The following is a 57671-nucleotide window of genomic DNA, read 5'->3' as shown; positions in this document are numbered from 1 at the left end:
GATCCGGAAGCTTGTACCCCGGCAGACCACGCATGTGCGCACGGGTCGGCTCGTGGCAGACGACAAGGGCGTCCGGCTGGGAGCCGTGGATCAGGCCCATGGAAACACCGGCGAACGATGCGTGGAACAGGCTGCCCTGCCCTTCCATGACGTCCCAGTGATCCGGGTCATTGGCCGGTGCAATGGTTTCAACAGCGCCCGAGATAAAGTCGGAAATCACCGCATCAACCGAGATGCCTTCACCAGCGATGAAGATACCCGTCTGGCCGGTTGCACGGAAGTCGGACTTGATACCGCGCTTTTTGAATTCTGCGTCGATTGCAAGGGCGGTGTACATCTTACCGACCGAACAGTCGGTACCAACAGCCAAAACGCGCTTGCCGGAACGTTTTTCACCGTTACCGACCGGAACTTTGCCATCGAAGTGACGCACGTCAAACAGGCTGACACCCTTGGCCTTGGCCGCATCGACCAATTCCGGAATCGACGAAAGACGGGTGTGCAGACCATTGGCGATGTCCATGCCGGCATCGATTGCCGCCAGCAGGGTTTCCATCCATGCCGGGCCAATGATCCCGCCACGGTTGGCAACGCCCAGCACCAGGGTTTTAACGCCGGCTGCCTTTGCTTCGGCGATCGACATTTCCGGCAGACCAAGGTCCGCCTGACAGCCCGGCAGGCTCATCTGACCGACGCACCATTCCGGGCGCCACTGCTTGATGCCGATTGCGGTTTTTGCAGCCAGTTCGTCCGGCGCGTCACCAAGAAACATAAGATACGGATGTGCGATTTTCATAATACCTCCTTGACCAGCATCCAAACGCTGCTCTTAAATATTGTGGCGCGACTATAGCGCAATCTGGTAGGATCGTTCCAGAGATATGAAACGATATCTTCGACGATCCAACCGAAAATTCGTCTATAATTCTAATAAACACGACAATAACGAAATTAAATACAATAGTCTTCGAAGACAAACATCCTTTCTTGTGAATTTGTTCGGGAATGGCCCGAAAAACGCAAGAAAATGCAATTTTGAAGGACTGGCGTGAAAGCGCCCGACTACACATGAGCACCGATCTCAAGACGTGGCTATCCGAGCGAAAAATCGAAGAAGTCGAATGCATTGTTCCGGACATGTCCGGCGTTGCGCGCGGCAAGGTTCTTCCGACACAGAAGTTTCTTAAGGGGCTGGAGGCCAAAAGCCTTGCCATCCCCGAAGCAATTTTCTGCCTGACGGTTACCGGCGGCTACCCGGAAGAAACCGATGCCTTCCTTGACCCGGCCGAAAAGGACGTGGCGATGGTTCCCGACCCGGAAACCGTGCGCGTTGTGCCGTGGTACGAGGAGCCGACGGCCCAGATCATCTGCGACTGTTTCCATTTTTCCGGCGAAGAAGTTTCGACGTCGCCGCGCGGCGTACTTAAACGGGTTCTCAAGGCATTTGAAGAACGCGGCATGCGCCCGATTATCGCGCCAGAACTTGAATTTTATCTGGTGGCAAAGAACACCGATCCGGACAACCCGCTGGAGCCGCCGATTGGCCGTTCCGGCCGTCCGGAACGCGCATCAAACGCGTTTGGTATTGATGCCATCAACGAGTTCGATCCGCTGATTGAAGACCTGTATGACTATTGCGAGGCCATGAATATCGACGCCGATACCATGAGCCACGAGTCGGGTCCGGCCCAGCTTGAAATGAACTTTAACCATGGTGATCCGCTTGAACTGGCCGATCAGGCCTTTTTGTTCAAACGCACACTGCGTGAAACGGCACTCAAACACGGTGTCTATGGCACATTCATGGCCAAGCCGATGGGCAACCTGCCGGGAAGCTCGATGCATATTCACCAGAGTCTTCTTGATATCAACACCGGCAAGAACCTGTTTGCCGATGATGACGGGGAAAACTCGAAACTGTTCCTGAACTATATCGGTGGCCTGCAGCGTTACCTGCCGGCAGCCATGCCGCTTCTGGCGCCAAACATGAACAGTTATCGCCGTTTGCAGCCCTGGTCGGATGCCCCGATCAACATGCACTGGTCACTTGATAACCGTACGGTCGGCCTGCGCCAGCCGAATGGCCCGCCCGCCGCACGCCGTATTGAAAACCGTCTTCCGGGGGCAGATGCCAACCCGTATCTGGCGGTTGCGGCATCGCTTGCCTGTGGCCTGCTTGGCATTATCGAGGAAGTCGATGCGACGGCCCCGATCGAAGGTTCGGGCTATGACCGTGCGCATTCCCTGCCGCGTCACATCCATGAAGCGCTTGCGAAGTTCCATCGTTGCAAGCCGCTTAAGGAACTGCTGGGTGAAGAGTTCGCTGCCGCCGTTATTGCGGTCAAGGAAGCGGAATGGGATGCCTATCAGACCGTGATCAGCGCCTGGGAGCGTGAGCACCTGTTGCTGAACGTTTAAAAGACGTCTGTCGAATTTTGCGCCGGGACTTGCTGCCCGGCGCAAGATTGTTGCATGTTAAATGCACAATTTTTTACATGATGCGAAATATGCACATTTTTCCATCTTGTATTTGACAATATCCTGAAGCATTCGAAGGATATTACGATAAGCCCCGGGTTCTGGGGGACCAAAACAGAACCGGTAAACTTTCAAACGCTGCCACATGGGAGGCTCAGCGAAATGAAATCTCTTCTTAAAACATCAAGCCTGGTTGTGCTTGCGGCTGCCGTATCTGGCTTCGCCACTGGTGCATCGGCACAGGAAGTTCTCAACGTTTATAACTGGTCGGATTATATCGGCGAGGAAACCGTTGCGAACTTCGAAAAGGAATACGGCGTCAAGGTCAACTATGACGTTTACGACAGCAACCAGTTGGTTGAAGCCAAGCTGCTGGCGGGTAATTCCGGCTATGACATCGTGGTGCCGACCCTTGCCGATGCCGAACGCCTGATCAAAGCCAAGCTGTTCCAGCCGATCGACAAATCCAAACTGTCGAACTATGGCAACCTCGATCCGGTGATCCTTGAACAGCAGGCAAAATACGATCCGGACAACACCTATGCCGTGCCGTATTTCTGGGGTACCAACGGCTTTGGCTATAACGTTGCCAAAGTTCAGGAAGTTCTTGGTGACGACGCCCCGCTTGATAGCTGGGCGATGATCTTTGATCCGAAATATGCCGAAAAGCTGTCGTCATGCGGCCTGTCGCTTCTGGATGATCCGGGCGAGATCGTACCGCTGGTGAACTTCTATCTTGGCAATGTGCCGGAAGGCGAACCGACCACGGAATCGATCGAAAGCGCCTTTGAGCAGCTTGAGAAAATCCGTCCGCATGTGACCTATTTCCATAGCTCCCAGTACATCAACGACCTTGCAAACGGTAACGTTTGTATTTCTGTTGGCTGGTCGGGCGATGTCGGCATGGCCGCCCTTCGCGCAGAAGAAGCCGGCAACGGCAACGAGATCAAGTATGTCATTCCGAAGGAAGGCACCCTGATCTGGTTCGATGCGATGATGATCCCGGAAGATGCACCGAACCCGGATCTGGCGCACAAGTTCATCGACTATGTGCTGCGTGCCGATGTCGAAGCTGAAATCGCGAACTATGTTGCCTATGCAACCCCGAACCTTGCCGCGATGGAACTGGTTGACCCGTCCCTTCTGGAAGATCCGGGCATCTATCCGCCGCAGGAAGTAAAAGAACGCCTGCGTTCGAAAGTCGAACCGGGTTCTCGCCTGCTGCGTACCCGTACCCGTCTGTGGACGAAGCTTAAAACCGGTCAGTAAGTGATCGAAAGCGATCCTGACGGATTGCGATCCCTGATCCTTGCGAAGGGCGCGACTTTAGTTGCGCCCTTTTGCTTTTCAGTCGTGCGAAACGATGCGGCCAGGCAGCCTGTGACTCGTGATCACGGCGCTTTATTGGTTGCAGCCAGCCTGTTTCTGACAACCGGACCCTTCCGCAGAAATGCACATTTTCTGAACACCACATACCGATTCTCTGCCAATTTAGGTATCAAATGGCGATTGTTGTTCAAAATATCGCACACCCCTCTTTACAGATTGCAGAATTGCTTCATCCTGTTATCAGGAAGAACCGACCTTTCAGCAATGCTGCACCATTATAAGAGTGCACATCAGGTCATCAGGGACTGACGTCTGATTGAAGCGGTTCATCTTGACATTGAAACAGGGGAGAATGCTGGTGTCAGAGGCGGTTTTGGAGCGCGTGCACGAGGATGTGCACAAGACGCAACCTTGGAACAATCCGGACGCGGTTCCCTATATCCGCTTTGAGAATGTGACCAAGAAATTCGGCGACTTCTATGCCGTCGATGATGTTTCCCTGGATATCTATCGCCACGAGCTTTTCGCCCTTCTGGGCGGGTCCGGTTGCGGGAAAACGACGCTGTTGCGCATGCTGGCCGGGTTCGAGGAACCCACATCTGGCAAGATTTACATCGATGGTGTCGATATGGCCGGTGTTCCGGCCTATGAGCGCCCGACCAACATGATGTTTCAGTCCTATGCCCTGTTCCCGCACATGAGCGTGGAACAGAATGTCGCGTTCGGGCTTGTGCAGGATGGCGTTTCGCGCAGCGAGATCAAGGAACTGGTCGCGGAAATGCTGGGCCTTGTGCAGATGAGCAAATTTGCCAAACGCAAGCCCCATCAGCTTTCGGGTGGTCAGCGCCAGCGTGTTGCATTGGCACGGTCGCTGATCAAACGGCCAAAGGTGCTGTTGCTCGACGAACCGCTGGGCGCGCTTGACAAGAAACTGCGCGAACAGACCCAGTTCGAGCTGGTCAACATTCAGGAAAAGGTCGGCACCACCTTTGTCATGGTGACCCATGACCAGGAAGAAGCCATGACCATGGCATCGCGCATTGCCGTGATGAATGAAGGGGTGATCAACCAGACCGGCACCCCGTTCGAACTTTATGAATATCCCAACAGCCGCTATACCGCCAACTTCCTCGGCCAGGTCAACCTGATCGAAGGTGTTCTGGTCGATGACGATGAAAAATATGCCGTCATCAAATCGGATGAGGCCGGTTGCGAGATTTATATCGATCATGCTGTTCAGGGCCATGAAGGCATGACCTTCTGGGTGGCGCTGCGCCCCGAGCGGCTTCGCATCACCAAGGAAGCGCCGAAAGATACCAAATACAATTGCGTGTCGGGCAAGGTTGAAGAGATCGGCTATCTTGGTGGTATTTCGACCTATCACGTGCGCCTTGAAAGCGGCAAACGCATCAAGGTGACCGAGCCGAACTCCACCCGCCAGATCGAGCCGCGCTACACGTGGGAAGATACTGTCTGGGTATCGTGGGAGGCCGGGGCTGCTTCGGTACTGAACAAATGAGCAGTGACAAGCAAGAGGCCAGCTTGACCCTCAAACAACGTTTTGATCGCTGGATGATCAAACATGGCCGGGTACTGGTGGTTGGTATCCCGTATTTCTGGCTGTTTTTGTTCTTCCTTGTGCCGTTCCTGATCGTTCTCAAGATCAGCTTTTCCGTCGCCGAATACGCACAGCCGCCCTATACGCCGCTGTTTGAATGGATCGATGAAGGCATCACGGTCACGCTCAATTTCGGGAACTACCTGTTCCTTCTATCTGACAGCCTTTATGTCACGGCCTACCTCAACTCGATCCGGATTGCGGCGATATCAACCGTCATCACGCTTCTGATCGGCTATCCGATGGCGTATGGCATTGCGCGCGCCCAAGGATCGATGCGCAGTGTGTTGCTGATGCTGGTCATCCTGCCGTTCTGGACCAGTTTCCTGATCCGTGTATATGCCTGGATCGGGATCCTTGACCGTGAAGGATTGATCAACGCGTTTCTTATGTGGACCGGCATCATTTCCGAACCGCTGATCATGCGTCAGACGGAATTCGCGGTCTATGTCGGGATTGTTTATACCTACCTGCCCTTCATGATCCTGCCGCTTTATTCCACGCTTGAAAAAATGGATGTCAGCCTTGTGGAAGCCGCCCTTGATCTGGGCTGCAAGCCTTGGCAGGCCTTTGCCAAGATCACATTACCACTCTCAATGCCGGGGATTCTGGCCGGGTCGCTTCTGGTGTTCATTCCGGCTGTGGGTGAATTCGTTATCCCGGAACTTCTGGGCGGTCCGAACACGCTTATGATTGGTCGAACCCTTTGGAACGAGTTCTTTGCCAACCGTGACTGGCCGATTGCATCAGCCGTGGCGATTGCGATGCTGCTGTTCCTTGTCGTGCCGATCATGTGGTTCCAGCATATCCAGACCAAGCAGGAGGAAGGCCAGCAATGAGCAGCAAACGTTCAACCTTCCTGATTTCGGCATTGGTGTTTGGCTTTGCCTTTCTGTATGTGCCGATCCTGCTTGTCATGATCTATTCCTTTAACGAAGGGAAGCTTGTGACCGTCTGGGCGGGCTTTTCGACCAAGTGGTATGTGTCGCTGTTTTCCAATGACGGCATGATTGATGCCGCCTGGAACAGCCTGCGCATCGGGGTGATGTCAGCGACCCTCGCCCTGGCACTTGGCACCCCGGCGGGGCTTGTGATGTCACGCTTTGGCCGGTTCAAGGGACGCACGCTTTTTTCAGGCATGATTGCCGCCCCGCTGGTGATGCCAGAGGTTATTACCGGTCTGTCGCTTTTGCTGTTGTTTGTAACGCTTGAGCAAATGATTGGCTGGCCAGCCGGGCGTGGTCTTTCGACGATCACGATTGCACATACGACCTTCTGCGCGGCCTATGTCGCGGTTGTCGTGCAGTCGCGCCTGTCGGGGATGGATACCTCGGTCGAAGAAGCGGCAATGGATCTGGGTGCTAAGCCTGCCAAGATCTTCTTTGTCATCACGCTTCCGATGATCCTGCCAGCGTTGTTGGCCGGGTGGCTGCTGTCCTTCACCCTGTCGCTGGATGATCTGGTGATTGCAAGCTTTGTTGCCGGTCCGGGATCGACCACGCTTCCGATGAAGGTTTTTTCATCGGTCCGCCTGGGTGTCTCGCCGGAAATCAACGCACTGGCAACCCTGATCATTCTGGCGGTGTCGGTGATGATCGTAATTGCCAGCCTGATGATCCTGCGGTCCGAGCGAATGCGCAGCCGCGCCTCTGCCGGGGCGGACGCGCAACACTAAGCCGGCACTTTGGTGCCCGCTTCCTTTACGCAGACAACAAAAAAACAGCGCCGGAAACTCATCCGGCGCTGTTTTGTATTGGGCTTGTCGAGCCGTCGACTCAGCAGTTGCCTTCGGCCGCCTTGCGCATCATTTCGCGGCATTTCATGCCGGGTGCCGAAACCTGCCAGTACGAGACAACGGCCTCTTCGGCAGCTTCTTCGAAATCAATGATCAGGTTATTGAGCGCGTTCTGTTCCATCAGCTTGATGACGCGGTCAGGCAACTGCGACATCTGCCACAGACCCAGAACCAGCGCATAGGAAGAACGCATCAGCTTGCTGGCGGCATCAGGTGTGATTTCATAGAGCTCTGCCAGGGCATCAGCGGTACGTTTGACCATGGATGCCAGGAAGCGGCGCTGGTTGACGACCATTTCATCGTCCGAGCCGGATTCCAGAACACCTTGCGACAGTGATGCGAGATGCAGGAACTTGTCGTTCTTGACCAGATATTGCACGAACTGGCGGGCCACGCGGGTCGAATCCCGTTCTTCGGGCCGACGCAGCGCTTCCTGATCAATCACATCAAGATTGTTTTCAAACCACTCTTTCTGGAAGTGACGCAACACTTCAAGAAACAATGCTTCCTTGCTTGAAAAATAAAGGTAAAGCGTGCCCTTGGCCAAGTTCGCCTTGCGTGCCACCTCGGCCGCCGACGGCAGGGTTCCATCACCTTCGAGATAGAGCTTGCGGGCAGCTTCGAGAATATCAGCACGGCGTTTTAGTTTCTGCTCATGACTACGAGCGCGAACAAGATTGTCTTGTTCCATTTGATTAATTTCCCCCAACGTATTTTCCCCGGGCATATTATTGCATTTTAATTCACCTAAAAGTCAAACTGCAGGATTGGAATAACTGGACAAAATTCATGAAGCATTGAAAACGCATACATTTTTCTGACCAAATATAGACCAATTTAGATGAATTCCGGTCACATACAATCAATCACCATAACGCATTCTGAACAAAACCACAAATATCGTACAGTTTTTTGTTCGAGTCGCATTCCGCCCCACCAGCCGGGATGATGACCCCGCGCCACTGGCTCGGCATCACTTCATGACATTCCATATCGTGAAATAACCGGGACCCGACGAAAGATCACAGCTCAGACAGGCAGTTCGGTGGTGCGTTTGACTTCGCGGAGCGTGATGACGGTCTGCACACGTTCGACACCGGGAAGCTGGGTCAGGACTTCGCTGTGGATGCGTTCATAGTCGGCGGTGTCGCTATAGACGACATGGACAAGATAATCGCTTTGCCCGGCCAGCAAATAACATTCGACAACTTCGGGTACCTTTTGAATTTCGAGCTCGAAGGTTTCAAGTGCCTCACGGGTTTGGCGGGTGATCGCGATATTGACAAAGGCATTGCCCGGCTTGCCGATCCGCGCGGGATTAAGAAGCATGGTGTAGTGATCAATGAAGCCTGCCTCTTCAAGAAGCCGTACACGGCGCAGGCAGGCAGAGGCCGACAGGTTCACCTTTTCAGCAAGTTCGGCATTGCTGATGCGACCGTCTTTCTGCAGCAAACGCAGAATCATCCGATCCCGTTCGTCCATCTCCATTCGCATAATCCTCCGACGTCATGGTGTTTCTGTTGAATTATATAGCAATGATATCATCAAAAGCCCCTTGAAATGAAGATTAATTGCCCAATTTTTAGGGTATCATTCAAGAATAATAACAAAAGAGGCGGCATCGTATTCCAACCGCCCGGGAAACTCCGGAAACGCCGGGGAGTTCCCCCGATTACCACGATTTTGTCGGGAGGAAACGACATGCTGATTGGTGTTCCAAAGGAAATCAAAAACCACGAATATCGTGTCGGACTGACGCCAAGTTCGGTCCGCGAACTGGTCGCACACGGCCACAAGGTACAGGTCGAAACCATGGCCGGTGCTGGCATCGGCTTTGCCGACAATGATTATGTTGCCGCCGGTGCGACGATTGCAGCCAGCGCATCCGATATCTTTGCCAGTGCAGAGATGATCATCAAGGTCAAGGAACCACAGAAGGTCGAGTATGAGCAACTCCGCGAAGGCCAGTTGCTGTTTACCTATCTGCATCTGGCACCGGACCCGGATCAGACCGCCGGTCTGGTCAAATCGGGTGTCACCGCAATTGCCTATGAAACTGTGACCGACCGCGCAGGTGGCTTGCCCTTGCTGGCACCGATGTCAGAAGTGGCTGGTCGCATGGCCCCGCAGGTCGGGGCAGCCGCCCTTCAGAAAGCCAATGGCGGACGGGGCATGTTACTTGGCGGTGTGCCGGGTGTTGCGCCGACCAAGGTCGTTGTCATTGGCGGCGGTGTGGTCGGTACCAATGCCGCGCGCATTGCCGCAGGCATGGGGGCGGATGTGATCATTCTTGATAAAAACGTCAAACGCCTGACCTATCTTGATGATCTGTATGGCCCACGCATCAAAACCCAATACGCCACCATTGATGATACAGAGGCGCTTGTGCTTGAGGCTGACATGGTGGTGGGTGCGGTGCTTGTACCCGGTGCGGCCGCACCAAAACTGATCAAGAAAGAGCAACTGTCACGCATGAAGCCGGGATCGGTGATTGTTGATGTGGCGATTGATCAGGGTGGATGTTTTGAAACATCCAAGGCAACCACCCATGCCGACCCGACCTATATCGTCGATGATGTCGTGCATTATTGCGTGGCCAATATGCCCGGTGCGGTTGCCCGCACATCGACCTTTGCGCTCAATAACGCCACCCTGCCCTTTGCGCTGGCGCTTGCCGACAAGGGATGGAAGAAAGCCTGTCAGGATGATCCGCATCTGGCGGCCGGGCTTAACGTCCATGCAGGCAAGATCACCTATAAGGCCGTGGCAGATGCACTTGGCTATGAGTACCTGCCACTGGAAAGCGCATTGGCCTGAACCACCAAATCCGATCATGAAAAAAGGGCGCCGTTTGGCGCCCTTTTTGTTTGGTTATCTTGCGGCTGACTGTCCGTAGATCAGAATTCGACCTGGGTGACGTCACGGACCGCACCCTGATCGGCACTGGTTGCCATGGCGGCATAGGCACGAAGGGCGGTTGAGACCTTACGTTTACGTGGCTTGGCCGGACGCCATGCTTCGGGGCCCTTGGCTTCCATCGCCTGACGGCGGGCGGCCAGAACCGCATCATCGACCGCAATGCGGATCGAACGGTTCGGGATATCGATTTCGATCATGTCACCGGGCTCGACCAGCGCGATGTCACCGCCAGCGGCGGCTTCGGGGGATACGTGACCGATCGACAGGCCCGACGTCCCGCCAGAGAAGCGGCCATCGGTAACCAGTGCGCAGGCCTTGCCCAGCCCCATCGATTTGAGGTAGCTGGTCGGATACAGCATTTCCTGCATGCCCGGACCACCTTTGGGGCCTTCGTAGCGGATGACGACAACGTCGCCTTCCTTGACCTCGCCACCCAGCACTTTGGCAACGGCCTCGTCCTGGCTTTCGCAGATCACGGCCGGGCCGGTGAATTTCAGGATGCTTTCATCAACACCGCCGGTTTTGACCACGCAGCCATTGGCGGCCAGGTTGCCAAACAGAACGGCAAGACCGCCATCCTGACTATAGGCATGGGCGACATCACGAATGCAGCCTTCTTTTTCATCGAGATCAAGGTCGTCCCAATAACGTTCCTGACTGAACGCGGTTTGGGTCGGAATCCCGCCCGGCATGGCGCGGAAGAATTTTCGAACCGCTTCGTTATCGGTGCGTTTGATATCCCATTTTTCAAGGGCGTCGGCCATGGTCTTGGAATGCACTGTGGAGACATCGGTATGCAGCAGACCGGCACGATCAAGTTCGCCCAGAATACGCATGATGCCACCGGCCCGATGGACGTCTTCCATGTGGAACATCGGGTGGTTCGGTGCGACCTTGGACAGATACGGGATCTTGCGTGACAGGCGATCCATGTCGGACATGGTGAAGTCAACCTCGGCTTCCTTAGCAATCGCCAGAAGATGCAGAACCGTATTGGTCGACCCGCCCATGGCGATATCAAGCGCCATGGCGTTTTCAAACGCCTCGAACGTGGCGATACCGCGCGGGGTCGCGCCCTCGTCCTCTTCTTCGTAGTAACGACGTGCCAGTTTGACCGAGGTGCGCGCCGCTTCAAGGAAGAGTTCCTTACGCGCCGCATGGGTTGCCAGTACCGAACCGTTCCCCGGAAGGGCAAGACCAAGCGCCTCGGCCAGGCAGTTCATCGAGTTGGCGGTAAACATGCCAGAACATGAGCCACAGGTCGGGCATGCCGAACGTTCAACCGTTTTGACCTGTTCGTCGGAGATTTTCGGGTCAGCGGCCTGCACCATGGCATCGACCAGATCAAGGTGATGTTCCTTGCCATCAATGGTGACCTTGCCGGCCTCCATCGGGCCACCGGACACAAAGACGCACGGAATGTTCAGGCGCATCGCGGCCATCAGCATGCCGGGTGTGATTTTATCGCAGTTGGAAATGCACACCATCGCATCGGCGCAATGGGCATTGACCATGTATTCGACGGAATCGGCAATGATTTCACGCGACGGCAGGCTATAAAGCATGCCGTCATGGCCCATGGCGATGCCATCATCCACGGCAATGGTGTTGAATTCCTTGGCAACACCGCCGGATGCCTCGATCTCGCGGGCGACCATCTGACCGAGGTCTTTGAGGTGCACGTGACCGGGCACGAACTGGGTGAAGCTGTTGACGACCGCAATGATCGGCTTGTCGAAGTCTTCGTCTTTCATGCCAGTGGCGCGCCAAAGGCCGCGCGCACCAGCCATGTTGCGGCCATGTGTTGTTGTACGGGACCGATATTCCGGCATGGAAGGAACCTCTCTTTAAATCACTGGTGGCGTTTCTTTCGGGTACGGGGTCAGCATCCCCGATGCCCTTTGTATATAGGTGCGTTCTAGCACAGTATTCGCGCGCTTTGACAGTTTTTTGCCCGAAAATTTCGCCAAAATCCGTCATTCGGTACGATTGCTACACGCGCATCACTTTGCCCGCGAACTGCGAACGCGTTTTTGGCAGCACTTTCTATCCTCAGAGTTTGCCTGAAAACGCCCATTCACCAGTGTGAGCGTACAATTTTGTGAGCCAGTTCACAGGTTTTGCGACGATTGACCATCCGACCTATCCCAAATACCCGGAAAACTATTCCATTGAATAGGCGACCTCTAACCAAACAACACATATCGTATGGGGGATTATCGCCGCCAGGCGATTCTCCCACTCCCATTCTGACCCCGGACCCTCATACAGGTTCGGGGTTCTTTTTTACCGGCATTTCAGGCGGTAATCCGCGATCTGGTAACTGCATGCTTTAAAGGACGGGCTGAACCCTTTAATGTCAGGCAAGACTGCTTGGGCAGAGGCCCTTATCCAGACCATCAGGTGGAGATCCGCAACCCCATGTCCGACCAACTCAAGACACTGTTGCGTCGCGGACTGACTGCGCATGAGGGCAATCGCCCCGAAGAAGCCGAGAAAATCTATCGTGCGGCATTGGCCATGTCACCGGGCAATGCGGAGGCGGAGCATCTTCTTGCCACCCTTCTGACCGGCCTTGGCCGCCATGACGAGGCGATTGAGCTTTTTGAGAACTGCCTGACGAGTTTTGCTGCCAACCCGGCGGTCCGATGCAACTATGCGATTGCGCTGGAAAGTTCGGGTCAAATAGACAAGGCAATTGACCAGTTCAAGCAGGCGCTCAGTTACCACGGGGATTTCCCCACCGCCCTTTATCATCTGGCACGGCTTGAAATTCCGCGCGGCCATTTGGGTCAGGCGATGGATCTATTGGGCCGGTTGCTGGGCCTGAAGCCAAATCATTATGAAGGATTGCTGCTGTTCGGGCAGACCTTGCATGATCTGGGGCAGGAAGAAGCCGCCCTTAAATCGCTTGAACATGCCGCCGAGGCTGCGGGCATTTCCCCGGAACTGATTTGCCGCGCCGGGTCAGCCTTCCTGCGTCTTGGCTATCCGGAACTGGCACAGAACCTTTATCAGCGGGCGCTGAGCATCGATGCGAAATACGTTCCGGGCTTGCGCGGACTGGGGCAATCACTGGCCCATCAGGGGCAATATGCCAAGGCAATTGCGATTTTAAAGACCGCCCGCCGCCTGACCAAGGACACCGTTGAAATTGATCTGGTTCTGGCTGACATCACGCTGCGCTGTGGCGACCTCGATAGCACAATAAAGACACTTGATGCCCTGATTGAGACATCACCGGATAATGCCACAGCCGATGCGCTTTTGATCCGGGCGCGTGCGAAGCTTGGCACAACCGATGCGACCACACATTGCAAGGCCGCCAAGGCATGGGCCAAGCATCATATGCCGATTGCCGCCAAGCCGGCCTTTGCCAATACCCGACAATCAGACAAGCGGCTGCGCATCGGATGGTTATCGCCGTTCTTTTGCAAGCATGCATCATCCAGCCTTTTGAGTGCGCTTGCCCGCCATCTGAACCGGCATGAGATCGAGCTATTCTTGTATTCCGCGACCCCGCGCCCGGACGACGTCACCCGGCAATGGCAGGTGATGGCCGATGGCTGGCGCGAGGTTTGCGGGCAGGATCCGATGCAGATTGCTGATCGCATCCGCAAGGACAAGGTCGATATCCTGATCGATGTCTGTGGTATTCATCCGACCCAACCGATTGAGGTCTTTGCCCTTAAGGCCGCGCCTGTGCAAGCCAGCCTGTCTGCGATCACCACCGGCATTGCCGAGATCGATTACCTGATTGGGCACAAGGAGGTGTTTGGCGGGGGGCTTGGCGAAAACAAGATGTTTTCCGAGCGCCCCTGTCCGATGGCAATCGGCCCCTACCTTCCGGCGGAACTTGATGACGCCTTGCCCCTCGCCCCGCTTCCGGCGGCGGTTGGTGATGAAATCATCCGGTTTGGCTGCATCGACCGGTTGGCCAATATCAGCAATGAGACGCTTAATTGCTTTGCGCGGATATTAAACAAGGTCGCCAACAGCCGCATCGTCATTCAGGATGAGGTGCTTGAAGATTCCTATGCCGCCAAAACGTTCCTTGATCGCACCCGGCAGGCCGGGATCAAGCGCGACCGGCTTGATCTGGCGGGCAAGGTAAAGCCACAGGATCGACCGGCCCTTTATGCCCAGATTGATATCGGCCTGGCACCATTTCCGGCCATCAGTCTTGAAAACTATTACGAGATGCTTTGGTTTGGCATTCCGTTTGTGTCGCTGGCCGATGACCGGCCCGGCTCAAGGCTTGGCCTTGCAGTTCTAAGCGATATCGGGCTTGGCGCGCTGTGTGCCGAAACCGAAAAGGGTTATGTCGATAAATGCATCATGCTGGCATCCGACCTTAAGGCGTTGGCGAGCATCCGCGAAAACATGCGTGAACGCATTCGCGGCAGCCGTGCCTTCCACGCGCCTGCTGTGGCGGCAGAGTTCGAAGAAGCCTGTCGGGAGATGTGGCAGGACTTTTGCCTTGGTAACGCTTAGACACAGACGGCCTGAAACGCGCCCTATTGCCGCGTTTTCAGGATGTGATCAACAGCCATTGCCAGATCATCGGCAATAAAATCGGCTTCCTGGGCCTCGGGCAGGATGGCTTCCTTTGCACCGTGTCCGGTTCGGACCATGATCGCCTTTGTGCCCGCCGCATGACCAGCGCGGATATCATTGATGCGATCACCGACCAGAACGCTATCTGAGAGGTTGATGGCAAACTCGTCACTTGCAGCCAGAAGCATGCCGGGTTCGGGTTTGCGGCACGTGCTTTGGCGGCGGTAATCGCCCTGCCCGCTTGGATGATAGGGCGAATAATAGATGCCCTGTACCGATGCCTTATGATCGGACAGCATGGCAACCAGTGCCTTGTGGATTTCCAAAAGCTGGTCTTCGGTGAGATAGCCACGCGCGACACCGGACTGGTTGGTGACAACAATCACCGGGATGCCCGCATCATTGAGGCGTTTGATCGCCTCTGCCGTGCCGTTGATCAGTTTAAGATCGGCAACATCTGACAGATAGTGGACTTCCTCGTTAATCACCCCGTCCCGATCCAGAAAGACAGCCGGAACCGGGTTGCGTTGATCGCGAAAGCGCGGCGCCGGATCGATCAGGTGACGCTTCACAGTTTCGTTCGAAGAACCTGTCATCAAAGGGCCTTTTACATGGTCAAATTTGGCCAACAATGGCGCAAAGGCCTTTGCAAAAGCAAGTCTTCACAAGCCACAACCGACTTTTGCACAGTGCGGAAAAGAAATTGGTATTACCATTATTCGCTTGCAGAGCAACCGGGGGACGTGCAATTTCGGTTCAAGTTCACGCCCCATAGAAGAACCTATCAAGGAAAAGCGTCTGATGTTTGCCGATATTTTTGCGATTTTGGCCCCGGTTTTCATCACCACCGGACTGGGATATTTCTGGGCCCGTGCTGGCAAACATTTTGACACCAACCTTGTCACATCCATCGTCACCTATTTCGCGACACCCTGTCTGACCTTTGCCGCCCTTGCGACGGTGGAGCTTGGCGGTGATACGCTGGTTCTGATGGGGACAGCCGCCCTTGCGGCCAATGTGATCTTTGCCCTGATCGGCTGGCCGGTGCTTAAGGTCTTTAACCTGTCGCCGCGCACTTATCTGCAATCGCTGACCTGGCCGAATGTCGGCAACGTTGGCTTGCCGCTGTGTATGCTGGCCTATGGGCAGGAAGGCTTGGCCCTTTCGGTGGCGTTCTTTGCCGCCTATGTCGTGATCCAGTTGACCATCGGTGTTGCGTTCGTATCGGGCAGCTTTTCGATCAAGTCGCTGGCCAAGATGCCGATCATTCCGGCAACCCTGATTGCCACGGGGTTCCTTGCCACCGAAACGCCGGTGCCCGAATGGCTTTACAACACCACCAACCTGATCGGGCAACTGACCATTCCGTTGATGCTGTTTACCCTTGGGGTGTCGCTGGCAAAGCTGCGCCCGGTCAGCCTTGCACGCAGCACGGCACTGAGTGTGCTGCGCCTTGGCATGGGTTTCGGGGTTGGTTTGGGTCTGTCGGAAGTCATGGGACTGACCGGCATGGAACGCGGGGTTGTGATCCTGCAATGTTCGATGCCGGTTGCGGTGTTCTGCTATCTGTTTGCGCAGCTTTATAACCGCGAGCCGGAAGAAGTCGCTGGCGTTGTAATCAGTTCAAGCTTCCTTGCTGCCATCGCCCTGCCCGCATTGCTTTGGTACGTGCTGTAGCCTTTGAGCGCACAGAACAACTGATTACTTGACGATCAGGCGGTATTCGCCGCCGGTGCCATCATCCTTGTCGGCATAAAATCCGATGGCGCATTCAAAGCGGCCCTTTTCAAGATTGGGGTCGCCTTGCGCGGCCGCCTGTTCCATGACGTGATCGCGGCAGGCCGCAAGATCGTCATAGGTGGCCTCGGATATCTTGACCCGGGTCGGCTGACTGATATCGGGGACATAAACCGCAGTCACATGTTCCCAGGGTGCGGCATCATCGGGCCAGAAAAGATCGGCAACATGACGATGCGGGTTGCCGAAACTGACGACGGCCAGAACGGCGATCCCGCCAGCCAGAATCGCACGGCGCAGCATTCTTGTATTCATCGGTATCCTTTATGCGCCTTTGCGGCCAAGGGCCGAAAAATCGAAGCTTGGCATCGGCGCATCATATTCAAGATGGTAGTCATCAAGGATTGGTGGTGCCTGACCGGTGACGGCCAGAAGCGCATGCACCTGCCCGCGTTGATGGGTTTGATAGACAAACAGATGTGACAGAATATCGGCCACGGTTTCAAGCGTCTTGGTGCCGTCTTCGCGGACCAGTTCGACCGCCCGGATGGCATCCTTGTCATTGAGCTGTTCACAATACGTCATCAAACGCATATCCGCATCACGCTGGGCTGCGGCCAGTTTATCGATGGCACCGAACGGCATTTCAGTATCAAGACACGCCCGACCACGCCTGCCATCGACCAGCGCATCAAGATAATACCAGTCATTGGTCAGGATATGGTTCAGCGTTTCAAGAATAGAGGCGGAAAAAGGCGTTCGTTTGGAGGCGAGTTCGCCATCTGTCAATTTCTGACAGACCCCATACAAACGGTGATTTGACCAGGCGTTGTTACGCGCCTGATGGAAAAACGATGTGCCCGGCATAGCTTTAAGTGTCCCAACTTTCAGCGCCCTGTCACATTCGTGTTGAATTATTCAACCGGTCACAGGATGCGCATGGTTTAGCGGACCGTTTCCTTTGCCAAAGTCCGGTGCGGTTCGGATGGCTTCACGGACATATGCCCGCGCACGGGCAACGGAATCACTTAATCCCATGCCCTGAGCCAGCCCGGTTGCAATGGCACTTGCAAGCGAGCAGCCCGTACCATGATTATTCTCAGACGGAATGCGCGTATCTTCGAAACCTTCGATATCGCGATCCCGGCGCCACAATATATCGACGATTTTGTCCCCGTCGGCGTGACCACCTTTTATCAGGACGGCCTCGCAACCGAGACCACCAATTTTGTGCGATGCAGCAATCATATCAGCTTCGCTGGTGATTTTCATACCTGATAATACTTCGGCCTCTGGAATATTTGGTGTCAGCACGGTCGCAAGCGGGACCATATGGGTCATAAGCGCTTCGACCGCGTCTTCCTGAAGCAGGCGTGAACCGCTTTGAGATACCATCACCGGGTCTACAACAACCGGAATACCAGCCGCCTTTGATTTGATGAATTCCGCCACGGCGGTAATGACCGGCACCGAATGTAGCATCCCGGTTTTAAGCGCATCTGCGCCAATATCATCAATCGTCACGGTGGCCTGATGGACGATCATGTCCGGATCGATGCCAAGAACGTCGAAGACTCCGGTGGTATTTTGCACCGTGAGCGCCGTTATCGCAGTTGCAGCATAGCCACCAAGGGCCGTCACCGATTTGATATCGGCCTGAATTCCGGCTCCACCGGAACAATCCGACCCGGCGATAATCAAGACACGACCCTTCATACGACCCTTCCTTATCCTGCAGATATCAGGTTTTCGTCACAATGACCGGTTAACCGGCAACGGCGGTGATTTCGGCAACGATGCCATCAACGATCTGTTCGACCTTAATCGCGTCATCGCCTTCGGCCATGACACGGATCAGCGGTTCGGTGCCAGATTTACGGATCAGGATACGACCATCGCCGTTAAAGGCCCGTTCGGCCAACGAAATGGCTTCGATGACACTGCTTTGTGCCAACGGATCAGAACCGGCACTGTAGCGCACGTTTTTAAGGATCTGCGGCAACGGTTCGAACACACGGCTGAGTTCGGAAACCGGGCCTTCGCGGCTGGCAAGAACCGCCAGCACCTGAAGGGCTGCCAACAGGCCATCGCCGGTCGATGCGAAGTCCGACAGAACGATATGGCCGGACTGTTCGCCACCGACATTGCAATCAAGGGCACGCATCTGTTCGACAACGTAGCGATCACCAACCTTGGTGCGGATCAGACGGACATCGTTGCTTTCAAGGTAGCGTTCAAGACCAAGGTTCGACATCACGGTCGCGACCAGCGCGTTGCCGCGCAGCTGACCGGTGCGTTTCCAGTGGGTTACGACAAGGCCCATCAACTGGTCACCGTCGATCAGATGTCCCTTTTCATCACACATCTGGACACGGTCGGCATCGCCATCTAGGGCAATCCCGACATCGGCCTTTTCGGCCAGAACCCGGTCACACATGGTTTTGGTGTAGGTCGAACCACACTGATCATTGATGTTCAGACCATTCGGGCTGGTGCCGATTTCAATCACGTCGGCCCCCAGTTCACGCAGAACCTTGGGCGCGACGGAGTATCCGGCACCATGGGCGCAATCAAGCACGATGCGCAGACCTTCAAGCGTGACCGTGCCCGGCAGGGATGATTTGACGGCCTCGATATAACGGCCCGGCGCATCATCGATGCGTTTGGCACGGCCCAGCGCATTGGCAGGTACCAGTTTGCCCGAAAGGTCGCTTTCCATCAGGGCTTCGATTTCAAGTTCAACCTCGTCCGACAGCTTGAAGCCATCCGGACCAAACAGCTTGATGCCGTTATCCTGGAACGGGTTGTGGGAGGCCGAGATCATCACACCGATATCAGCACGCATCGATTTGGTCAGCATGGCCACCGCCGGGGTCGGCATCGGGCCGACCAGCATGACATCCATCCCCATCGAGGTAAAACCGGCAACAAGGGCCGGTTCAAGCATATAGCCCGACAGTCGGGTATCCTTGCCAATCACGACCTTGTGGCGGTGATCACCACGGGTGAAATAATGGCCGGCAGCCATCCCGACTTTCAGGGCGACTTCTGCGGTCATCGGCGCTGTATTGGCAGTTCCGCGAATGCCATCGGTGCCAAAATACTTGCGGCTCATATTCTGTGTCTCTGCTTGCTTTGCGGGCATTATGCCCGGTCAATTCATTCTGACTGCCGGTTATATCAAAGTGGTGGCGCAATGCCACCGGCAATCGGCATATTTCAGCGCCTATTCTAGTGCCAAACTGGCAATCAATCCGTTAACAGGCAAACACGGCGATATTCGGATAAAAGCGATGACCTTCGGTAAAAAAACCGCTATCACAAGATGAAGGGGCTAAGGGGCTGAAACCGGGGGAATTTTGCGCAGCATCCGCTTGAATATGTTTCTTTTTGCGATGTTGATTGTGACCGCGTCCGGCATTTTTGCCGTTTACGGACCCAAAATCGCTGCGCATGAGGTTGCCAAAACACTCGTCCTGCCCCCCAGCGGACCTGCGGAAGTTATCAATCTGAACCGCTATCTGACGCGTCTGGTGACAGACCGCAAAGTGGAAAGCGCCTTTAAAATCCCGTCGATTGCCGAATCTGAGTTCGCCTCTGTCCTTGAGGCACGCGGTCCGGGCTATACGGATCGCACCATCTGGTATCGCGCGCCGGTCAAAATCGTTGATCAACCCGGACGAACGGGAAGAAGCGCCTTTATCGATATCGGACATGTGTATCTGAATGATATCGAGATCAGCATCCTGTCAAATGACGCGCGCCAGATCATCTGGCAGGAACATCTCGGCGACCGAATTCCAAGAGCCAAGGGTGGCTTGCAAAATCTTTCGCATGTTGCCGAATGGCCGAAACTGTCACTTGGCGAATATTGGCTGGTTATCGCGGTCCATACCAACAGCGCGCATGTCTTTGAGGCCGAACTCCTGCCTGATACGGCGCTTATCACCAAATCGGGCAGCAACAGTTTTATCAAGGGGGCAACCCTTGGTGTTCTGCTGCTTGCATTCGGGATTTATTTCGCGTTCGGCGTGATGTCGGGGGATCGTTCTGTTCTCTGGTATTCGGGTTATATCTTTTCGCTGTTTCTAATTTCGTTCGGGGTGACGGGTTACGCACAACTGATTTTCAAACCGTTCTGGTCGCTGGCCTCCGACTTCGTGACGGGAACCGGAACGGCGTTTGCCCTTGGCACAAGCATCATGATGTGGAGCTATATGACCCGTCTTGATCGCGAGAACCGGCCGCTGTTTCGGGTCATGGTCGGGTATTCGGTTCTGGCGATGGCAGGTTTTCTGACCGCCACATCGGACTGGTATATCCTGTATGCCAAAGTGTTTTTCGGGCCTCAGATATTCCTGCTTGCGGTTTTGCTGATCAATCTGATGTATCGCGGATATCGCCAGAAACACACATTCCAGATGAGTTATTTGATGGTCGCGCTTGGTGTTCCGACCATCGGGGCAATGGCGCATTTGCTGTTGCTGATCGGGTGGTTGCCGGTCAACGGATTTACCACGAGCATCTTTGCCCTCAGTTCGTTTATTCAGCTTGTGCTGGTGGCCATCGCGATGGCCTATCGCACCTATGGCGTGATCAACCGGCGTGTTGATGCCCTTGCCTCCGGCCAGCGGGCCGACCAGCTTGCCAGTGAACAGCGCACCTTTATCACCATGCTGTCACATGAATTCCGCACACCGCTTGCGATCATTCAGCGGTCTGCTGAAATCCTTGGCTTACATTTGCAAAAAGAGCCTGAAAGCGTTTTGAACCGGCTGTCGACGATCCAGTCCAATGCCCGGCAGCTTTCGGGCCTTGTTGATGCGTTCCTGACCAAGGAGACCCTTGATAGCGCGACATTCACCACCACGCGCGAAGCGGTTGCCATCGATGCGTTTCTGCGCGATTTGATTACACAGCGCCAACGCGAGGTCCCCGGCCAGAATATCAGCCTGATCCAAAGCGAGGTGGTGATCGTCGAGATTGACCGGATCCTGATGGAACGTGCACTGATCAACCTGATCGAGAATGCGCGAAAATATGCGCCGGGGGCTGCCGTCTGGATTTCAGCCGAACGGGCGGCCAATGGTTATGTCTATATCCGGGTTGTCGACGAGGGCCCGGGCATCGCTGCCGACGATCTGCAGAATGTTTTGAATGCCTTTTACCGCGGACGGGATTCGGTCAAAATCCAGGGTGTTGGGCTTGGATTGCATCTGACCAAACGCATCATCGAGGCCCATGACGGATCCCTGTCGGTTAGTGTTGGCGAAGAAGGCGGAACAACAATCCTGATCAAACTGCCCTATGACCGCGACATGACGGTACTGAGGAACAACGAAAACAGGGCAGGCTTCCCGCTTGGTTATACCGAGACGTCCCATGACGGGGAGCGGCCATGACGATCAGATCGCGGCTGTTCACTCTGCCAAAGACACATTCCCTGTCCGCCGTGGCTTTGGCGGCGGCATTGGTGCTGCTCATAATCACAACCGTGGTTTTGATGCCATGGCACGGTGCAAACGCGCAGTCTTCGGTGACGCCGGACGGTGATGAGGAACATCTGGTTCTGCCAGGCAATGTCACGGAACCGATTGAGATCACCCGGTTTGTTGCGTCCTTTGCCGACACCACACGCAAGCTTGGCTTTGAAGAGATCCAGGCCCTGCCAGATGCGGCCTTTCAGCAGTCATCTGCCATACCGTCCTTTGGGTATACCCGCGATGTGATCTGGCATCAGCTTGATCTCACCATCAGCAATGACATGACGAAACGCGCCCTGCTTGAAGTCGGGCCGAACTATCTGAATTTCATTGATGTGTTTCTGGTGCCCGATGGACTGGGTGATGCAGTCTGGCACACCCGTCTTGGCGATCATGTCCCGGCCAGCGCCCGCCAATATGGCGGACGAGCACATATTGCAGCCCTGCCCTTGATGCAGCCGGGCGATTATCGCCTTTATGTCCGGTCGCAAAGCAATAGCGCCAATCTGATCTGGATGACACTTTGGCCAGCAACCGACCTGGTGTCCTCGCTGTCTTTCCGTTATCTGGCTTCGAATGTTTTCTTTGGCTTCATTCTGGCATTGGGGTTGGCTTATCTGGCGCTTGGTCTGATTGCGCGGGATCGGATTGTCGTTCTGTACAGCATCTGGGTCCTGGCAATCGGTGTCACAGCGGCCGTCGTCAATGGCGTGGTCTTAAGCGAGCTACGACCGGAAATACCGTGGGTGAATGATTTTTTGTTGGGAACAGCCAACATCATTACCTATGGCGTGACGGTGTTCCTGTGGCTCTACATCATCGATGCCAAAAAGAAGCATCCTTTGGCCTACAAGATATGTTGCGCGTACGGGTTTTTCATTCTTGCCTTTGCGGCCGGGGCCACGACCGATCTGTACACCGTCTTTGGCACCTATATCGTGCCAAGCCATTCGGTCTTTATGGCCACGATGTGCGCAATCCTGATCAAACGGGCGTTTGAAGACATCCACAACCCGCGTTACTGGGCGTTCCTTGTGGTTTTGGCCGTCCCGACCGGGGCGGCGATCATGATCCAGCTTGCCCTTTCTGGGGTGATCGATGCGACCAGATTGCGTCTGGAACTGCACAGCTACACCTTGATGTTCCACCTTGTCGGGATGGGCATCATCATGACGATGCGGTTGTCGCGCATGGACAAGGAACGTGTCACAGTCGTGCGTAAGGCAGAAGAAACCACCTCGCTGGTCGAGGAACAGCGCAAGCTGATTTCGATGCTGTCGCATGAATTCCGAACGCCGCTTGCGGTGATACAGAGATCATCGGAAATGCTGATGCTGCGTCTGACAAACCATAAGGATGACGTTCTTGAACGTTTGCAACGCATTCAGCTTCAAGCCCAGAAACTGGCGCGTCTTGTCGATATTTTCCTGACCAAGGATGGTATCGATACCCAGGAACTGTCACTTGCGCGCAAGACAGTTCCGATCAACCGGTTCCTTCAGGAATTTGTCGCCCAGACCACACGCGAAGGTGCCGAAGTTCAGGCGGTATTGAGCCGGACCACGGGTATCGAGGTCTTTATCGACGAAACCCTGATGGGACTTGCGATCACGAACCTGGTTGAAACGTCACGGCGCTTTGCGCACGGAGCACCGATCCACATCAGTACTCACCGACATTCCGAGATGCGGGTTGAAATCAGCATCCCCTGCCGCGGTGAAGAACTGGATGAAGACGAGATCGCCATGATTTCCGATGCGCTGTTCCGGCGCGACATGGAAAGCCAGTCATTGCAGCGCGCACTCGGGCTGCATATTTCGCAACGTATTGTCGTTGCCCATGGGGGATCGATCACCCTGCGCCAGAAAGGCGCACGCAGCATCGAGCTTTGCCTGCTTTTACCGTGCGAGTAGCTGGCCGCTGTTTATTCGGGTGGGAAACAGACGGATCAGGAAGCCTCGGCCTCGCCGGCAATGGCGGCGGGTGACGTAAAGGCATAGCCACGACCATACGCCGTTCGCACAGGGAGTTCTTCGCCGATTTCCTTGATGATTTTCTGACGCACGCGCCGGATTGCCGTATCCAGATTGCGGCAGTTTTCCGCCGTGTCGGCCTTGCCGAGCGCCTCGACGATTTCAGGACGTGTCAGCCATGCCCCATTGGCATCAATCAGGATCTTGACGATGGTACGTTCGGTCGCTGTCAGTTTGGCTTCATTGCCTTGGGGATTGCGCAGGGTCCAGTTAAGCATATCGAGAACCCAGCTATCCTCGGGAATTGCCGTTTCAGCCGCCGCTTCGTTATCTGAACGTGACGCGCGGCGCAGAAGCGGTTTAAGGGCGGCCTCGATCACCGATAGCGGGCTGTCTTTTGTCAGATAGACATCGGCACCGGATTTGTAGCCTGTCAGATGATTGTCCATTCCCGAAAGCGAGGTCAGCATCATGATGCCGCAATCAACGGTTTTGCGGACATGCTGGGCCAGCTCATAGCCATCCGCGTCGGGCAGCATAATATCAAGAATGACCGCATCGGGTTTGCGCGCAGCAAGAGCGCGGTAAAATGCAGCACCGGTTTCACAACCGACGACATCGAAACCGCACATCTCAAGATACTCACAAAGATCCTTGTTCAGATCGGTGTTATCTTCCACGACATATACACAGTGCGTCATAGCATTCCAGCCAGACCTGACATCAGCAGGGAACGGCTGCGTCAGACCGCCTATCTCGTTCATCTAAAGACCTTCGCGTTCGCTTGTTGTCCAACCATCAACTGTGACTTTGGTGTCACTTTTGTTTGATACGTATTGGTATGTGGTCAAAGAACCGATTCTGCAAGTATCAACCGTAAATGGTCAGAAAATGCCAGAATCGAACTTGCCGCAAAAAAGCTCGCAACCGATCAGAAGCCAAGCCTCCTTGCGATTGCGAGCCATGTTTTAAACGATGTCGATAAAATGACAAGTTATACGTGCAGAGAGTGCATAAAATACATCTTCAGACAATAGATGTGGAACTGGCCACAGAAATCGCCTGCACCGTTTCAGGCACATCATGTACGCGGATCATCTGAACCCCGTGACGCCATCCATTGACCGCAGACGTGATTGAACCACCCAGACGCTGCTTGGGATCGGCCTTGGGATCAATCTTGCCGATGAATGACTTGCGCGAGGTCCCCAGCAGGATCGGGCAGCCCAGACCATGGAAAATGGCCAGACGCGACAGCAGTTCAAGATTGTGCGACAGCGTCTTGCCAAAGCCGATGCCCGGATCAATGCAGATGCGATCGCGTGAAATACCAGCCCGCTCGCAGCTTTCGATGCGATCGAGCAGATAGTCATAGATATCAAGCACCGCACAATCATATTGCGGGTCGGCCTGCATGGTGCCCGGTTCGCCCTGCATATGCATCAGCATCAGCGGTTTGCCAGATGCAGCCGCAACCTCCATCGAGCGTTCATCGCCCTCAAGACCGGTAACGTCATTAATGATGGCAGCCCCGGCCTCAATCGCGGCTTCCATCACGCCAGCGTGGCGGGTATCAATCGAAACGATGTGCCCCTTGGATGCCAGTTCGCGGATCACCGGGACCACACGATTGATTTCCTCGTCCTCGGACACGGTATCAGCCCCTGGACGGGTTGATTCGCCGCCGACATCAATGATCGATGCGCCCTGCTCTATCATCGCCATGGCGCGCGCCACAGACTGTTCGGTGGTGTTGTAATCGCCGCCATCGGAAAAGCTGTCGGGTGTGACATTGATGATGCCCATCACATGGCAGGATGCCATATCAAGCCCGGCATAATCCTGGCGTTTGGCCATCAGGCGGTCCAGAACGGCATTGATTTCATCAACCCGGCCACTGTTCTGAACCCAGCCTTCAAGGGCGAGGAGCGGCAGGATCATGCTTTCAGCCCCACCACCTTCGCGGCGGCGGATGATTTCAAGTGCCGAGAACCCCCGGCGTGATCCGGCGAGTGGCAAGGTATTGGGATCATCGGCATGGTCGATGAAACCGGTCGGTGCGTAGTAAAGCGGTCCTTCAAAATCGGCAAAGCCCCGCACATCGGCGGGGCTTCGCAGGACCGATCGTTTGATCTCGTCCATCAGTCTCTTTCTGTTAGCTTCCCGGTTGCGGTTCCGGGGAAAGGTCCCCGCCGCCGTCACCAGGGTTATCCTTGCGGGCACCGCCGGTGCTTGGCACCGTAGAGCGACGTCCGCCACCTGCATCCTTGCCGCCACCCGAAGTATGGCCCGGACGGTTGATTTCCTCGCCACGCAGCAGCGCGTCGATTTCCTTGCCCGACAGGGTTTCATATTCCAGAAGACCTTTTGCAAGCTTGTGCAGGTCATCAAGATGTTCGGTCAGAACGCGCTTGGCGAATTCATAAGCCTCGTCGGAATAACGACGGACTTCTTCGTCAATGAGTTGCGCAGTTTTTTCCGAAACGTTTTTGTGCTGGGCAACGCTGTGACCAAGGAACACTTCTTCCTGGTTATCAACGTATTTGACGTTACCAAGCTTGTCGGAGAAGCCCCACTCGGTCACCATCTTGCGCGCATATTGCGTCACCATGTTGATGTCCGAAGATGCCCCCGTGGTGACCTTGTCCTTGCCAAAGATGATTTCCTCGGCAACGCGGCCACCCATGGCAACCGCAAGGTCGGAAATCAGCTGTTCGTAGGATTTGGACACCTGATCACGTTCCGGCAGACGCATCACCATACCCAGCGCGCGACCGCGCGGAATGATGGTGGCCTTGTGGATCGGATCAGACGCAGGCGTATGGAGTGCGACCAGTGCGTGGCCACCTTCGTGATAGGCGGTCAGCTTCTTCTCGTCATCGGTCATGATCATGGAGCGACGTTCAGCCCCCATCATGACCTTGTCCTTGGCGTTTTCAAAATCAGCCATCGTGACAACACGCTTGCCAAGACGGGCGGCCAGCAAAGCTGCCTCGTTGACAAGGTTTGCCAAATCCGCACCCGAGAAGCCCGGGGTACCACGTGCAACCGTGCGCAGATCGACATCCGGGCCCAGCGGAACTTTACGCGCATGAACACCAAGAATGCGTTCACGGCCTTCCAGATCCGGGTTCGGTACGACGACCTGACGGTCGAAACGACCCGGACGCAGCAATGCCGGATCCAGAACGTCCGGACGGTTGGTTGCAGCCACCAGGATCACGCCTTCGTTGGCTTCGAAACCATCCATCTCAACGAGGAGCTGGTTGAGCGTCTGTTCGCGTTCATCGTTACCGCCGCCAAGACCGGCACCACGATGGCGGCCCACAGCGTCGATTTCATCGATGAAGATGATGCAAGGTGCGTTCTTTTTGCCCTGTTCGAACATGTCACGCACACGCGATGCACCGACACCAACGAACATTTCAACGAAGTCAGAACCTGAGATGGTGAAGAACGGTACATTTGCTTCGCCGGCAATCGCACGCGCCAGCAGCGTTTTACCGGTACCCGGAGGACCGACAAGCAGCATGCCTTTGGGGATTTTACCGCCAAGGCGCTGGAACTTCTGCGGATCGCGCAGGAAGTCGACGACCTCTTCAAGTTCGCCTTTGGCTTCTTCAATACCTGCGACATCTTCGAAGGTCACGCGGCCGGACTTCTCGGTCAGCATTTTGGCCTTGGACTTGCCAAAGCCCATGGCCTTACCGCCGCCGCCCTGCATCTGGCGCATGAAGAAGATCCAGACACCGATGATCAGAAGCATCGGGAACCAGCTGATCAAAGCGCTCATCAAAGGAGACAGGCTTTCTTCAGGCTGTGCGATGATGCGCACGCCCTTGTCGTTCAGCTTTTCAACGAGGTTCGGATAATCCGGGGTGTAAACATTAACAGAGCGACCGTCGCGCGTTTCTGCAGTCAGGTTGTTGCCCTGGATGGTGACTTCGGAAATCTGACCTGAATCCACTTCGGCCAGGAAGTCCGAAAATGCCAGCGACGACTGACCGGACCGTCCGGAGGGCGACTGAAACAGGTTAAACAGCGCCACCAAAAGGATGGCGATAATAACCCACAGTGCGAGATTTTTTCCCATATTCATTCCAAGCTACTGGTCGCAATTTGTGTGTGCCGTGACGCAAAACTTCCTGCGCAGGGTCTGACAATCAAATAGTCATAAGCCCCGCTTACGCAAGTAGGTTGTCGGGTTTCGGTGACGATTTGAAACCACTTTCCCACAAAGGTACTTGCGGCGCAAACTGCCAACTGCCACCAGACGCGATCAGGCCCCTGCCCAGAGGCCGTCCGCAACCGGCGGCGGATAGTACGTCGGAAAGCTCCGAAACCTCAAGCCCGCCAACAGATAACAAGCCTTCTTTATCGTAGAGTGCAGGCATGGATGCAAGGGCCGCGCGCGGTAAATTACCAATAAATGGTGCAATTTCGCCGAATGCGGCGCGAAAAGACTTCGTGTGAAACACATCACAAAGGCCAAGCGGGGCGATCCAACGTCCAATTTGCCCCGACAGATCAGCCTCATCTGCCTGCCATTCAAAGCGATTATCAAACCGCACAACCAAAGATCGTGTGAGTGATTCGGCATCCAACGAAATCGGATCCTGCGCCATTCGGCCAAATTCGCGATAAACGCAAATCCCGCCTTTCCGACCGTGCAAGACGCAGCTGCCCAGACTGATGCGGGCTGTTTTATCCGCACCAAGGCGATCCAGCGCACCGCGCAGTTTATCCAGCGCAGGCATATATCCGGCACCCCCCACCGTACGCACCACCTGCCCCAGTGCATGGATCGCGGCGTTGCGATCAGCCTCCGGGTCAAGCAGCACATCCGGATTAAGGATCGCAACCCCATTCGCATGCAGGGTCACCGCCCCGGCCAACAATCGGCCAATGCCCGTTTCAAGGGCGCGGCGCGCCGATGCGTCGCCGGTTATATCGGGCGGGCGTGATGCCCCCGCTGCAAACGCCTTGCGCACGCGCACGCGCTCGAACTTTTCGTCGATGTTGGAAGGATCTTCGATCCACGCCTGCCCGCGTGCCGTCAGGGTCGCCACCAAGTCAGTCTTGGCAACACCCAAAAGCAGACGCAGCACCCGGCCATGTCGCAGGTAGCGGCGCGCAGACATTCCGGCCTGCCCAATCGGGGTCGTGCCGCGATCGCGGCGCATGGCAATGGTTTCGCGTTGATCGCCTGCGTGATGGGCAACCAACAGATGGAAAATGCCGGTATCACGCATCAGGTCATCAAAAATCTGATAGCGGGCCTGGCGCGCCTTTTCCTGCACGGCACCTTTTGGCTTTTCCCCCTGCCAGTGTTTGGTGATGTGTTCGATGTTATGGCGGGCAAGTTCGGTAGCAACCCAGCGGGCCTCGTCAGAGGCGGCCTTGCGGAGACCATGGTCAACCGTAACGGCAACCACGCGTCCGCCTTGTGCCTGACACCAGTCATGGGCCAGCAGTGCAAGCGCCATGCTGTCAGCCCCGCCCGAAACACCAACAAGGATTTCAGGGGCGGTTTCAAACGGGGTAAACGCCATCATCAGTCTATCAAAGACAACGGCGTCCAGTGGAGTTCCACCGGACGCCGTGTTTTGATTTTCTGATGTCGTAAGGTTGCCGATCATCGGTCTGCCATACGCAGGGTTTACTGCGGACATCCACGGTTCTGGCGTTCCTGACGGGCCCGATCCAGAACGACGTTCGAGGCGTTCGGGAAATTGTCGATCAGGTGGCCAAAGGCCGTGCAGGCATCTTCGTTCTTGCCAAGATTGGCCAGCGACATGCCGAGCTTCAAAAGGTTGTCTGGTGCCTTGGTGCTGTCGGGGTAGGTCTGGAAACCTTCGGTAAAGGCGATGGCAGCATTTTCATACTGGCCACGCACGTAATAGGTTTCACCCAGCCAGTATTGCGCATTGCCCGCCAGCGGATCGTTGGGATGGTTGCTGACGAAATTGCCCAGCGCCTGTTCGGCTGCCTGGAAATCCTGTTTGCGCAGAAGGCCAAAGGCTTCGCGATACTGTTCTTCAGGCGTGCCGGTGGTTGCCGCAGCACTCTGGGTTGGTGCGGATGCGTTGGAGGCAGCAGCCCCGCTTGGAATTTGCGGCGGCTGGCCTTCGTTTTCAATCACGCCAAACAGCTGGGTGCCGCGTTCATTAAGGGGCTCGCCCGAACCGGCAGCCCCCGGTGCGCTGTTGGCGGCAGAGTTATTGGTGCCCTGCGTGGCCGTTCCCGCAGCAAGCGGTGCATTTGCCCCACCGGCATTTGTGCCACTGGTCGCAACGCCGCCACTTTCAAGCTGGTTGAGACGGAAATCAATATCGGCCACCAGACGTTCCAGGCGGTCTTCCATCTTGCGAATGCGATAGTCGAATTCTTCAAGCTGACCGGTCAGTTGGGTGGTTGTGCGTTCCAGTGCGCTGATCTGGACCTGTTGGCGTGCGGCAGCCGGGGTTGCAGCCCCACCGCCATCACCAGACGAGACAGCGGCCTGTGCGGCATCACCGGTGCCTTCGCGATAGACATAACGCTGCAAAAGATCGAGGTCCTTGCGCAATTGTTCTACCTGACGCGACATGTTGGCGTCTTGCGCGTGAACCGGTTGGGACCCGAGTGATGTCATGCCAAACACAGCTCCGACGGCAAGGGCCATCAGGATGTTGCGGTTCTTTGGCGAAATGGCGGATCGAACGCGGATCATTTTCGGGTCCTTTTTCGTCAATTCAGTCTTTGAAGGTTCACTATGGAAATACCTGTCGTGACTTTCAAACATTTTCAGGCGGCAAAAATAAGGCGCCTGCCCCAAACGGGACAGGCGCCTTGATCTTCAAGTCAGGCTTTCACCTGCACGCGCTTAACGGATAACCGATACAGAGCGGCGGTTTTTAGCCCAGCTTTCTTCGTCATGGCCAAGAGCAACCGGGCGCTCTTTACCATAAGAAATGGTCTCGATGCGCGACGGGTCGATGCCCAGAGCAATCAGGTAATCTTTAACCGAGTTCGCACGGCGTTCGCCGAGTGCAAGGTTGTATTCACGGGTGCCGCGCTCGTCGGCATGACCTTCAACAACAACTTTGTACTGCGGGTATTTCTTCAGCCAAGCGGCCTGCAGTTCGAGGGTACGACGTGCTTCGCCAGCAAGATCGTATTTGTCGAAACCAAAGAAGACGCGGTCACCAACGTTGACAGCGAACCACTCAGGGCTGCTTTCAGCCAAAGAGGTCGAAGACGACGCGCTAGAAGAAGTGCTTGCACCGTCGCCACCAGTGGTTGCCGTGCTATCAGGTGCAGTTTCACAAGCGGCCAGAAGAGCGGCAGCAGCAAAAACGCTCAGAATACGAAGTTTCATTTAAGTTTTCCCCTTAACACCGGACGCATTCGCCCGAGGTTGGTGTTTTCCATGTCTCGCGACACCGAAAATGCCCGCGATTAAAGCGAATCGCATTCAGTGCTTCGCGATGACTATACTCTTGAGATATCAGGGAATCAAGGGCGACCATGCAGGATCCGACCCATCCGCCGGTGTAACGATCTCTCGCTCGTTATAACCGGTAAGATCAATCGAATACAAACGATAGCGATCCTTGGTCCCGTCCCTGGACGGGTGCTGGCGGTAGTACATCAAAACTCGACCGTTCGGTGCCCATGTTGGTCCCTCAACGAGGTAACCCTCGGCCAGCAGCCTTTCTCCACTGCCGTCTGGCCGCATGACGCCGATATAATAACGACCTCCTTCGGATTTGGTGAATGCGATCAGGTCTCCGCGCGGCGACCAGACCGGGGTGGCATAGCGTCCACCACCGAAGCTGATGCGCTGTACGCCCCCACCATCGGCATTCATCACATAAAGTTGTTGTGCCCCACTGCGGTCGGAGTTGAACGCAATGCGAGACCCGTCCGGAGAATAGGAAGGCGAGGTATCCACGGCCGGATGGCGCGTCAATTGACGCTTTTCACGCGTGCGCAGGTCCAGTCCATAAATTTCACTGTTCCCGTCAAGCGCTTGTGACATCACAACCGAGTTCCCGTCTGGCGCGAATCGGGGCGCAAAGGTCATCCCCGGAAAATCACCCAGCAATTCCAACTCGCCGGTATCAATATCCAAAACATAAACGCGCGGCTTGTCGTTAAAGTACGACATATAAACCACTTCCTGTGCCGTCGGCGAGAAGCGCGGGTTCAGCACGAGGAACCGTCCATCAGACAGGAACCGGTGGTTTGCACCATCCTGATCCATGATGGCCAGTCGTTTGGTCCGGTTATCGGCCGGACCGGATTCCGAGACGTAGACAACGCGCGTATCGAAATAGCCGGTTTCACCGGTGATACGTTTGTAAATCTCGTCCGCAATCTTGTGGGCAATCCGACGCCAGTTGTTTGGCTGCGTACGATACGCAACGCCAGACATCTGGGTTTCTGCCAAAACATCCCACAGGCGGAATTCAACACGCAGAAGACCATTTGGTTCGGTCACAACACGACCGTTCACCAGGGCCTGCGCATTGATGGCCCGCCATTCGGCAAAGTTCGGGTTCACCGCCAATGATGCAGCACTCTGAATGAATGCCTTTTCATCAATCGGAGCAAACAGGCCCGAACGTTCGAGATCTGCGGCAATCACCTGGGTCATGTTCTGACCGATCTCGGTTTCGGCAACGCCTTCGCCCGGGAAGCGGGTGACGGCAATTGGCATCGGTTTCAGTTCGCCCCGGGTGATATCAATCCGGAGTTCCGCCTTTGCCGGCGACATGAACCCGACATTCAGGCCAGCGACAACGGCAAGGGCGCACAGTGCCGCGACACTGCCTTTAGCCCAAAATCGTTTTATTGCGTTGGTCTTGATCGTCATCCTGCCTCGCTATTTTCCACGCGTGTTCAAGAACTTGGTCGTTAAAGGCCCAGCATTTCACGCATGTCAAAATTGAACGTGAATGTGCGCCACATTTCGTATTTATCCAGCGGCAGTTTTAGAGGACTGCATTGCGGATTTAGCACTGCTCGAAGCGCACTTTCTGCAATCGTACGGCGGGAAGTGTCGCCCTGGATTTCGTTCAGATTGCTAATCCGCGCCAAACGGACGGTTCCGTCCGGGTTTGCGCTGACATGAATTTCAACCGCAAAGTTGCCCGCTTCCTTGGCCCCTGCCGGGGGGCTCCAGCATTTTTCGATCTGACGTTTTACGGCATCAAGCTCGCTCATGGTCAGATTGGCATCAAGCCTGGTCGCGACAACCTCGCTGGCATTTTCTTCCGGCGTTTCGTCTGGCTGCTGCTCCGGTGTGGCTTCTGCCGTTTCCTTGAGCTTGCTGACATCCTTAAGAACGCTCATGAGATCGCGTTTTTTCGGCTCTTCCTTTTTTGGCTCCGGCTTTTTGACCGGTTCCGGTTTCGGCGGCGTCGGCTTGGATTCCGGCTTTACAGCAGCAAGCTCAGTCGGCTCCGGTTTTGGCTCCGGCTCTTTTTTAACGTCTGGCGTCGGAACCGGTTCCGGCTTTGGTGTCGGTTTTGGCTCTGGCTTGGGCTCCGGTTTTGGTTCCGGCTTCGGCTCAGGCTTCGGCTCGGGCTTGGGTTCTGGCTTTGGTTCCGGTTTCGGCTCAGGCTTCGGCTCGGGCTTGGGTTCCGGCTTCGGGGTCGGCTTTGGTTTCGGTTCCTCTTTGGGTTCCGGTTTTGGCAAAGCCTTGGTGGGGGCTGCGGAAAATTCGTCCACTGTCACGACTTCAACCGAAATGGACTGCAATTCCAACGGTGTCTCATCAAACAGATCGGGCAGCCCAAGCCACGCCACCAGAAACAGGACAGCGTGCAGACCAAGCGATATGAGAGCGTAACGCAGCATGATTCGTTTACGAACCCTTTGCCGGCAATTCGGCGATCAGGGCGACTTTGGTGAAACCGGCATCCTTGATCAGGCCCATGACTTCCATCACACGGCCATAATCAATTGTCTTGTCCCCGCGGACAAAGATGCGGGTATCGGCCTTGTTGTCGGTAATGGCGGCAAGCTTTTCGGTCAGGGTGTCCTGCGCGATTTCGCTATCCATGATGTAGATCGTGCCTTCGGCAGAGACCGACACCACCAGCGGCTCATCCTGACCGGTCATCGGTGCGGCACTGGTTTCCGGCAGATCAACCTCGACCCCGACTGTCATCAGCGGGGCTGCGACCATGAAGATCACCAGCAACACCAGCATGACGTCGACCATCGGGGTGACGTTGATGTCACTCATCGCTGCCCGCCGGTTACTCCGGCGCCCGCGACGGCGTCCTCCGCCTGATTTGGCAAGCTGTGCGCCCATAATCAGTCTCTCGTGTCGTCAAGTTGGCGCGAAAGGATCGAGGAGAACTCGTCCACGAAAGCTTCGAGGCGGTTGCTGTAACGGTTCAGGTCGCTGGAAATCTTGTTATAGGCAACCACAGCCGGGATCGCAGCAACAAGGCCCATGGCCGTTGCAAAAAGAGCCTCGGCAATACCCGGTGCGACAACCGCAAGCGAGGTGTTCTTTGATGCCGCGATCGACTGGAACGAAACCATGATGCCCCAGACCGTGCCGAACAGACCAACAAACGGTGCGGTCGAGCCAACAGACGCCAGGAAGGTCATATACCGTTCCACCCGGTCCATTTCACGACCAAGGGTAATTTCCATGGATTTTTCAAGGCGCTGCTGAAGGCGGGCACGCATGGTGTCACCATGGACACCCTTTGCGTTCGAACGGCGCCATTCACGCATGGCCGAAACAAAGATGGCTGACATCGGATCGCGCGGCTTGTCGGCGATACGGTCATACAGATCTTCAAGTGATCCCCCCGACCAGAAGGCTTCTTCGAAGGTGTTAGCCTGGGCGCGCAATTTGCGCAGCCGCAGGATTTTCTCGAAGACAATCGCCCAAACCCAGACAGAAGCCAGCAAAAGACCGATCATCACTGTTTTGACGACCAGCCCAGCCTGCATGAAAAGTCCCCAAAGAGACATATCATGTGCCATGACCGACTGCCCCAGCGTTACCGCGTCGACCACTTGATTTTCCATATTCCCGTCAGTCCTTTGTCACATCAAGACAACTATTAAATACTGTTCTTAGTTCGTCGGGCAGACGTTGTGCCCGAAGTTCTTCCAACGACATGCAGGCGAGATAAATCTCGATCACCACCAGTTCGTCGTCGCCCCGCATAATCTTTTGTTCAAAACCAAGCGATGCGCCCCCGACCTTGATCACCCGGCTTTCGACCGAAATACGGTCTTCCAAAAGTGCAGGACGTCGAAAGTCGAGCGTACACTGTCGAACGGCTATGGCAACTTTGTGGCGTTCTGCAATATTTCGATTGGTAAAGCCCAACAGGTTAAGCATCGCTGAACGTGCCCGTTCGGCGAACGCTAAATAGTCGGCGTGATAGACGACGCCACCGGCATCTGTGTTCTCGTAATAGACAATCAGCGGATAGATATGCCGCTTGCCTTCGAAGCGGCCAAGAATGGCGTCGTGATCTTGTTGGGCCATCAGGATTCTTTCCCCGCCTGCCCGTCAAACAGATCGGAAAGCGGCATCCCGCCCGCTTGACGCGGCGGGGTCAGACCAAGATGCTTGAAGCCCTTAACGCCCAGCATGCGCCCGCGCGGGGTACGCTGGATCAGGCCCTGTTGCAGCAGATAAGGCTCGATCACGTCTTCGATGGTATCGCGCTCTTCGGACAGGGCGGCGGCCAAGGTATCGACCCCGACCGGACCACCGCCATAGTTGCTGGCGATACAATTAAGGTATCGTCTGTCCTGGCTATCAAGACCAAGGTTATCGACCTCAAGCCGGGTCAGGGCCGCATCGGCAATGAATTTATCGACCGGCGATTTTTCCGCCACGGCCGCGAAATCACGTACGCGACGCAACAAACGACCGGCAATACGCGGGGTGCCGCGTGACCGACGGGCGATTTCCATCGCGCCTTCTTCGGTCATGTCGAAATTCAAGAGTCTTGCACCACGGGCAACGATGCTGACCAGTTCTTCGGGCTCGTAGAACCGAAGGCGCAGCGGAATACCGAAACGATCCCTAAGCGGCGTGGTCAGAAGACCCGAACGCGTGGTGGCACCGACCAGGGTAAAGGGCGGCAAATCAATCCGCACAGAGCGCGCAGCAGGACCTTCGCCGATGATCAGGTCAAGCTGGAAGTCTTCCATTGCTGGATAAAGGATTTCCTCCACCGCCGGGTTCAGACGATGAATTTCATCAATGAACAAAACATCGCGCGGCTGAAGGTTGGTCAGAAGGGCTGCAAGGTCACCCGCCTTGGCAATCACCGGGCCGGATGTTGCGCGAAAGCCAACACCAAGTTCACTGGCAACAATTTGCGAAAGCGTGGTTTTGCCAAGCCCCGGCGGACCAAAGAACAGGACATGGTCCATGGCTTCTTCGCGCGCACTGGCGGCCTTGATGAAGACATCAAGGTTTTCACGGACTTCTTTCTGGCCGGTAAAATCGTCAAGCCGACGGGGACGCAGCGATCCATCCTGATGATCTTCTTCTCGGCGCTCACCACTGAGCAGACGGTCTTCTTCTTCGCTCACGCGCTAAGCTCCTTTAGTCCCAGACGGATCAGGGTATCGATCGACTTGTCATCGCCTGCCTGCTGGGCGGCCTTGCCCACCGCACCAAATGCCTCGGACCGGCCATAACCAAGATTGACCAGTGCCGATACCGCGTCTGCCAAAACGACGCTATCATCCACAACCGGTTCGGCTGGCGCTGTGTCGATGCTCACATCTTTGGTGGCCGTGGCTGATTTCTTGGATTTTGCGGCTGGTTTTGCGTCTTCGACGGCGGGGGCCGCCGGGGCCGCAACCGGGCCAAGGTTCAGTTTTGCGGCCTTGTCTTTCAGTTCGCCAACAATACGGGTTGCGACCTTGGGGCCGATTCCCGGTGCGCGGCAAAGGGCTGTGGTATCCTGGGCGGCCAGTGCGCGCAAAAGATCGGTGGGCGTCAGAACTGACAACAACGCCAGCGCGACTTTTGCGCCGACACCCTGAACGGTGGTGAGCAAGGCAAACCACTGCTTTTCGGCGTTATCGGCAAAGCCATAGAGATGAATGTGATCTTCGCGAACGTGGGTTTCGATCATCAGGCCGGCATCGCCGCCCTTGGGCGGCAGCATCGAAAGCGTGCGGCGCGAGGCAAAAACCAGATAGCCCACACCGTTGACATCGATAATGACGCTGTCTTCGCCGATGAAATCCACAATTCCGCGCAGTTTGGCGATCACCTGTATTTTCTCCCGTTTCGTGTTGGGTGTGCTGCCATCGAATTGGCAAGCGACCGGTTCCCGGCATGTTGCGCGTGGCATATGGCAACCGCAAGGGCGTCAGCGGCGTCCGGCCCGGCAATGTCACATCCCGGCAGCAGGGTTGAAACCATCATTTCGACCTGCTGTTTGGCAGCATGACCGGCACCAACCACAGTCTTTTTGACGGCATTGGGTGTATATTCCGTTACCGGAATGCCACTGCGCGCAGGCGCAAGCAGTGCAACACCACGCGCCTGCCCCAGTTTCAGGGTCGAAACCGGGTTTTTATTGACGAACGTCTCTTCAACCGCGGCCTCGTCAGGTGTCCAGATCCGGATCACTTCGATCAGGCCGGTGTGCAGTTGATCAAGGCGTTCGGCAAGGGTCAATGACTGGGTGGACGTCACCACGCCATTGGCAACATGGCGCATACGATTGTTATCGAGGTCAATGACGCCCCAACCGGTTCGTTGCAGACCGGGATCAATCCCGAGCACTCTGACCACTACATCCCCCAAAAAAGCGGGTTCCAGATACAAAACACCCGCCATTCAAAAGCGAAAGGCGGGTGTTGGCAAATATTAATTAGTTATCGAGACCAGCGACGATTTCGTCGGTCCAGTTAACGTTGGTCCAGACATTCTGGACGTCGTCGTTATCTTCAAGCACATCGACCAGTTTCATGATGCTTTGCGCCTGTTCGACCGAAATGTCGGCTTCGGTGGTGGCACGGAAGACCAGCTTTGCGCTTTCCGGATCGCCGAATTTTTCGGTCAGGGCTTCGCGCACAGCGTTGAGGTCCTCGATCTCGGTATCGATGATGTGGTTCTGATCATCGGACTCCGCATTCGCAGCACCTGCTTCAAGGGCTGCTTCGAAGATTTCGTCAGCATCGGCCTTGTCGATCGGATAGACGATTTCGCCGACACGGTTGAACATGAAGCCGACCGAACCGGTTTCACCCAGGTTGCCGCCATGCTTGGTAAAGGCAGCACGTACTTCGGACGCGGTACGGTTACGGTTGTCGGTCAGTGCTTCGACGATGACGGCAACACCAGCGGTGCCATAACCCTCGTAGCGGACTTCTTCATAGTTATCACCCTCGCCTGCACCGGTCGCCTTTTTGATGGCGCGATCGATGTTGTCCTTGGGCATGTTCTGGGCACGAGCCGCAGAAATCGCCGCACGCAGACGCGGGTTGCTGTCGATATCTTCGCTGATTTTCGCGGCAACAGTGATTTCACGCGCGAGTTTGGTGAAGATCTTGGCGCGCTTTTTATCCTGCGCACCTTTGCGGTGCATGATGTTCTTAAATTGGGAATGGCCGGCCATAACCTGTAACCTGTCGTCAATGAATTCGAAGTGGAACGGTATCGGGTGATACCACGCCGGTCATACGGGCGTTCCCTGACAGACCAGCCCGTCCGGGCATGTACAGGATGACACATTCATATCTGCGACATACGCGAACGAAAATTTCGACCGCTCCTATATCCTGTTTACCCAGCAAGGTCCAGCCATGCTTGGCGAGATCGCCAAATATTGGGGACAAGGGTCAGGTTTTCGGGATTAATGCACCAAAATCATGACCAACCTATCCGGGGATAGTCGTGCACTATACGCGGATAGATGTTGCAGACGTCTTGATATTCTTTCATTAATGTTCTCTGGTGTAGATATTAAACTAAAGAAGAATACTCTCTAGGGCCAAGCTGTCGCCTAACGCAGGACTGCATATGATCCTGCGGTGCCATAAACAACCGGAATGGACAAAGAAGCCATACGGAAACAGCCAGGAAAAAGGTTAGATAGAATGGGAACTAAATTCGGGGTCCAAAGCAAACTTTTGATATCGTTTGCTGTGGTCGGATTGATGGCAGTGATTTCTGCCATTGTCGGTGCTATTTCCTTCAATCAGTTCGGTAGTGCGCTTAATACCATTACCGAAGAAAAGATTCCGCCGATTGCCGCGGCTCAGTCACTGGCAACCGGAAGTGCAGAAATTGTCGCCATTGCGCCGCGCATCGTGGCCGCTGCCAATCCGGAAGAAGAAACCGCGATTAACGATGAACTTGCGGTTCGTCTTGAAGAGCTTAATGTCCGCATCGCCGAAATTGAGGCGACCGGCTTTATGCCCGCGGTAATTGCAAGCATCAACGACAATCGCGCCCTGCTTGAGGATAACCTCAAACAGCTGCACGAAGTGACCCAGGAACGTTTCCAGATCAGCGACGAAAAAGCCGCGAAACTCGAAGAGTTCCAGAATCTGGCGAAACGCTATGGTGACACCTTAAAACCGGTGCTGTCCTATACCCAGAACGACATCGCCCAAGGCAGCGAATACGCCGCGTCGTTTGAGGAAGACCCTTCAAAGAAATACAGCGCGGACAAAGAAGAAATTCTTGAGTCCTTCCAGAAGTTCGCATCAGCGATCGAGACGCGTACACCGATCCTTGATATCGAGCGTCTGGGTTCTGCCGCATCAAACATGATCATTTCCAGCACCACGGAAACGCAGGCGGTCCGCCTGTCGATCATTCCGGTGCGTATTCGCGGAACGTACACCGATGCGCTGAGCAAGCTCGATGAGCTTGATAATGATCGCCTCAAGGCGTTCTATGTCGATCTGATCGACAAGATGCAGAAGCTGTCGGTTGGTGAAGGCAGCCTGCCTGAACTGCGCAAACGTGAACTTGAGGCAACCGAACAAAGCCAGGCGCTTGTCGTGCAGAGTGGCGAATATGCCAACGCAATGCGTAACAGCGTTGCCGAACTGGTTGCCGGTCTGAATGCAGAAGTCAATGATGCCGCCGCCCAGGCAAAGGTTGTCGAGAAACAGAGCCTGACCGCCCTGTTTGTTGTCGCCGTCGCAGCCATCATTATCTCGCTTGCGATTTATGTGCTGTATGTGCGTGGCAACGTTCTGCGCCGCCTTGGTGGTTTGCAGAAAACCATGGTTCAGCTTGCTGATGGCAATCTTGATGTCGTCGTGCCGTCCAAGGGCAATGACGAAATCAGCGCCATGGGCCGTGCGGTTGATGTCTTTAAGGACAACGCCCTTAAGGTCCAGGCCATGCAGGCCGAGGAAGAACGCCTTAACCATGAACGTAACGAAGCACTTCGTGATGAGTTGCTGGCACTGGCCGACACCCTGCAGAATGAAGTTGAAAGTGCCGTGAACGAAATCGCGGCCCTTGGAGATCAGCTTCAGGGCGTTTCCGGTCAGATGACGTCAAGTGCGGAACTGGTTTCGGGTCAGACCGAAGAAGTTGCAAGCTCTGCACAGGAAGCAACCGGCAACGTTGAAACGGTTGCTGCTGCGACCGAACAGCTGTCGGCATCGAATGCGGAAATCAACCGTCAGATGGCGGAATCGACCCGTATCTCGAACGAAGCATCCAACCGTGCACAGGAAACCAACGAACTGGTGGTCAGCCTGTCGCAGTCTGCAGACCGCATTGGCGAAGTGATCGCACTGATCACCGACATTGCCGAGCAGACCAACCTTCTGGCCCTGAACGCCACCATCGAGGCGGCACGTGCCGGGGATGCGGGCAAGGGCTTTGCGGTTGTTGCCGCCGAGGTCAAAAACCTTGCCAACCAGACGGAAAAAGCCACCGAGGAAATTTCTGGCCAGATTTCGGGCATTCAGAAAGCCACCGGTGAGTCCGTCAATGCCATCGGCGATATCGGCCGTATCATTGAAAACATCAATGAGATCGCGACCACCATCTCGGCTGCGGTCGAGGAACAGGGTGCCGCCACCGACGAGATCACGCGCAACGTGCGCGGGGCTGCGGATCGCACGCGTTCTGTTTCGGCCTCGATCAACGAAGTTGCCAATGAAACCAGCAAGACAGGCGAACTGTCCAGTCAGGTTCTGGCAACTGCACAGGATGCATCGCAGAAGGTCGAAAACCTGCGTTCGCGGATCAACGGCATTCTGGATGATCTGCGCAAACAGGCACATGATCGCGCAGCGTCCTGATCACAGGCAAAACTTGATGACAAAAGGCCCGCCAATGGCGGGCCTTTTTGTTTGATGGTCACATTGAAAGCAGCATCTTTCGATCCGAAATAAAGCGCAGTCGCTGCGAGATGCCACTTTGCGCGACCCTGAATTTTATACAGCCGTACAGGTTTGGCCGAAAATTCATGATCCTGATGCGATTCCTGTGCTATATCGGAGAACAATAATAATAGATCAGGCCCCAAATTTCCCGAGATCCTTTCAGGGTCGGATATCGGGTATTCCCCAAAGTGGCTTGGCTGGGAACAAACGTTCAGACGACGTACATACATGCGTCGGCACCACATGTGGCGACGCTTGTCTCTTTGGTCTACGGGGTAGGTTTAATTATGGGTTTAAGTTTCAAGCGCGGCGCAAAGCCGTCATCGTCAAAAAAGAAAAACTCAACAAAGACGAACAAAGCAGGGCTTGGCGTACGTGAAAAGTTGGCTGGTGCCTTCTTTCTTGTCGGTCTGATTGCAATCTTGGCTGCGGCCGTATCGGTCTTCTCTTTTACCAAATTCGGCAACCAGCTTGACACGATTGCCTACGAGCAACTTCCGCCAATGTTTGCTGCCCAGCAGCTTGCAACAACCAGTGCGAAAATTGTGGCCTCCGCACCACGCATTATCGCGGCATCCACCGTTGAAGAAGAACAGGCGGTCAAGGCTGATCTTGATGTGATGCTTGCGAACTTGCAGGAAAATCTTGCGGTGCTGAGCCAGTCCGGCCTTCCGGAAGAAACGCTGTCGGTGATCGAAACCAATGGCCAAAGCCTTGCTGAGTCGCTTCAGGAACTTCATGACACGACGATTGAACGTTTCGAGGTCGCAGGCCAACTTTCGGATTCCCTTGCCAAGTTCCAGCAACTGACCGGCAAATACAACTCGATGATCCAGCCGATCCTGTCGGCATCCCAAACCAAAATCACCGAAGTTACCAGTCAGGTCCATGATCTGCGTCAGGCTGGCGCCTTCTTGACCGATGAACAGGAAGCCTCAACCAAGGGACTTCTGTTCAAACTTGATGAATTGATGGCCGCCCAGGCCCCGATCCTGCAGCTTGCCAACAGTGGTGCTGAAATCAGCAATACCGTTCTGTCCGCCGCGTCATCAGATGATCGCATGCAGCTTCGCATTATGGGCGTTCAGGTCCGTGGGGCGGTTGGTGTCGTTGCCAATACCATTGGCGAACTTGAGAACGAGAAGCTCAAGAAATTCTATGAAGGCCTGCTTGGCGATATCAAAAAGCTGTCGATGGGCCGCAAAAGCATTTCATCCCTGCGCAGCGAAGAACTTAAACTGGCCGACGACCAGATCGACATTGTTGAAGACAGTGCGGAATTTGCCGCCGCGATGGAAGATGGTGTGAACGCGCTTGTCGCCGATCTTCAATCCGGCGTCGACAAATCAGCCGACACCGCAAGCACCCTGACCCAGCAAAGCTCGCTGGTGATGTACGGCGTTGGTGCTGCGGCGATCATTATTCCGCTTCTGATCTATCTGGTTTATGTGCGTGGCAACCTGTTGCGTCGTCTTGCCGGTCTTCAGAAATCGATGATTTCGCTGGCGGATGGCGATCTTGACGCGGCCGTTCCATCAGGGGGCAGTGACGAGATTTCTGCCATGGGCCGTGCGGTTGATGTGTTCAAGGCAAACGCGATCAAGGTCCGCGACATGCAGGCCGAGGAAGAGCGCCTGAACCGTGAACGCAACGAGGCACTGCGCGATGAATTGCTTTCACTTGCCGACACCCTTCAGGGTGAGGTCGAAAGTGCGGTGACTGAAATCGCCACCCTTGCCGAACAGCTTCAAGGCGTATCCGGTCAGATGACCGACAGTGCCGAACTGGTGTCAGGTCAGAGTGACGAGGTGTCGAAATCTGCCGATGAAGCCACCGGCAATGTCGAAACCGTTGCCTCGGCTACCGAGCAGCTTTCAAGTTCGAACGCGGAGATTAACCGTCAGATGGCGGAAACCACGCGTATTTCGAACGAAGCCGCGCAACGCGCGCAACACACCAACGAACTGGTCAACAGCCTGTCGCAGTCGGCAAGTCGCATTGGCGAGGTGATCGCACTGATCACCGACATTGCCGAGCAGACCAACCTTCTGGCCCTGAACGCCACCATCGAGGCGGCACGTGCCGGCGATGCGGGCAAGGGCTTTGCGGTTGTCGCGGCAGAGGTCAAAAACCTTGCCAACCAAACCGAAAAGGCGACCGAGGAAATCTCGGGCCAGATTTCCGGCATTCAGAAAGCGACCGGTGAGTCTGTCACTGCCATTGGCGAGATCGGCTCGATCATTGATAGTCTCAATGAGATTGCCACGACGATTTCGGCCGCGGTTGAACAGCAAGGGGCCGCAACTGACGAAATCACCCGCAACGTGCGTGGTGCGGCGGACCGAACGCGCGCTGTGTCGGCATCGATTGCCGAGGTTGCCAACGAAACCGGTCGCACCGGCCAGCTGTCTGGTGAAGTCCTGAACACGTCGCGTTCGGCATCCGAGAAAGTCAGTGAACTGCGCACGCGCATTACTGTCATCCTTGATGATCTGCGTCAGCAGGCCCGTGACCGCGCAGCGTAATTTTCAACCAACATCTAAACGACAAAGGCCCGTCATCTGGCGGGCCTTTTTCTTTGATCGATTGATTATTGCCTTGGGCGTCAGGCGCTGGGCCAGCTTCCCTTTAGGCGGCCACCGATACGCACCGCTTCAATCCGCTTTGCCAGGCCGGTCTTGTCGTCGGTCTCAACATAGACGCCACACACCGTTGCCGGGCCTTCTGCCGGTTCGAACCGGCCGGACGGCATCTTGGTGATGAATTTGCGAACCGAGTTTTCTTTTTTCATGCCAATGACGGAATCAAAATCGCCGCACATGCCAACATCGGTCTGATAGCCGGTACCATTTGGCAGGATCTGGGCATCGGCAGTCGGCACGTGGGTGTGCGTGCCCAGTACAAGCGACGCCCGCCCATCGCAATGATGGCCAAACGCCATTTTTTCCGAGGTGGTTTCGGCGTGGAAATCGACAATCACGGCATCGACATTCTTGCCAAGCTTATGCTTGTTAAACAGCTTGTCAGCGCCTTGGAACGGGCAGGACAACGGATCCATGAACAGACGTCCCATCATGTTAATCACGCAGACCTTCTTGCCCGACTTGGTCTTGAAGACATAATCGCCGTTACCCGGCGTCCCATCGGGGAAGTTCCAAGGACGCAGCAGTTTTTCATCTTCGTCGATATAGGCGATGATTTCGCGCTGATCCCAGACATGATTGCCCGTGGTCAGGACATCGGCCCCCGCGTCATAGAATTCCTTGCAGATTTTCGCCGTGACGCCAAAGCCGTGCGCTGCGTTTTCGACATTCACCACTGCGATATCAACCGACAACCGATCACGTAGCATCGGGAGCGCTTCAAGCGCTGCCTTGCGACCGGACTGCCCCAGAACGTCGCCAAGATGAAGTAAACGCATTGTGCTTCCTGTATTGCGTCAGCCAGCAGGCAGACATGTTTCGTTTAATGCACCCTGCCCCGGGACGCATGACCGGCATCACTAAATGGAAAAGGGAGTTTTAGCAGAATAAGCGGGAGCCACCACTGCCGTTGGCCATTTGGTAATTCCTCGTGACCTGCGAGTGCAGGTGGGCGCCGTATAACGAGACCACGGCCTCGACAGGGACAGCTCCCTAGAGAAATGAGCATCGGCCCCGGGAATTAGCGAACCTGACGAACAGGGCAGCTCCCTTGTGCTGGGTTCTTGATCGCCGCGAACGACGCATCGCAAACTGTCAGCGACCGGAACTTAGTCCTCGACCAGCTGAATTTCAAGTAGATTGCATGAATTCAGCCCGTGATCAGACCAGCCATGCAGCAGAAAACAGTCGCCTGATCAGCCTTTGCCAAGACGATCGGCAAGCACCTCGACCCGTTCGGCCATGCTTTCGATATTTTCTGCCAGTGCGTCACCTTCGGCGGCGGACAGGCTGCCGACCTCTGCAACCGCCGGGCTTTGGCCGGTATTGAGTTTTTCCTGTGCCATGCTGAGCTCGTCGGCAATGAGAAGGCTTGTCATGACCAGCAGACGCTGTTCACCGATCTGGCCCACCGCGTCGGAGATTTCCTTGACCCGCTCGTCGACATAGCTGGCAAGCGCGTGAATGCGTTCTTCCTGGCCGTCGTCACATGCGATGTCGTAGCTGCGACCGTTAATACGAATGGAAACCTGTGCCATGAATTATGCCTGTTTCTTTGCGGGTTCTTCATCAAGGACGAGTTTGAGCTGATCAACAGCGCCATCAAGGCGGTTTGAAACCGTTTCGGTGGTGCGGCAAAGCCGGACGTAATCTTCGCGCAGTGCCGAAAGTTGCCCGCGCAGGGTTTCGACCTCTGCCGTGTCAGCGTCTGTAGCCTGGCTTTTGGCTTCGATTGCCGACTCCGCAGCCGTTTCCAGACGTTCCAATGCTGCTTTCAGCCGATCACTTGCCTGTTGCAACCGCGACATAACCCTACCCGAATGTTTGCTGTTTACCCAAAGAACGCAGACATTGATTGTCTGCGGCGACTCATCGAAAACCGATCTGACCTGTCGAAGATGTCATGATCATGGCTGATTTAACATCACAGATTCCGATCAACAACCGTTTTGCCCCGGCGACGTCGAACCGCATCAACGATGCCCGATCCCCTGCCCGTGTTCAAAACATAGAACTGGCGCGCTAAACTGGTCAACAGTACGGCCAATCTGCGATGGCGAAGGGCAGCGTGGTTAATCTGAATCAAGATAACATGGCAGATTTTCGATAGAAGCGGTTGACGTATGCCCCCTGTAAGGGCATCTTCCGCGCGAATTCCGTTAATAAATGGAAAAGTGTTTTCATCGCCCGACCGCGAAACCCCCAGGAACCGCATCACATGACGACGCAAGTAGAACACAACCGCATGGCCAATGCCATCCGCTTCCTCTCGGCAGACGCTGTTGAGAAGGCCAAATCCGGTCACCCGGGCATGCCGATGGGCATGGCAGACGTTGCGACTGTTCTTTATACCAAATTCTTGAAATTCGATCCGAAGCACCCGAACTGGCCGGACCGCGACCGTTTCATCCTGTCCGCAGGTCACGGTTCGATGCTTCTTTATTCGCTTCTGCACCTGACCGGGTATGAAGACTTCGATCTTGATCAGATCAAGAATTTCCGTCAGATGGGCTACCGCACTGCGGGCCACCCGGAATACGGCCACGGCGAAGGCATTGAAACCACCACCGGCCCGCTGGGTCAGGGTATTGCGACCTCGGTCGGTTTCGCCCTTGGCGAGCGCATCATGAATGCCCGTTTTGGTGACAGCGTTGTTGACCACTACACCTATGTGATTGCCGGTGACGGTTGCCTGATGGAAGGTATTTCGCAGGAAGCCATTTCGATGGCCGGTCACATGAAACTGTCGAAACTCATCGTTCTGTTCGATGACAACGGCATTTCGATTGATGGCCCGACCTCGCTTTCGACCTCCGAAGATCACAAGAAGCGCTTTGAAGCTGCTGGCTGGGACGTTCAGCAGATCGACGGCCACGATCCGGTCGCAATCGAAGCAGCCATTGCCAAAGCCAAAACCACCAACACACCGTCGATGATTGCCTGCAAAACCGAAATCGGTTTTGGCGCACCGACCAAGGGTGGCACCTCGGCAACGCACGGCTCCCCGCTTGGTGCCGAAGAACTTGCTGGTGCACGCAAAAAACTCGGCTGGGATTCCGAGCCGTTTGAAATCCCGGCAGATGTCCGTGACGCATGGCTTTCTGCGGGCGCACGCGGTGCCGAGGCCTTCAATGCCTGGGGTTCGCGTTTCGAAGGTCTGGAAGCAGCCCTGAAAGACGAGTTCGAGCGCCGCATCGAAGGCAAGCTTCCGGAAAACTGGATCGAAGCCTTCAACGACTACAAAAAGCAGATCACCGAAGACAAGCCGAAAGTCGCAACACGTAAAGCATCCGAGAATGTTCTCGAAGTGCTGACCAAGGCGATCCCGGAAATGATCGGCGGTTCTGCCGACCTGACCGGGTCGAACAACACCAAGACCAGTGTTCAGGCGCCGATCACCGCGGATGGCGGCTATGAAGGTGGTTACATCTATTACGGTATCCGTGAACACGGCATGGCAGCGGCCATGAACGGTCTGGCTCTGCATGGTGGCGTTCTGCCTTATGGCGGCACCTTCCTGGTGTTCACCGACTATTGCCGCCCGGCGATCCGTCTTTCGGCGCTGATGAACCAGCGCGTTGTTTACGTCATGACCCATGATTCCATCGGTCTTGGCGAAGATGGCCCGACCCACCAGCCGGTCGAACATGTTGCGTCGCTGCGCGCCATGCCGAACGTGACCGTGATCCGCCCGGCCGATGCGGTTGAAACTGCCGAAGCATGGGCAATGTCGATCACCAACGAAACCGGCCCGACCGTTCTGGCTCTGACCCGTCAGAACCTGCCGGTTCTGCGCACCGAATACCGCGAAGACAACCTTGTCGCGCGTGGCGGTTATGTGATTTCCGATTGCGATGGCGACCGTCAGGTCACCCTGATCGCGACCGGTTCGGAAGTCGAGATCGCAATGGACGCGCAGGCGAAACTCAAGGCAGACGGCATCAAGGCCGCTGTTGTGTCCCTGCCGAGCTGGGAACTGTTTGACGCCCAGTCGCCGGAATACCGCAAGGACGTTCTGGGCAGCGCCCCGCGCGTTGCCATCGAGGCTCTTTCGGTCTTTGGCTGGGAAAAATATGTTGGCGATAACGGCAAGGTTATCGGCATGCACGGATTTGGTGCCTCGGCACCGGCCCCGGTCCTTTACGAGCATTTCGGCATCACCGCCGATGCGCTGGTCAAAGCGGCCAAGGAACTGGTTTAATTTACAGGGCCGGATCGGTAACATGCCGATCCGGCCTTTTTTCTATGGGTTCTTTACCCTAAGCCGTGATTGATACTCCCCAGGTACCAATCATTATAATTTTGGAGGGATGAATGGCTATTCGCGTAGCGATTAATGGTTTTGGCCGTATCGGCCGTCTGGTTCTGCGTTCTATCGTTGAAAGCGGCCGCACCGACGTTGAAGTTGTTGCCATCAACGACCTGGGTGACGTCAACACCAACGCACATCTTCTGAAATATGATTCCGTTCATGGCGTTCTGGCCAATGACGTCAAAGCCGAAGGCGAAAACCTCGTCATCGACGGCAAGACGATCAAGGTTTGCTCCGAACGTGACCCGGCGAACCTGCCGTGGGCTGACCTCAAAGTTGACATCGCGTTTGAGTGCACCGGTATCTTCCTTGACGAAGCTGGTGCTGGCAAACACCTGACCGCAGGTGCCAAGCGCGTTCTGATTTCCGCCCCGGCAAAGGGCGACATCAAGACCGTTGTTTACGGTGTTAACTCTGACACCCTGACCGCTGATGACGTGATTGTTTCGAACGCATCCTGCACCACCAACTGCCTTGCACCGGTTGCAGATGTTCTCAACAAAACCGTTGGCATCACCAAGGGCTTCATGACCACCGTTCACGCCTTCACCGGCGACCAGAACACCGTGGACAGCCTGCATAAAGACCTGCGTCGTGCGCGTGCGGCATCGCTTTCGATGATCCCGACCTCGACTGGTGCGGCAAAGGCTGTTGGCCTTGTTCTTCCGGAACTCAAAGGCAAGCTCGACGGTACCGCGATCCGCGTCCCGACCCCAAACGTTTCCATGGTTGACCTGACCTTCGTTGCAGGCCGTGACACCACGGTTGACGAAGTCAACGCAGCCATCAAGGAAGCAGCAAACGGCCCGCTCAAAGGCGTTCTTGGTGTTTGCGAAGCACCGCTGGTTTCGGTTGACTTCAACCACAACCCGAACAGCTCGACCTTTGATGCGACCCAGACCCAGGTCATGGACGGTAACTTCGTTCGTATCCTGTCCTGGTATGACAACGAGTGGGGCTTCTCCAACCGTATGAGCGACACCGCTGTCGCCATGGCGAAGTTCCTCTAAGCATCGCTTAGGCCCAGATTTTCGAAGTGCCCGAAGTTCTGCTTCGGGCACTTTTCTTTTGCGCCTCTTTCCGTCACTGTCTAGGTGACACGCCTATCAAGACAAACAGGAGCCCGGCCCGTGAGCCTTCTTTTCAAGGAACTTGATTATCGCCCGACACCGATGGGAGTATTAAGCCTGCGTCGCCGACGTGAGCTGAGCCTTGATATCGATGTCTACGAGATCAAGCTTGATGAAGAATATCTGATGTCGAGCCTGTTTACCGACGCCGAGATTGCGCTGGCCGACCTTGGTCTGGCGGAGCTTGATCGCGACAACCTTGATGTTGTCGTTGGCGGGCTTGGACTTGGCTATACCGCCAAAGCAGCCCTTGATAATCCCAAGACCGGCAAACTGACCGTTCTTGATACCCTGCCCGAGGTGATTGAATGGCATCAGCAAGGGTTGCTGCCACTGGGTGAGCAGCTTTCAAACGATCCGCGCTGTGCGCTGGTGCATGGTGATTTCTTTGCTGCCTCACTTTCCGATACGCCGGGCATGAACCCGGATGCACCCGAAAAACTGCATGACGCGATCCTGCTCGATGTTGATCATTCGCCGGGCAATGTCCTGCATGAAGATCACAAGCGCCTTTACACCAAGGATGGTTTGGCAAAGCTTGCCAAACATCTTGTGCCCGGCGGCATCTTTGCCCTGTGGTCGACCGAGATGCCCGAACCGTGGTTTGAAGAAAACCTCAAATCCGCGTTCGAGACCATCCGGGCTGATGTCATTAAATTCAAACATCCGCTGATTGACCGTGAAGATATCAACACGGTCTATGTCGCGCGCACCAAAGCATAAGAACCACGCAAATGAGCCCCCTGCCCGATCCCGTCATTCGCATTCATGGCATTACCGGCGCCAGATCAGCCTGCCGGGTGATGGGGGATCGTGCCTTTGGGTTGCTGTCGCCGGAACATGCCGCACAAACGCACGGGGCACTGTGGTTTACCGATCTGGTCACGCTGGTGCGTGAAGACTTTCCGGCATGTGATTTCACGGCAATTCTTGATTGCCGTGGGCGGGTTTCCGGGGCATTGGCGGCAATTGAGCTGGGCCTGGACGCGGTAATCGTCGAGCCCACATCAGATACCCGGATTGAAAAACTGGCGGATATGGCGCGTCAGGCCAATTGCAGTGTCATCACCGATTTACCAGCAACTGATACGATCTATCAGATGGCCGATGACCTGCTGCCCGATCACGAGTTGGACAAGCGGTTGCGCGCGCATATTGATGGCCTTGGTTCGAAGATGCCCTAGGCAATTGCCAAAACCGGCGTCAAAGGTTACATAACACGCAGGAAATCATCAGGAATTATCATCGTGAATTCAGACGAACTTGCCGGTCTTTATCTTCTGACCCCGCCGAAAATCGACCTTGCACCCTTTGGCGAGAAGCTGAAATCCGTGCTGGATACCGGTGCGGTTGATTGCCTGCAATTGCGCCTGAAGAATGTCAGCGATGATGAAATCCGCAAGGCGATTGATACCATCCTTCCGATGTGTGCGGATCGTGACATTCCGCTGATCCTCAATGACCGTCCTGATATTGCCAAGAAATCGGGCTGTGACGGTGTGCATGTCGGCGAAGAAGACGCAAGTTACGACGAAGCACGCGCCATCATGGGCGAAGAACATATCGTCGGTGTGTCGTGCTATGACAGTCGCCATAAGGCGATGATCGTTGGTGACAAAGGGGCTGATTACGTCGCATTCGGAGCGTTCTATCCGACCGGAACCAAAGAAGCCAAAACCAGCGTCACCCCTGAAATCCTTGAAATCTGGACGACCTTTACCACGGTGCCCTGTGTGGCGATTGGTGGCATCACGGCTGATAATGTTGCACCGCTTGTTCTGGCAGGTGCCGACTTCATTGCTGTCACCGGTGGCGTCTGGAACCATCCGGACGGGCCAGAGGCCGGTGCGAAGGCCATCAAGGCAGCGATTGCGGCAACCGAGATCTGATTTCTCTCATTGGTCCAGCCATGCGCGAATGATGGGGCGTTATGCGTGCAAACCCGGATCAATCTGCTTGCAGCAAAACAGCCAAACTGGTAGGTAGAGCGCCTGAAATGGGGCGCTTGCCCCTTATTGCATTGTGAATCTGTGATCTGAAAGAACGGTTTGTGCCATGAAAATCAACGGCAACGAAATCCGTCCGGGTAACCTTATCGAACATAAAGGTGCCCTGTGGCGTGCAGTAAAATGCCAGGCTGTGAAGCCGGGTAAAGGCGGTGCTTTTAACCAGGTTGAACTCAAAGACATTCGTACCGGCACCAAGCTGAACGAGCGTTTCCGCGCTTCGGAAACCGTCGAAAAGGTTCGTCTTGAGCAGAAAGAATACACCTATCTGTTCGCCGATGGTGACATGATCACCTTCATGGACAGCGAAACCTATGAACAGATCACAGTAAATGCCGACCTTGTCGGCGAAGCGGCTGTCTATCTTCAGGATGGTATGGTTGTGACCATCGAATCCTTCGAAGGTGAGCCGCTTGGTGTGACCCTTCCCGAGCATGTCGTCTTCCAGATTGTCGAAGCCGATGCGGTTGTCAAAGGTCAGACCCAGTCTTCTTCTTTCAAACCGGCTGTTCTTGAGAACGGTGTTCGTGTGATGGTGCCCCCGCATATTGAATCGGGTACGCGCATTGTCGTGAACACTGTTGAAGGCACCTATATCGAGCGTGCCAAGGACTAAGGGCGAACCCCGCCCTCTGGTTTTCATTTTAATTCAAACACCGGGAGATATGCCGTGCGAGGCGCCGCCCGTCGTTCTGCGAACATCAATGTGATGTACAAGGCTGTCGAAAAGGCAGCCTACGGACTGAAACGCGACTTCGGTGAAGTCGAAAACCTTCAGGTGTCGATGAAAGGCCCGGCAGATTTCGTATCTGCGGCTGATCACCGTGCCGAAAAACGCCTGCGTGAAGAGCTTGAGCGTTCCCGCCCCGGTTATGGCTTCCTTATGGAAGAAGGTGGCGAGATCAAGGGCACCGATCCTGAGCACCGCTGGATCATTGATCCGCTTGATGGCACCACCAACTTCCTGCATGGCATCCCGCATTTTGCGATTTCGGTTGCCCTGCAGAAGGGTGACGAAATCATTGCCGGCATGATCTATGACGTCGCCAAGGACGAATGCTTCTGGGCGGAAAAGGGCGTTGGTGCGTTTCTTGACAACCGCCGCCTGCGGGTTTCGGGCCGTCGTCGTCTGAACGAATGCGTTCTGGCATGCGGTGTTCCGCATCTTGGTCATGGTGATCACGCGGCATTTGAAAAGCAGCTGCACTCGGTCATGGATCGTTGTGCCGGTGTACGTCGTATGGGGGCAGCGGCCCTTGATATGGCCTATGTCGCGGCTGGTCGTTATGACGGTTATTGGGAATCCCACCTCAATGCCTGGGATATCGCAGCCGGGATCATCCTGATCTCCGAAGCTGGCGGATATATCCGCGATGACAAAGGCGGCACCAACATGCTTGCTACCGGCAGCGTCGTTGCGGCCAATGACTATATCCAGCCGGTGCTGGCCAAAACGCTTAAAAAGGCAATCACGGGCTAACACCCGGCTTTTGTTACTGTTTTTTGAAAGGGGCGCTTCGCAATTTGCCGAAGCGCCCCTTTTGCGTTTTCGGTCAAAGCGGTTGTCCATCATCTGTCTCTAAGCTATGGTGCTTGGGACTGTGCGGTCTGATTGCGGGCCCACGGACACCAAAGGGGGGGCATTCGGAAAGTTTTGCGGGTGCCTAATGATCGACACAAAACTGTGTGAAATAGAACAACGTTACCAAACGATTTCAAACACAGGGTATTAAGGGGCCTGCGATTTGATGATGGGGTATTCCAAGATTTCGGTGCTTGCGATGACGGCTGCACTGGGCACAACCGTGTTCTTTGCGCCAGATGCATCGGCGCAACAATACTCCCCCGTTTCGAATGACAGCAGCGTTCAGGTAAACTGGGACGTTGCAGATGGCTATGGCGGGCAGCCGACCGTTCCGCAGTATCTGTCTCCGACCGTTTCACGCGATCATATCGTCATGCCGGGCGGTGATCTGATTTTCCCGGAAACCCGACCGAAATCGACATTCCTCGCCGCTGAACAATTTGCCAGTGCCACAGGCAGTTCTGGCTATGACGGCGGGTTTGAAACCGTTGTCATCGACGGATCAAGCGGCGGCGGCAATGCCTTCCCGACCCAATCAGAGTTTTATGGCGTTCCCGGCGTCGTCCCAAATGCAACCCAGCGTGTCGCGGACATGGATGATGGTGCAAACCAGACCATTGCGCTGACCCAGCCCGAACCGACCGCCGCACCGCGCAGCAAACCGGTTGCACCACCTGTAACCGAAAGCAGCGCTTCGACCGCACCGACGCCGCTGACTAAGCCTACTCCGGCACCGGAGCCTGCGCCGACTGTTGCACCGGCGGCACCGGAGCCGACCCCGGCGGCCCCGACCACTTCCCCGGCAACCGAGACGGCAGAAGTATCTGATGCCCCTGTAGCACCGCCTGCCCCGGTCGAAGAAAACAACGCAGCACCCGCACCGGCAGCACCGGAAGTCGCACCAATTTCCGACACACCTGCGCCCCCGGCGGCACCTGCACCAGACACCACTCAGCCTGCGACCGAGATGGCAGAACCGGCGCCTGCGCCAACTGTGCCACCGGCCCCGGCTGAAGAAGCATCCATCCCGCCAGAAACCTCTGCGCCGGCTGCAATGCCGGCCACCGGTGGCGATGAATACAGCCTTGGCTTTGCCGCTGACAGTTTCGAGCTGAGTGCAGCTGCCAGAAGCCAGCTCGACAGCGTGATCGCAACGATGGGGCAGGATGAAGATCTTCGAATTCAGTTGCAGGCCTATGCGCAAGGTGATGGGGCGAATGCCTCCAAGGCGCGTCGTCTGTCGCTGTCACGCGCGCTTCAGGTGCGTTCCTATCTGATTGACAGGGGTGTGCGCTCCACGCGCATTGATGTTCGTGCCCTGGGTGCGAATGTTCCGTCCGGCCCCGCAGATCGCGTCGATATCAAAACCGTTCAACGCTAGGATTAATCCGCTATGAGCAGCAATTCGGCCAGTGGTACGGGATCCCTCCCGCCTATTACCAAACCCGGTAGTTATCTGACACGTATGGCAATCTTTGTTGCCATCATCGCCGGGGTTGGCGCCCTGCTGTTCCCGGCGCTGTCTGATGCCTTTATGGCCAATGCTGTTCTTAATGGCCTGATCCTTGGCGTGTTTGTGGTTGGGGTTATTTATACCTTCCGGATGGCCGCAAGCCTTTCACCCGAAGTGACGTGGATCGAGGATTTTCGTCGGTCCCGCCCCGGCCTGACGTCGCAGGTGCCGCCGAAACTTCTGGCCCCGATGGCCAGCATGATGGCCGAACAGCGCCGCGATCGCCCGCAGCTTTCGACCACCTCGACCCGGACCATCCTTGATTCGATCCGTTCCCGCCTTGATGAAAGCCGCGAATTGTCGCGCTATGTCGTTGGCCTTTTGGTGTTCCTGGGTCTGCTCGGCACCTTCTGGGGCCTGCTTCAGACCGTGAACTCGGTTGCCGGTGTGATCAGCAACGTCAATGTCGGCAGCGGGTCCAACATGGACCTTTGGTTCTCCGAGCTTAAAGACGGCCTGTCCGAACCGCTAAGCGGCATGGGCACGGCGTTTTCGTCCTCGCTGTTTGGTCTTGCGGGATCGCTGGCCCTTGGTCTTCTCGACATGCAGGCCGGTCAGGCGCAGAACCGTTTCTTTAACGACCTTGAAGAATGGCTTTCAAGCTTTACACGCCTTGGTTCGGGTGGCGGCATTTCCGATGGTGAACAGTCTGTTCCGGCGTATCTTTCGGCCCTGATCGAACAGATGGCCGATAATATGGAAGGGTTGCAAAACTCCATCCAGCGATCGGAAAGTTCACAGATCAAATCGCATAACACGTTGATTGATCTGGCGGATAAGCTGTCGACCTTGACCGATCAGATGAAGGCCGAACAGCAATTGATGGTCAAGCTGGCGGAAAACCAGATGCATCTCAAACCGGTCCTTGATCAGTTGGCAGATTCTATGAAAATGGGCAGCTTCGGGATTGATGATAATACCCGCGCCCACATCCGTTCGCTTGATAATACGCTTGGCCGTATTGGCGAAGAACTGACTATGGGCCGCCAGCAATCCACACAGGAAATCAGAAGCGAGATCAAGCTCCTCGCCCGTACCATCGCCGCCATCGCCGAGGAGGGCTGATCGAATGATCGGGCTTTCGCGCCGTCGTAACCGCGATGTAAATACCTGGCCGGGCTTTGTTGATGCGCTTGCCACACTTTTGATGGTGATCATCTTTCTTCTGATGATCTTTGTCATTGCGCAGGTGTATTTGGGTGCGGCCCTTTCCGGGCGTGACGAGGCGCTAAGTGATCTGACCGCCCAGGTTAACGAGCTGACCAACTTGCTGTCGCTTGAACGTGGCAACAACCAGCGTATGGAACTCGAACTCACCCAGCTGACGACCGAGCTTTCCAATACCGCCGATCAGCGTGATGATCTGCGTGCACGTGCGGCCACCCTTGCCGATCAGTTGGCGGCAGCTGAACTTTCAACGGATGAGATTGAGCAGAAACTTCTGGCAGCCCTTGCGTCGCTTGAAGACAAGGAAGCCGAACTGACCGAGCTTCGCGAAACCACGGGCGAAAAGATCACTGATCAGGAAACCCGTATTGACGAGCTTTCGGCCCTTCTGGCATCGCGCGCAGCCGAGTTGGAAGAACAAAAGAACCTGAGTGACGAAGCCAAGGCACAGGTCGCGGCGCTTAATCAGCAGATGTTGGCACTCCGGCAACAACTGGCCCGGATCGAAGCCGCTCTTGAAACGTCCGAACGCGAGAACGAGGAAAAAGACGCCCAGATCGTCAATCTTGGCAATCGCCTGAATGCGGCCCTTGCCACCAAGGTTGCCGAGTTGCAGCGGTATCGTTCCGAGTTCTTTGGCCGCCTGCGTGAAGTTTTGGGTGATCGTCAGGATATCCGTGTTGTCGGGGACCGGTTTGTCTTCCAGTCCGAAGTTTTGTTTGGATCGGGTGAGGCAGAGCTTGGCGAAGAAGGCAAGGATCAGTTGGCCAAACTGGGCGAAACGCTGACCAAGATTGCCGCCGACATTCCCGATGATATCGACTGGGTGATGCGCGTTGATGGCCACACCGACAAGGTACCGATCCGAAACCTTCAGTTCGCCTCAAACTGGGAGCTTTCGGCTGCGCGTGCGATTTCGGTGGTCAAATTCCTGATTGATCAGGGTGTTCCGCCGAACCGTCTGGTTGCTGCAGGCTTTGGCGAATATCAGCCGCTTGATAACCGCGATGACGAAATCGCCTATCGCCGTAACCGCCGCATCGAGTTCAAGATTACCGAGCGGTAAGTTAAGGCACCAGAATACAGCTTTTAACGGCACCCTTTTTGGGTGCCGTTTTCATTTGGGCGCATTGAAATCCAACAAAAAATGGAACCAATCCGCGTTGTGTTACGTTCAATACAGATGAGCCTTTCAACAAAAAAGGAGGCCCAAATGACCAAAACACATCGCGAAACCGTTGGTGTTTTTGACGACATCAAAATACTCCAACAGACGGCAGATGATCTGGCGCAAGCCGGGTTTGATCAGCAAAAGGAACTTAGCCTTCTTGCGAGCGAGAAAACCGTCGAAGACAAGCTTGGCCATATTTATCGCAAGGCCGAGGATGTCGACAACGATCCTGATATGCCACCACTGGCCTATACAACGCCGACACCGATTGGCAATGCCGAAGGTGCACTGATCGGTGCCCCGATGTATGCGGCGGCCTTTGGTGCCGCCGGTGCCGTGATTGCGGCGGGTGGCCCGATTGCCCTGACAATTTCGGCAATCCTCGGTGCGGGCGGCGTTGGTGCCGCGGCAGGCGGGGTGATTGCCGCAATGGTTGGCAAAAAGTACTCCACCAAACTTCAAGAAGAGCTTGATCAAGGCGCCTTGTTGCTGTGGGTCAGAACACCAGATCCGCAAACCGAGGAACGTGCCAAGGATGTGCTTGGTCGTCACGAAGCGCGCCTGATTGAAACCCATGACGTATCAAATGCCACGACCAAACGTGACGTGGTCTGATACGCGTTCACCACCAACAGTTTGAGCGCGGCTTTCCAAATGGGCGCAATCGCAGGCGTTCCCAAACTGATGTCGCGTGATGCCTGACAAACGGAACAAAACCCCGCCGGATTGCTCTGGCGGGGTTTTGCCTTTGTATGGTCTCTAGCTCCCGTGACTGCATATCGCGGTGCTGGGTTCGGCACCCTCTATGCCTTAGAATTTTACGGTAGAATTCATTACAGATAGAATACGCGGATTGAAACCTAGTTTCACATCGTATAATTTAAGTGGAACAATATATGTC

Annotated in this window: 50 protein-coding genes and 1 other RNA gene (1 of these 51 running past the window's edge); 23 read left to right on the top strand and 28 right to left on the bottom strand. The window is 55.4% G+C overall.

Annotated elements, in window-relative coordinates; genetic code table 11:
• Positions 1 to 796: the 5' portion of an N-acetyltransferase DgcN gene (gene dgcN, locus AC5Q5A_RS17640; RefSeq protein WP_008891406.1), read on the bottom strand. 209 nt of this gene lie to the left of the window's left edge; the window shows 796 of its 1005 coding nt (coding positions 1–796); it begins with the start codon at positions 794 to 796; its stop codon lies beyond the left edge, outside the window.
• A 272-nt stretch (positions 797 to 1068) separates the two neighbouring features.
• Here dgcN and AC5Q5A_RS17635 point away from each other — a divergent pair, with 272 nt between their 5' ends.
• From AC5Q5A_RS17635 to AC5Q5A_RS17615, 5 genes are all read left to right on the top strand, one after another.
• Positions 1069 to 2418, top strand: a complete 1350-nt coding sequence (locus tag AC5Q5A_RS17635; protein ID WP_008891405.1) for a glutamine synthetase family protein — start codon at positions 1069 to 1071, stop codon at positions 2416 to 2418.
• A 222-nt stretch (positions 2419 to 2640) separates the two neighbouring features.
• Complete coding sequence (locus AC5Q5A_RS17630) at positions 2641 to 3747, top strand: polyamine ABC transporter substrate-binding protein (RefSeq protein ID WP_493896064.1); 1107 nt, start codon at positions 2641 to 2643, stop codon at positions 3745 to 3747.
• A gap of 412 nt (positions 3748 to 4159) precedes the next feature.
• A complete protein-coding gene (locus AC5Q5A_RS17625; protein WP_210516872.1) occupies positions 4160 to 5326 on the top strand; it encodes an ABC transporter ATP-binding protein in 1167 nt (388 codons plus the stop codon).
• Positions 5323 to 6264, top strand: coding sequence for an ABC transporter permease subunit (locus AC5Q5A_RS17620; protein WP_493896063.1), 942 nt, complete (start codon positions 5323 to 5325; stop codon positions 6262 to 6264). The genes AC5Q5A_RS17625 and AC5Q5A_RS17620 overlap by 4 nt, the downstream gene beginning before the upstream one ends.
• Positions 6261 to 7100, top strand: coding sequence for an ABC transporter permease subunit (locus tag AC5Q5A_RS17615; protein WP_008891401.1), 840 nt, complete (start codon positions 6261 to 6263; stop codon positions 7098 to 7100). The genes AC5Q5A_RS17620 and AC5Q5A_RS17615 overlap by 4 nt, the downstream gene beginning before the upstream one ends.
• A 100-nt stretch (positions 7101 to 7200) precedes the next feature.
• Here the strand turns inward: AC5Q5A_RS17615 and AC5Q5A_RS17610 are convergent, their stop codons facing one another.
• A complete protein-coding gene (locus AC5Q5A_RS17610; protein ID WP_063087202.1) occupies positions 7201 to 7911 on the bottom strand; it encodes a TetR/AcrR family transcriptional regulator in 711 nt (236 codons plus the stop codon).
• 338 nt (positions 7912 to 8249) lie between these two features.
• Entirely contained in the window at positions 8250 to 8708 is a 459-nt protein-coding gene (locus tag AC5Q5A_RS17605) for an Lrp/AsnC family transcriptional regulator (RefSeq protein WP_008891399.1), read from the bottom strand.
• 213 nt (positions 8709 to 8921) lie between these two features.
• On the opposite strand from AC5Q5A_RS17605, the gene ald reads away from it, so the two are divergent.
• The gene (gene ald / locus AC5Q5A_RS17600) at positions 8922 to 10037 is read left to right on the top strand and encodes an alanine dehydrogenase (protein ID WP_493896062.1); all 1116 of its coding nucleotides are present in this window, start codon (positions 8922 to 8924) and stop codon (positions 10035 to 10037) included.
• 80 nt (positions 10038 to 10117) lie between these two features.
• Here the strand turns inward: ald and ilvD are convergent, their stop codons facing one another.
• A complete protein-coding gene (gene ilvD / locus AC5Q5A_RS17595) occupies positions 10118 to 11971 on the bottom strand; it encodes a dihydroxy-acid dehydratase (RefSeq protein ID WP_493896061.1) in 1854 nt (617 codons plus the stop codon).
• 589 nt (positions 11972 to 12560) lie between these two features.
• Between ilvD and AC5Q5A_RS17590 the strand changes: the two genes are divergently transcribed.
• Complete coding sequence (locus AC5Q5A_RS17590) at positions 12561 to 14633, top strand: tetratricopeptide repeat protein (protein WP_493896060.1); 2073 nt, start codon at positions 12561 to 12563, stop codon at positions 14631 to 14633.
• 23 nt (positions 14634 to 14656) lie between these two features.
• Here AC5Q5A_RS17590 and AC5Q5A_RS17585 read toward each other — a convergent pair whose 3' ends face one another.
• Positions 14657 to 15292 (bottom strand): D-glycero-alpha-D-manno-heptose-1,7-bisphosphate 7-phosphatase, encoded by a 636-nt coding sequence (locus tag AC5Q5A_RS17585; RefSeq protein ID WP_493896059.1) that lies wholly within the window; start codon positions 15290 to 15292, stop codon positions 14657 to 14659.
• A gap of 205 nt (positions 15293 to 15497) precedes the next feature.
• Here AC5Q5A_RS17585 and AC5Q5A_RS17580 point away from each other — a divergent pair, with 205 nt between their 5' ends.
• Positions 15498 to 16373 carry an AEC family transporter gene (locus AC5Q5A_RS17580; RefSeq protein ID WP_064790184.1) on the top strand — a complete coding sequence of 292 codons (876 nt, stop codon included), beginning with the start codon at positions 15498 to 15500 and terminating at the stop codon, positions 16371 to 16373.
• 24 nt (positions 16374 to 16397) lie between these two features.
• Here AC5Q5A_RS17580 and AC5Q5A_RS17575 read toward each other — a convergent pair whose 3' ends face one another.
• The 4 genes from AC5Q5A_RS17575 to glmM are packed head-to-tail and all read right to left on the bottom strand — an operon-like array spanning position 16398 to position 19548.
• Positions 16398 to 16748: a hypothetical protein gene (locus AC5Q5A_RS17575; RefSeq protein WP_064780646.1), complete on the bottom strand. Its 351-nt coding sequence runs from the start codon at positions 16746 to 16748 to the stop codon at positions 16398 to 16400.
• Positions 16749 to 16757: 9 nt separating this feature from the next.
• Positions 16758 to 17300 carry a DinB family protein gene (locus AC5Q5A_RS17570; RefSeq protein WP_493896058.1) on the bottom strand — a complete coding sequence of 181 codons (543 nt, stop codon included), beginning with the start codon at positions 17298 to 17300 and terminating at the stop codon, positions 16758 to 16760.
• A 51-nt stretch (positions 17301 to 17351) separates the two neighbouring features.
• On the bottom strand, positions 17352 to 18149 hold the full coding sequence (gene thiD / locus AC5Q5A_RS17565) for a bifunctional hydroxymethylpyrimidine kinase/phosphomethylpyrimidine kinase (protein ID WP_493896057.1): 798 nt from the start codon (positions 18147 to 18149) through the stop codon (positions 17352 to 17354).
• Positions 18150 to 18198: 49 nt separating this feature from the next.
• A complete protein-coding gene (glmM, locus tag AC5Q5A_RS17560; RefSeq protein WP_063087195.1) occupies positions 18199 to 19548 on the bottom strand; it encodes a phosphoglucosamine mutase in 1350 nt (449 codons plus the stop codon).
• 265 nt (positions 19549 to 19813) lie between these two features.
• Between glmM and AC5Q5A_RS17555 the strand changes: the two genes are divergently transcribed.
• Together AC5Q5A_RS17555 and AC5Q5A_RS17550 are read left to right on the top strand one after the other, a co-directional pair.
• On the top strand, positions 19814 to 21835 hold the full coding sequence (locus tag AC5Q5A_RS17555; protein WP_493896115.1) for a sensor histidine kinase: 2022 nt from the start codon (positions 19814 to 19816) through the stop codon (positions 21833 to 21835).
• Complete coding sequence (locus AC5Q5A_RS17550; RefSeq protein WP_493896056.1) at positions 21832 to 23829, top strand: sensor histidine kinase; 1998 nt, start codon at positions 21832 to 21834, stop codon at positions 23827 to 23829. The genes AC5Q5A_RS17555 and AC5Q5A_RS17550 overlap by 4 nt, the downstream gene beginning before the upstream one ends.
• Positions 23830 to 23864: 35 nt before the next feature.
• Here the strand turns inward: AC5Q5A_RS17550 and AC5Q5A_RS17545 are convergent, their stop codons facing one another.
• The 15 genes from AC5Q5A_RS17545 to AC5Q5A_RS17475 form a co-directional block, all read right to left on the bottom strand.
• On the bottom strand, positions 23865 to 24590 hold the full coding sequence (locus tag AC5Q5A_RS17545) for a response regulator transcription factor (RefSeq protein WP_231959806.1): 726 nt from the start codon (positions 24588 to 24590) through the stop codon (positions 23865 to 23867).
• A gap of 325 nt (positions 24591 to 24915) precedes the next feature.
• Positions 24916 to 26031 carry a dihydropteroate synthase gene (gene folP / locus AC5Q5A_RS17540; RefSeq protein WP_493896055.1) on the bottom strand — a complete coding sequence of 372 codons (1116 nt, stop codon included), beginning with the start codon at positions 26029 to 26031 and terminating at the stop codon, positions 24916 to 24918.
• A gap of 13 nt (positions 26032 to 26044) precedes the next feature.
• Positions 26045 to 27988, bottom strand: coding sequence for an ATP-dependent zinc metalloprotease FtsH (gene ftsH / locus AC5Q5A_RS17535; RefSeq protein ID WP_064790171.1), 1944 nt, complete (start codon positions 27986 to 27988; stop codon positions 26045 to 26047).
• A gap of 85 nt (positions 27989 to 28073) precedes the next feature.
• On the bottom strand, positions 28074 to 29444 hold the full coding sequence (gene tilS / locus AC5Q5A_RS17530) for a tRNA lysidine(34) synthetase TilS (RefSeq protein WP_493896054.1): 1371 nt from the start codon (positions 29442 to 29444) through the stop codon (positions 28074 to 28076).
• A 104-nt stretch (positions 29445 to 29548) separates the two neighbouring features.
• Positions 29549 to 30601: a tol-pal system protein YbgF gene (gene ybgF / locus AC5Q5A_RS17525; RefSeq protein WP_493896053.1), complete on the bottom strand. Its 1053-nt coding sequence runs from the start codon at positions 30599 to 30601 to the stop codon at positions 29549 to 29551.
• Between the two features lie 153 nt (positions 30602 to 30754).
• Positions 30755 to 31249 (bottom strand): peptidoglycan-associated lipoprotein Pal, encoded by a 495-nt coding sequence (gene pal / locus AC5Q5A_RS17520; RefSeq protein WP_493896052.1) that lies wholly within the window; start codon positions 31247 to 31249, stop codon positions 30755 to 30757.
• Between the two features lie 129 nt (positions 31250 to 31378).
• Positions 31379 to 32749 carry a Tol-Pal system beta propeller repeat protein TolB gene (gene tolB / locus AC5Q5A_RS17515; RefSeq protein WP_063087186.1) on the bottom strand — a complete coding sequence of 457 codons (1371 nt, stop codon included), beginning with the start codon at positions 32747 to 32749 and terminating at the stop codon, positions 31379 to 31381.
• A 41-nt stretch (positions 32750 to 32790) separates the two neighbouring features.
• The gene (locus AC5Q5A_RS17510; protein WP_064780635.1) at positions 32791 to 33735 is read right to left on the bottom strand and encodes a hypothetical protein; all 945 of its coding nucleotides are present in this window, start codon (positions 33733 to 33735) and stop codon (positions 32791 to 32793) included.
• Between the two features lie 7 nt (positions 33736 to 33742).
• Positions 33743 to 34195 (bottom strand): protein TolR, encoded by a 453-nt coding sequence (gene tolR / locus AC5Q5A_RS17505; protein WP_040824151.1) that lies wholly within the window; start codon positions 34193 to 34195, stop codon positions 33743 to 33745.
• A gap of 2 nt (positions 34196 to 34197) precedes the next feature.
• Positions 34198 to 34929: a protein TolQ gene (gene tolQ / locus AC5Q5A_RS17500; protein ID WP_008891378.1), complete on the bottom strand. Its 732-nt coding sequence runs from the start codon at positions 34927 to 34929 to the stop codon at positions 34198 to 34200.
• Positions 34930 to 34936: 7 nt separating this feature from the next.
• Positions 34937 to 35398: a YbgC/FadM family acyl-CoA thioesterase gene (locus tag AC5Q5A_RS17495; RefSeq protein WP_493896051.1), complete on the bottom strand. Its 462-nt coding sequence runs from the start codon at positions 35396 to 35398 to the stop codon at positions 34937 to 34939.
• The gene (ruvB, locus tag AC5Q5A_RS17490) at positions 35398 to 36459 is read right to left on the bottom strand and encodes a Holliday junction branch migration DNA helicase RuvB (RefSeq protein WP_493896050.1); all 1062 of its coding nucleotides are present in this window, start codon (positions 36457 to 36459) and stop codon (positions 35398 to 35400) included. Before ruvB ends, AC5Q5A_RS17495 begins: the two co-directional genes overlap by 1 nt.
• Positions 36456 to 37151 (bottom strand): Holliday junction branch migration protein RuvA, encoded by a 696-nt coding sequence (gene ruvA / locus AC5Q5A_RS17485; RefSeq protein ID WP_493896049.1) that lies wholly within the window; start codon positions 37149 to 37151, stop codon positions 36456 to 36458. The genes ruvB and ruvA overlap by 4 nt, the downstream gene beginning before the upstream one ends.
• Positions 37148 to 37723, bottom strand: a complete 576-nt coding sequence (ruvC, locus tag AC5Q5A_RS17480; protein WP_051007649.1) for a crossover junction endodeoxyribonuclease RuvC — start codon at positions 37721 to 37723, stop codon at positions 37148 to 37150. The genes ruvA and ruvC overlap by 4 nt, the downstream gene beginning before the upstream one ends.
• 34 nt (positions 37724 to 37757) lie before the next feature.
• A complete protein-coding gene (locus AC5Q5A_RS17475) occupies positions 37758 to 38504 on the bottom strand; it encodes a YebC/PmpR family DNA-binding transcriptional regulator (protein ID WP_008891373.1) in 747 nt (248 codons plus the stop codon).
• Between the two features lie 481 nt (positions 38505 to 38985).
• Between AC5Q5A_RS17475 and AC5Q5A_RS17470 the strand changes: the two genes are divergently transcribed.
• On the top strand, positions 38986 to 41160 hold the full coding sequence (locus AC5Q5A_RS17470) for a HAMP domain-containing methyl-accepting chemotaxis protein (RefSeq protein WP_493896048.1): 2175 nt from the start codon (positions 38986 to 38988) through the stop codon (positions 41158 to 41160).
• A 506-nt stretch (positions 41161 to 41666) separates the two neighbouring features.
• Positions 41667 to 43769: a methyl-accepting chemotaxis protein gene (locus AC5Q5A_RS17465; protein WP_353799522.1), complete on the top strand. Its 2103-nt coding sequence runs from the start codon at positions 41667 to 41669 to the stop codon at positions 43767 to 43769.
• Between the two features lie 80 nt (positions 43770 to 43849).
• Here AC5Q5A_RS17465 and AC5Q5A_RS17460 read toward each other — a convergent pair whose 3' ends face one another.
• From AC5Q5A_RS17460 to AC5Q5A_RS17445, 4 genes are all read right to left on the bottom strand, one after another.
• Positions 43850 to 44665 carry a TIGR00282 family metallophosphoesterase gene (locus AC5Q5A_RS17460; protein WP_008891370.1) on the bottom strand — a complete coding sequence of 272 codons (816 nt, stop codon included), beginning with the start codon at positions 44663 to 44665 and terminating at the stop codon, positions 43850 to 43852.
• Positions 44666 to 44777: 112 nt separating this feature from the next.
• Positions 44778 to 44938, bottom strand: a non-coding RNA gene (gene ssrS, locus AC5Q5A_RS17455) — 6S RNA.
• A gap of 144 nt (positions 44939 to 45082) precedes the next feature.
• Positions 45083 to 45424: a cell division protein ZapA gene (locus tag AC5Q5A_RS17450; protein ID WP_008891369.1), complete on the bottom strand. Its 342-nt coding sequence runs from the start codon at positions 45422 to 45424 to the stop codon at positions 45083 to 45085.
• A 3-nt stretch (positions 45425 to 45427) separates the two neighbouring features.
• On the bottom strand, positions 45428 to 45694 hold the full coding sequence (locus AC5Q5A_RS17445; RefSeq protein WP_493896047.1) for a hypothetical protein: 267 nt from the start codon (positions 45692 to 45694) through the stop codon (positions 45428 to 45430).
• 410 nt (positions 45695 to 46104) lie between these two features.
• Here AC5Q5A_RS17445 and tkt point away from each other — a divergent pair, with 410 nt between their 5' ends.
• From tkt to AC5Q5A_RS17390, 11 genes are all read left to right on the top strand, one after another.
• The gene (gene tkt, locus AC5Q5A_RS17440) at positions 46105 to 48087 is read left to right on the top strand and encodes a transketolase (protein WP_493896046.1); all 1983 of its coding nucleotides are present in this window, start codon (positions 46105 to 46107) and stop codon (positions 48085 to 48087) included.
• A 113-nt stretch (positions 48088 to 48200) separates the two neighbouring features.
• The gene (gap, locus tag AC5Q5A_RS17435) at positions 48201 to 49208 is read left to right on the top strand and encodes a type I glyceraldehyde-3-phosphate dehydrogenase (protein WP_063087176.1); all 1008 of its coding nucleotides are present in this window, start codon (positions 48201 to 48203) and stop codon (positions 49206 to 49208) included.
• A gap of 120 nt (positions 49209 to 49328) precedes the next feature.
• Positions 49329 to 50051, top strand: a complete 723-nt coding sequence (locus AC5Q5A_RS17430; protein WP_493896045.1) for a polyamine aminopropyltransferase — start codon at positions 49329 to 49331, stop codon at positions 50049 to 50051.
• An 11-nt stretch (positions 50052 to 50062) separates the two neighbouring features.
• A complete protein-coding gene (locus AC5Q5A_RS17425) occupies positions 50063 to 50512 on the top strand; it encodes a hypothetical protein (RefSeq protein WP_493896044.1) in 450 nt (149 codons plus the stop codon).
• A 63-nt stretch (positions 50513 to 50575) separates the two neighbouring features.
• Positions 50576 to 51217, top strand: coding sequence for a thiamine phosphate synthase (gene thiE / locus AC5Q5A_RS17420; protein ID WP_493896043.1), 642 nt, complete (start codon positions 50576 to 50578; stop codon positions 51215 to 51217).
• 166 nt (positions 51218 to 51383) lie between these two features.
• Positions 51384 to 51950, top strand: coding sequence for an elongation factor P (gene efp, locus AC5Q5A_RS17415; RefSeq protein WP_008891362.1), 567 nt, complete (start codon positions 51384 to 51386; stop codon positions 51948 to 51950).
• Between the two features lie 54 nt (positions 51951 to 52004).
• A complete protein-coding gene (locus tag AC5Q5A_RS17410) occupies positions 52005 to 52814 on the top strand; it encodes an inositol monophosphatase family protein (protein WP_493896042.1) in 810 nt (269 codons plus the stop codon).
• A 268-nt stretch (positions 52815 to 53082) separates the two neighbouring features.
• A complete protein-coding gene (locus tag AC5Q5A_RS17405) occupies positions 53083 to 54300 on the top strand; it encodes an OmpA family protein (RefSeq protein WP_493896041.1) in 1218 nt (405 codons plus the stop codon).
• 12 nt (positions 54301 to 54312) lie between these two features.
• Positions 54313 to 55497 carry a hypothetical protein gene (locus tag AC5Q5A_RS17400; protein ID WP_008891359.1) on the top strand — a complete coding sequence of 395 codons (1185 nt, stop codon included), beginning with the start codon at positions 54313 to 54315 and terminating at the stop codon, positions 55495 to 55497.
• 4 nt (positions 55498 to 55501) lie between these two features.
• Entirely contained in the window at positions 55502 to 56665 is a 1164-nt protein-coding gene (locus AC5Q5A_RS17395; protein ID WP_493896040.1) for a peptidoglycan -binding protein, read from the top strand.
• A gap of 147 nt (positions 56666 to 56812) precedes the next feature.
• Entirely contained in the window at positions 56813 to 57385 is a 573-nt protein-coding gene (locus AC5Q5A_RS17390; RefSeq protein WP_493896039.1) for a hypothetical protein, read from the top strand.
• Positions 57386 to 57671 lie beyond the last annotated feature (286 nt).

The organism is Thalassospira sp. CA1 (assembly GCF_059052855.1).
The sequence above is the reverse complement of the archived record's forward strand: the minus strand, read 5'-3'. Positions and strand labels throughout refer to the sequence as shown.

Excerpts from the sequence above, each read along its gene's own strand:
- AC5Q5A_RS17635 (WP_008891405.1), top strand. The coding sequence starts at position 1,069 with ATGAGCACCGATCTCAAGACGTGGCTATCCGAGCGAAAAATCGAAGAA.
- AC5Q5A_RS17630 (WP_493896064.1), top strand. The coding sequence starts at position 2,641 with ATGAAATCTCTTCTTAAAACATCAAGCCTGGTTGTGCTTGCGGCTGCC.
- AC5Q5A_RS17625 (WP_210516872.1), top strand. The coding sequence starts at position 4,160 with ATGCTGGTGTCAGAGGCGGTTTTGGAGCGCGTGCACGAGGATGTGCAC.
- AC5Q5A_RS17620 (WP_493896063.1), top strand. The coding sequence starts at position 5,323 with ATGAGCAGTGACAAGCAAGAGGCCAGCTTGACCCTCAAACAACGTTTT.
- AC5Q5A_RS17615 (WP_008891401.1), top strand. The coding sequence starts at position 6,261 with ATGAGCAGCAAACGTTCAACCTTCCTGATTTCGGCATTGGTGTTTGGC.
- AC5Q5A_RS17610 (WP_063087202.1), bottom strand. The coding sequence starts at position 7,911 with ATGGAACAAGACAATCTTGTTCGCGCTCGTAGTCATGAGCAGAAACTA.
- AC5Q5A_RS17605 (WP_008891399.1), bottom strand. The coding sequence starts at position 8,708 with ATGGAGATGGACGAACGGGATCGGATGATTCTGCGTTTGCTGCAGAAA.
- ald (WP_493896062.1), top strand. The coding sequence starts at position 8,922 with ATGCTGATTGGTGTTCCAAAGGAAATCAAAAACCACGAATATCGTGTC.
- ilvD (WP_493896061.1), bottom strand. The coding sequence starts at position 11,971 with ATGCCGGAATATCGGTCCCGTACAACAACACATGGCCGCAACATGGCT.
- AC5Q5A_RS17590 (WP_493896060.1), top strand. The coding sequence starts at position 12,561 with ATGTCCGACCAACTCAAGACACTGTTGCGTCGCGGACTGACTGCGCAT.
- AC5Q5A_RS17585 (WP_493896059.1), bottom strand. The coding sequence starts at position 15,292 with ATGACAGGTTCTTCGAACGAAACTGTGAAGCGTCACCTGATCGATCCG.
- AC5Q5A_RS17580 (WP_064790184.1), top strand. The coding sequence starts at position 15,498 with ATGTTTGCCGATATTTTTGCGATTTTGGCCCCGGTTTTCATCACCACC.
- AC5Q5A_RS17575 (WP_064780646.1), bottom strand. The coding sequence starts at position 16,748 with ATGAATACAAGAATGCTGCGCCGTGCGATTCTGGCTGGCGGGATCGCC.
- AC5Q5A_RS17570 (WP_493896058.1), bottom strand. The coding sequence starts at position 17,300 with ATGCCGGGCACATCGTTTTTCCATCAGGCGCGTAACAACGCCTGGTCA.
- thiD (WP_493896057.1), bottom strand. The coding sequence starts at position 18,149 with ATGAAGGGTCGTGTCTTGATTATCGCCGGGTCGGATTGTTCCGGTGGA.
- glmM (WP_063087195.1), bottom strand. The coding sequence starts at position 19,548 with ATGAGCCGCAAGTATTTTGGCACCGATGGCATTCGCGGAACTGCCAAT.
- AC5Q5A_RS17555 (WP_493896115.1), top strand. The coding sequence starts at position 19,814 with ATGTTTCTTTTTGCGATGTTGATTGTGACCGCGTCCGGCATTTTTGCC.
- AC5Q5A_RS17550 (WP_493896056.1), top strand. The coding sequence starts at position 21,832 with ATGACGATCAGATCGCGGCTGTTCACTCTGCCAAAGACACATTCCCTG.
- AC5Q5A_RS17545 (WP_231959806.1), bottom strand. The coding sequence starts at position 24,590 with ATGACGCACTGTGTATATGTCGTGGAAGATAACACCGATCTGAACAAG.
- folP (WP_493896055.1), bottom strand. The coding sequence starts at position 26,031 with ATGGACGAGATCAAACGATCGGTCCTGCGAAGCCCCGCCGATGTGCGG.
- ftsH (WP_064790171.1), bottom strand. The coding sequence starts at position 27,988 with ATGAATATGGGAAAAAATCTCGCACTGTGGGTTATTATCGCCATCCTT.
- tilS (WP_493896054.1), bottom strand. The coding sequence starts at position 29,444 with ATGATGGCGTTTACCCCGTTTGAAACCGCCCCTGAAATCCTTGTTGGT.
- ybgF (WP_493896053.1), bottom strand. The coding sequence starts at position 30,601 with ATGATCCGCGTTCGATCCGCCATTTCGCCAAAGAACCGCAACATCCTG.
- pal (WP_493896052.1), bottom strand. The coding sequence starts at position 31,249 with ATGAAACTTCGTATTCTGAGCGTTTTTGCTGCTGCCGCTCTTCTGGCC.
- tolB (WP_063087186.1), bottom strand. The coding sequence starts at position 32,749 with ATGACGATCAAGACCAACGCAATAAAACGATTTTGGGCTAAAGGCAGT.
- AC5Q5A_RS17510 (WP_064780635.1), bottom strand. The coding sequence starts at position 33,735 with ATGCTGCGTTACGCTCTCATATCGCTTGGTCTGCACGCTGTCCTGTTT.
- tolR (WP_040824151.1), bottom strand. The coding sequence starts at position 34,195 with ATGGGCGCACAGCTTGCCAAATCAGGCGGAGGACGCCGTCGCGGGCGC.
- tolQ (WP_008891378.1), bottom strand. The coding sequence starts at position 34,929 with ATGGAAAATCAAGTGGTCGACGCGGTAACGCTGGGGCAGTCGGTCATG.
- AC5Q5A_RS17495 (WP_493896051.1), bottom strand. The coding sequence starts at position 35,398 with ATGGCCCAACAAGATCACGACGCCATTCTTGGCCGCTTCGAAGGCAAG.
- ruvC (WP_051007649.1), bottom strand. The coding sequence starts at position 37,723 with ATGGCGGGTGTTTTGTATCTGGAACCCGCTTTTTTGGGGGATGTAGTG.
- AC5Q5A_RS17475 (WP_008891373.1), bottom strand. The coding sequence starts at position 38,504 with ATGGCCGGCCATTCCCAATTTAAGAACATCATGCACCGCAAAGGTGCG.
- AC5Q5A_RS17470 (WP_493896048.1), top strand. The coding sequence starts at position 38,986 with ATGGGAACTAAATTCGGGGTCCAAAGCAAACTTTTGATATCGTTTGCT.
- AC5Q5A_RS17460 (WP_008891370.1), bottom strand. The coding sequence starts at position 44,665 with ATGCGTTTACTTCATCTTGGCGACGTTCTGGGGCAGTCCGGTCGCAAG.
- AC5Q5A_RS17450 (WP_008891369.1), bottom strand. The coding sequence starts at position 45,424 with ATGGCACAGGTTTCCATTCGTATTAACGGTCGCAGCTACGACATCGCA.
- AC5Q5A_RS17445 (WP_493896047.1), bottom strand. The coding sequence starts at position 45,694 with ATGTCGCGGTTGCAACAGGCAAGTGATCGGCTGAAAGCAGCATTGGAA.
- tkt (WP_493896046.1), top strand. The coding sequence starts at position 46,105 with ATGACGACGCAAGTAGAACACAACCGCATGGCCAATGCCATCCGCTTC.
- gap (WP_063087176.1), top strand. The coding sequence starts at position 48,201 with ATGGCTATTCGCGTAGCGATTAATGGTTTTGGCCGTATCGGCCGTCTG.
- AC5Q5A_RS17425 (WP_493896044.1), top strand. The coding sequence starts at position 50,063 with ATGAGCCCCCTGCCCGATCCCGTCATTCGCATTCATGGCATTACCGGC.
- efp (WP_008891362.1), top strand. The coding sequence starts at position 51,384 with ATGAAAATCAACGGCAACGAAATCCGTCCGGGTAACCTTATCGAACAT.
- AC5Q5A_RS17405 (WP_493896041.1), top strand. The coding sequence starts at position 53,083 with ATGATGGGGTATTCCAAGATTTCGGTGCTTGCGATGACGGCTGCACTG.
- AC5Q5A_RS17400 (WP_008891359.1), top strand. The coding sequence starts at position 54,313 with ATGAGCAGCAATTCGGCCAGTGGTACGGGATCCCTCCCGCCTATTACC.
- AC5Q5A_RS17395 (WP_493896040.1), top strand. The coding sequence starts at position 55,502 with ATGATCGGGCTTTCGCGCCGTCGTAACCGCGATGTAAATACCTGGCCG.
- AC5Q5A_RS17390 (WP_493896039.1), top strand. The coding sequence starts at position 56,813 with ATGACCAAAACACATCGCGAAACCGTTGGTGTTTTTGACGACATCAAA.